Annotated in this window: 42 protein-coding genes (1 of these 42 cut by a window edge); 26 read left to right on the top strand and 16 right to left on the bottom strand. The window is 74.1% G+C overall.

All coding sequences use genetic code 11. The annotated features are described in order from the left end of the window. The 5 genes in view from CFT82_RS06580 to CFT82_RS11885 are tightly spaced (at most 3 nt apart) and all read left to right on the top strand, a layout consistent with a single transcriptional unit that may run on beyond the window. Positions 1 to 529: the 3' portion of a glycosyltransferase gene (locus CFT82_RS06580; RefSeq protein WP_159461877.1), read on the top strand. Its footprint begins 584 nt before the window's first position; only the last 529 of its 1113 coding nucleotides appear in the window; its start codon lies beyond the left edge, outside the window; it ends in the stop codon at positions 527 to 529. Further along, entirely contained in the window at positions 529 to 1740 is a 1212-nt protein-coding gene (locus tag CFT82_RS06575) for a glycosyltransferase (RefSeq protein WP_088818173.1), read from the top strand. The genes CFT82_RS06580 and CFT82_RS06575 overlap by 1 nt, the downstream gene beginning before the upstream one ends. Before the next feature lie 3 nt (positions 1741 to 1743). Then, positions 1744 to 3738, top strand: a complete 1995-nt coding sequence (locus tag CFT82_RS06570) for a WcbI family polysaccharide biosynthesis putative acetyltransferase (RefSeq protein ID WP_088818172.1) — start codon at positions 1744 to 1746, stop codon at positions 3736 to 3738. After that, positions 3735 to 5165: a galactosyltransferase-related protein gene (locus CFT82_RS06565; RefSeq protein ID WP_143469511.1), complete on the top strand. Its 1431-nt coding sequence runs from the start codon at positions 3735 to 3737 to the stop codon at positions 5163 to 5165. The genes CFT82_RS06570 and CFT82_RS06565 overlap by 4 nt, the downstream gene beginning before the upstream one ends. Continuing rightward, positions 5162 to 7078: a galactosyltransferase-related protein gene (locus tag CFT82_RS11885; RefSeq protein WP_200815052.1), complete on the top strand. Its 1917-nt coding sequence runs from the start codon at positions 5162 to 5164 to the stop codon at positions 7076 to 7078. The genes CFT82_RS06565 and CFT82_RS11885 overlap by 4 nt, the downstream gene beginning before the upstream one ends. Before the next feature lie 196 nt (positions 7079 to 7274). Here the strand turns inward: CFT82_RS11885 and CFT82_RS06555 are convergent, their stop codons facing one another. Then, positions 7275 to 7943: an alpha/beta fold hydrolase gene (locus CFT82_RS06555; protein WP_088818170.1), complete on the bottom strand. Its 669-nt coding sequence runs from the start codon at positions 7941 to 7943 to the stop codon at positions 7275 to 7277. A 188-nt stretch (positions 7944 to 8131) separates the two neighbouring features. On the opposite strand from CFT82_RS06555, the gene CFT82_RS06550 reads away from it, so the two are divergent. The 3 genes from CFT82_RS06550 to CFT82_RS06540 are packed head-to-tail and all read left to right on the top strand — an operon-like array spanning position 8132 to position 13319. Further along, entirely contained in the window at positions 8132 to 10450 is a 2319-nt protein-coding gene (locus CFT82_RS06550; RefSeq protein WP_234994299.1) for an acyltransferase family protein, read from the top strand. Then, positions 10447 to 12327, top strand: a complete 1881-nt coding sequence (locus CFT82_RS06545; RefSeq protein WP_088818169.1) for a glycosyltransferase — start codon at positions 10447 to 10449, stop codon at positions 12325 to 12327. The genes CFT82_RS06550 and CFT82_RS06545 overlap by 4 nt, the downstream gene beginning before the upstream one ends. Continuing rightward, entirely contained in the window at positions 12324 to 13319 is a 996-nt protein-coding gene (locus CFT82_RS06540) for an SGNH hydrolase domain-containing protein (RefSeq protein WP_088818168.1), read from the top strand. The genes CFT82_RS06545 and CFT82_RS06540 overlap by 4 nt, the downstream gene beginning before the upstream one ends. Before the next feature lie 13 nt (positions 13320 to 13332). Here CFT82_RS06540 and CFT82_RS06535 read toward each other — a convergent pair whose 3' ends face one another. Beyond that, entirely contained in the window at positions 13333 to 15342 is a 2010-nt protein-coding gene (locus CFT82_RS06535; protein ID WP_143469509.1) for a glycosyltransferase family 2 protein, read from the bottom strand. 196 nt (positions 15343 to 15538) lie between these two features. Between CFT82_RS06535 and CFT82_RS06530 the strand changes: the two genes are divergently transcribed. The 9 genes from CFT82_RS06530 to CFT82_RS06490 all read left to right on the top strand — a co-directional run bounded on the left by CFT82_RS06530 (position 15539) and on the right by CFT82_RS06490 (position 29308). Then, positions 15539 to 16045, top strand: a complete 507-nt coding sequence (locus CFT82_RS06530; protein ID WP_088818166.1) for a hypothetical protein — start codon at positions 15539 to 15541, stop codon at positions 16043 to 16045. Continuing rightward, on the top strand, positions 16035 to 19184 hold the full coding sequence (locus tag CFT82_RS06525; RefSeq protein ID WP_088818165.1) for a glycosyltransferase: 3150 nt from the start codon (positions 16035 to 16037) through the stop codon (positions 19182 to 19184). Before CFT82_RS06530 ends, CFT82_RS06525 begins: the two co-directional genes overlap by 11 nt. Further along, a complete protein-coding gene (locus CFT82_RS06520; RefSeq protein ID WP_234994298.1) occupies positions 19181 to 20284 on the top strand; it encodes a glycosyltransferase family protein in 1104 nt (367 codons plus the stop codon). Before CFT82_RS06525 ends, CFT82_RS06520 begins: the two co-directional genes overlap by 4 nt. Further along, entirely contained in the window at positions 20277 to 20855 is a 579-nt protein-coding gene (locus CFT82_RS06515) for a hypothetical protein (protein WP_143469507.1), read from the top strand. Before CFT82_RS06520 ends, CFT82_RS06515 begins: the two co-directional genes overlap by 8 nt. Positions 20856 to 20971: 116 nt before the next feature. Continuing rightward, positions 20972 to 22237 carry a nucleotide sugar dehydrogenase gene (locus tag CFT82_RS06510; protein ID WP_088818163.1) on the top strand — a complete coding sequence of 422 codons (1266 nt, stop codon included), beginning with the start codon at positions 20972 to 20974 and terminating at the stop codon, positions 22235 to 22237. Beyond that, positions 22234 to 23181 (top strand): ABC transporter permease, encoded by a 948-nt coding sequence (locus CFT82_RS06505; RefSeq protein WP_088818162.1) that lies wholly within the window; start codon positions 22234 to 22236, stop codon positions 23179 to 23181. Before CFT82_RS06510 ends, CFT82_RS06505 begins: the two co-directional genes overlap by 4 nt. Next, the gene (locus tag CFT82_RS06500; RefSeq protein WP_088818161.1) at positions 23168 to 24034 is read left to right on the top strand and encodes an ABC transporter ATP-binding protein; all 867 of its coding nucleotides are present in this window, start codon (positions 23168 to 23170) and stop codon (positions 24032 to 24034) included. Before CFT82_RS06505 ends, CFT82_RS06500 begins: the two co-directional genes overlap by 14 nt. 2 nt (positions 24035 to 24036) lie before the next feature. After that, positions 24037 to 27105 (top strand): glycosyltransferase family protein, encoded by a 3069-nt coding sequence (locus CFT82_RS06495; protein ID WP_088818160.1) that lies wholly within the window; start codon positions 24037 to 24039, stop codon positions 27103 to 27105. 31 nt (positions 27106 to 27136) lie between these two features. Then, a complete protein-coding gene (locus CFT82_RS06490) occupies positions 27137 to 29308 on the top strand; it encodes a glycosyltransferase (protein ID WP_088818159.1) in 2172 nt (723 codons plus the stop codon). Between the two features lie 112 nt (positions 29309 to 29420). Here the strand turns inward: CFT82_RS06490 and CFT82_RS06485 are convergent, their stop codons facing one another. The 3 genes from CFT82_RS06485 to wecB form a co-directional block, all read right to left on the bottom strand. Then, a complete protein-coding gene (locus CFT82_RS06485) occupies positions 29421 to 31577 on the bottom strand; it encodes an acyltransferase family protein (RefSeq protein WP_088818158.1) in 2157 nt (718 codons plus the stop codon). 128 nt (positions 31578 to 31705) lie between these two features. Beyond that, positions 31706 to 33595: a glycosyltransferase family protein gene (locus tag CFT82_RS06480; protein ID WP_088818157.1), complete on the bottom strand. Its 1890-nt coding sequence runs from the start codon at positions 33593 to 33595 to the stop codon at positions 31706 to 31708. Next, positions 33595 to 34704, bottom strand: a complete 1110-nt coding sequence (wecB, locus tag CFT82_RS06475) for a non-hydrolyzing UDP-N-acetylglucosamine 2-epimerase (RefSeq protein ID WP_088818156.1) — start codon at positions 34702 to 34704, stop codon at positions 33595 to 33597. Before wecB ends, CFT82_RS06480 begins: the two co-directional genes overlap by 1 nt. Before the next feature lie 238 nt (positions 34705 to 34942). Here wecB and CFT82_RS06470 point away from each other — a divergent pair, with 238 nt between their 5' ends. After that, the gene (locus tag CFT82_RS06470; protein WP_088818155.1) at positions 34943 to 36682 is read left to right on the top strand and encodes a glycosyltransferase family 4 protein; all 1740 of its coding nucleotides are present in this window, start codon (positions 34943 to 34945) and stop codon (positions 36680 to 36682) included. An 89-nt stretch (positions 36683 to 36771) separates the two neighbouring features. Here CFT82_RS06470 and CFT82_RS06465 read toward each other — a convergent pair whose 3' ends face one another. Beyond that, the gene (locus CFT82_RS06465; RefSeq protein ID WP_088818154.1) at positions 36772 to 38085 is read right to left on the bottom strand and encodes a UDP-glucose dehydrogenase family protein; all 1314 of its coding nucleotides are present in this window, start codon (positions 38083 to 38085) and stop codon (positions 36772 to 36774) included. An 83-nt stretch (positions 38086 to 38168) separates the two neighbouring features. On the opposite strand from CFT82_RS06465, the gene CFT82_RS06460 reads away from it, so the two are divergent. Next, positions 38169 to 38387 carry a biotin/lipoyl-binding carrier protein gene (locus CFT82_RS06460; protein WP_088818153.1) on the top strand — a complete coding sequence of 73 codons (219 nt, stop codon included), beginning with the start codon at positions 38169 to 38171 and terminating at the stop codon, positions 38385 to 38387. 243 nt (positions 38388 to 38630) lie between these two features. Here CFT82_RS06460 and CFT82_RS06455 read toward each other — a convergent pair whose 3' ends face one another. Then, positions 38631 to 40214, bottom strand: coding sequence for a CCA tRNA nucleotidyltransferase (locus CFT82_RS06455; protein WP_088818152.1), 1584 nt, complete (start codon positions 40212 to 40214; stop codon positions 38631 to 38633). A 30-nt stretch (positions 40215 to 40244) separates the two neighbouring features. Between CFT82_RS06455 and CFT82_RS06450 the strand changes: the two genes are divergently transcribed. The 6 genes from CFT82_RS06450 to trxA all read left to right on the top strand — a co-directional run bounded on the left by CFT82_RS06450 (position 40245) and on the right by trxA (position 48280). Further along, positions 40245 to 40733, top strand: a complete 489-nt coding sequence (locus CFT82_RS06450; RefSeq protein WP_234994297.1) for an NUDIX hydrolase — start codon at positions 40245 to 40247, stop codon at positions 40731 to 40733. Next, positions 40712 to 42706, top strand: a complete 1995-nt coding sequence (locus CFT82_RS06445) for a DUF6049 family protein (RefSeq protein WP_088818151.1) — start codon at positions 40712 to 40714, stop codon at positions 42704 to 42706. Before CFT82_RS06450 ends, CFT82_RS06445 begins: the two co-directional genes overlap by 22 nt. Then, a complete protein-coding gene (murJ, locus tag CFT82_RS06440; RefSeq protein WP_088818150.1) occupies positions 42703 to 44382 on the top strand; it encodes a murein biosynthesis integral membrane protein MurJ in 1680 nt (559 codons plus the stop codon). The genes CFT82_RS06445 and murJ overlap by 4 nt, the downstream gene beginning before the upstream one ends. Before the next feature lie 104 nt (positions 44383 to 44486). Next, on the top strand, positions 44487 to 46706 hold the full coding sequence (locus tag CFT82_RS06435) for a hypothetical protein (RefSeq protein ID WP_088818149.1): 2220 nt from the start codon (positions 44487 to 44489) through the stop codon (positions 46704 to 46706). A 137-nt stretch (positions 46707 to 46843) separates the two neighbouring features. Beyond that, positions 46844 to 47902, top strand: coding sequence for a thioredoxin-disulfide reductase (gene trxB, locus CFT82_RS06430; protein WP_088818371.1), 1059 nt, complete (start codon positions 46844 to 46846; stop codon positions 47900 to 47902). 51 nt (positions 47903 to 47953) lie between these two features. Next, a complete protein-coding gene (gene trxA, locus CFT82_RS06425) occupies positions 47954 to 48280 on the top strand; it encodes a thioredoxin (protein WP_088818148.1) in 327 nt (108 codons plus the stop codon). Between the two features lie 136 nt (positions 48281 to 48416). Here the strand turns inward: trxA and CFT82_RS06420 are convergent, their stop codons facing one another. From CFT82_RS06420 to rpmH, 9 genes are all read right to left on the bottom strand, one after another. Then, positions 48417 to 48899, bottom strand: a complete 483-nt coding sequence (locus CFT82_RS06420; protein WP_088818370.1) for a helix-turn-helix transcriptional regulator — start codon at positions 48897 to 48899, stop codon at positions 48417 to 48419. 1009 nt (positions 48900 to 49908) lie between these two features. After that, a complete protein-coding gene (locus tag CFT82_RS06410) occupies positions 49909 to 50985 on the bottom strand; it encodes a ParB/RepB/Spo0J family partition protein (RefSeq protein ID WP_088818146.1) in 1077 nt (358 codons plus the stop codon). Positions 50986 to 51359: 374 nt separating this feature from the next. After that, positions 51360 to 52406 carry a ParA family protein gene (locus CFT82_RS06405; protein ID WP_088818145.1) on the bottom strand — a complete coding sequence of 349 codons (1047 nt, stop codon included), beginning with the start codon at positions 52404 to 52406 and terminating at the stop codon, positions 51360 to 51362. After that, positions 52403 to 53161 (bottom strand): 16S rRNA (guanine(527)-N(7))-methyltransferase RsmG, encoded by a 759-nt coding sequence (gene rsmG / locus CFT82_RS06400; protein ID WP_088818144.1) that lies wholly within the window; start codon positions 53159 to 53161, stop codon positions 52403 to 52405. Before rsmG ends, CFT82_RS06405 begins: the two co-directional genes overlap by 4 nt. A gap of 5 nt (positions 53162 to 53166) precedes the next feature. Continuing rightward, the gene (locus CFT82_RS06395) at positions 53167 to 53673 is read right to left on the bottom strand and encodes a Jag family protein (protein ID WP_088818143.1); all 507 of its coding nucleotides are present in this window, start codon (positions 53671 to 53673) and stop codon (positions 53167 to 53169) included. A gap of 4 nt (positions 53674 to 53677) precedes the next feature. Beyond that, positions 53678 to 54769 (bottom strand): membrane protein insertase YidC, encoded by a 1092-nt coding sequence (yidC, locus tag CFT82_RS06390; protein WP_088818142.1) that lies wholly within the window; start codon positions 54767 to 54769, stop codon positions 53678 to 53680. Between the two features lie 48 nt (positions 54770 to 54817). Continuing rightward, a complete protein-coding gene (gene yidD / locus CFT82_RS06385; protein ID WP_088818141.1) occupies positions 54818 to 55111 on the bottom strand; it encodes a membrane protein insertion efficiency factor YidD in 294 nt (97 codons plus the stop codon). Next, a complete protein-coding gene (gene rnpA / locus CFT82_RS06380; RefSeq protein WP_088818140.1) occupies positions 55108 to 55479 on the bottom strand; it encodes a ribonuclease P protein component in 372 nt (123 codons plus the stop codon). Before rnpA ends, yidD begins: the two co-directional genes overlap by 4 nt. 9 nt (positions 55480 to 55488) lie before the next feature. Next, on the bottom strand, positions 55489 to 55626 hold the full coding sequence (gene rpmH / locus CFT82_RS06375; protein ID WP_088818139.1) for a 50S ribosomal protein L34: 138 nt from the start codon (positions 55624 to 55626) through the stop codon (positions 55489 to 55491). 467 nt (positions 55627 to 56093) lie between these two features. On the opposite strand from rpmH, the gene dnaA reads away from it, so the two are divergent. Next, positions 56094 to 57572 carry a chromosomal replication initiator protein DnaA gene (gene dnaA, locus CFT82_RS06370; protein ID WP_234994339.1) on the top strand — a complete coding sequence of 493 codons (1479 nt, stop codon included), beginning with the start codon at positions 56094 to 56096 and terminating at the stop codon, positions 57570 to 57572. Positions 57573 to 57671 lie beyond the last annotated feature (99 nt).

Here is a 57671-nt window from a genome sequence, read left to right as displayed (position 1 = left end):
GCGGATCGTCCCCGAGAAGGGGCCGCACGTGGCCGTGGAGATCGCCGCCGATCTGGGCCTGCCCCTGCACCTCGCTGGCCCGGTGAGCGACGAGGAGTACCTCGAGAAGGTGCTGCGCCCCGCCATCGCGGCGAGCAGCGGGCCCGGCGTGGAGTACCACGGGCACCTCGACGGCTCCGAGCTGCCGGCGCTCGTCGGCGGCGCCGGGGCGGCGCTCGTGACCCCGCAGTGGGACGAGCCCTTCGGCCTCGTGGCCGCCGAGGCGGCGAGCACGGGCACCCCGGTTCTCGCCCTGGCGCGCGGCGGGCTCACCGAGGTGGTCTCCCCCGGCATCGGGCGCCGGCTCGACCCTGCCGGCTGGCGCGGTGACATCCGCGCTGCGCACGCCGAGTGCCTCGAGCTGGATCGGTCGGACGTGCGCGCGGAGGCGGTGGAGCGCTTCGACCTCGAGCGGGTGGTGGACGACTACGAGGCGCGCTACCGCCAGCTGCTCGAGCGGGCCCGCAGCACCGACGAGCCCGGGGCCTGATGGCGACGCCCAGCCAGCACCCGCAGCTCCGCATCCTCAGCCTCCCGGCCGACCACGCCTACGTGCGGACCGCCATCGGCGCCGTGGGCGGGCCGGACGAGGGCGTGCTCGTGCTGCCGGACCCGCCCGTCCCCGGTGCGCCGGCCGGCCAGTGGTGGCCGAGCCCGGCCTGGGAGCCGGGCTGGCTCACCGCGCACCGCGGGGAGCTCGACCTGGTGCACGTGCACTTCGGCTTCGAGCACCGGACGCCCGCGCAGATCCGGGAGTGGCTCGATGAGGTGGAGCGCCTCGGGCTGCCGCTGGTGGTGACCGTCCACGACCTCGACCTGCCCCACGCGCAGACCGAGGCCGAGCACGCCGACCACCGCGAGCGCCTCGACGCCCTCGTCCGCGCGGCCGGCGCCGTCCTCACGCTCACCCCCGGCGCCGCCCGCGAGGTCGAACGCCTCACGGGCCACGCGGCCGAGGTGGTCCCGCACCCGCGCATGGCCTCGCCCCAGGACATCGGCGATGCGGTGCACCCGCCCGCCCCGGAGCGGGAGATCCGCATCGGGCTGCACCTGAAGTCGCTGCGCGCCAACGCCTCCCGCGGCGAGCTCGTGGAGGCGCTGGCACAGGCCGCCGCGCACCTGCCCGAGTCGGCGGGACCGGTGGGGGTCGAGGTGCTCGTCCACCGCGAGGTGCGTGACCCGGACTGGAGCCGGTACGACGCCGAGCTCGTGGCCCTGCTCGAGCGGGTCGATGCCGACCCCACCCTCCCGGTCAGCGTGCGCTGGATCGAGCCGCTGGGCGGCCCGGCGTTCACCGCGTACCTCCGGGGGCTCGACGTCTCCGTGCTGCCGCACCGCTGGGGCACGCACTCCGGCTGGCTCGAGGAGTGCCTCGACCTCGGCGCCGTGCCGCTGGTGCCCGACGTCGGCCACCTCGCCGAGCAGGGACCGCCCGGCCACGCCCCGACCGTGCACCCCGCACCGGCGACGGCGGAGAACCTCGTCGGGCCGCTCACCGAGGCGGTGGCGCGCGCCAGGGCCGGTCGATCGGTTTCTCGAGCGGCGAAGTTCGCCAGACTACGAGACGATCAGGTGGAGACGAGCCGCGCAGTGCACCGCGCCGTGTACCGCCGCCTGGCGGGGACCGGCGTGCAGGACCACGCCCCGCCCGCCCCCGGCCTGTCCCAGACCGAGGAGCAGGGCCCCACCCAGGGGGAATGACGCATGACCGACGACGAGGGTCGCCGCCGCCACTACGGCCACTTCTACGGGGTCGACCCGCTCCCCGACGGGCCGATCGGCATCGTGCACGGCAACTGCCAGGCCGAGTCCCTCCGCGTGCTCCTCTCCGCCCTGCCGGACTCGCCGTTCACCGTGCGCATCCCGCCGGTGCACGAGCTGGAGGCCGAGGACCTGCCCCACCTCGACGCGCTGCTGGCCCGCACCACGATGCTGGTGAGCCAGCCCATCCGCGACGGCTACCGCGGCCACCCCGTCGGCACCGACGAGGTCGCCCCCCGCCTCGCCCCGGGCGCACGCGTGGTGCGCTTCCCCGTCATCCGCCACCGCGGCCTGCACCCCTACCAGCGGCTGGTGCGCGGCGCGGGCATCGTCGACCCGCCCGTCGTGCCCTACCAGGACACGCGCGCCATCGCCCGGGCCGCGGGGATGCCCCAGCCCGTCCTCGACGCGGACGCCGTGCGCGCCATCGCGGAGGAGTCCTTCGCCGAGCAGCTGCGCCGTACCGAGGCCGCGGGGTCCGTGCGGGTGGACGACCTGCAGCGTGCCGCCGGGACCCGCGTGACGAACACCATCAACCACCCGGGCAACCCGGTCCTCATCGGGCTCGCGCAGCGGATCGCCGACGAGCTCGGCTTGCCGGGCACCGTCGAGGACCCGGGCCGCGAGCTGCTGCGCTCCATCTACGCGCCGGTGCTGCCGAGCACCCTGGCGGCGCTCGGGCTCGAGGGCGAGCCGAGGGTGGACTGGACCGTGGGCGGCGAGCCGCTCGCCGACGAGCAGGTGCTCACCGAGCAGGCGGCCTGGCTGCGCACGCGCCCGCGGATCCTCGCCGCGTGCCTCACCGCCTGCCGCGACGACCTCGCCACCGGTGGGTCGCTGCTCAGCATGCCGATGCGGGACGGGGCGGCGCTCGGGGACGGGTCGCTCGGCGCCCCGCTCGAGACCCTGCACCTCGTCGTGGGTCCGGAGCGCCACGGCGTGACCCGCCACGCCACCCGCCTGGCCGAGGCCGGCGGGCAGGAGATCGTGCGCGTGGAGGACGCCCCGCAGACCCTCGCGGCGTCCACGGGCCCCGCCTCGATGCCGGAGCTCGCCGAGCGGCTGCGCGGCCGCGTCGTCGTCGTCCACTTCACCGACCGCGCGTTCGGTCCCGACCCGGCCAGCTCCGCCGACGCCTTCGAGCGCCTCGTCGCCCCGGCGGCCGGCGTCCAGGTGGTGCTCCACGACCTCCCACAGCCGAGCGACGGCGCCGGGATGGAGCGCCGCGCCGCGGCCTACCGCCGGGTCTGCGACGCCGCCGACCGCATCGTGGTGAGCAGCGAGCACGAGCGTCGCCTCGCCATCGCCCTCGGGGTGGAGCCGAATGGAGTGGGTGTGGTGCCGCTCCCCATCGAGAAGCCGGCGGAGGAGCCCGAGGGCGGTGCGGCGCCCGCCGAAGCCCCCACGCAGGATCTCCTCCCGCCCGGCCGCTGGGTGTCCACCCTCGGCTTCGCCTACCCCGGGAAGGGGATGGAGGAGGTCGTCGACACGGTGGGTGCCCTCGGGCTGCCCGAAATCGGCGTCGTGAACCTCGGCGGCGCCGCCCCCGGCCACGAGGACCTGCTCGAGCAGCTCGCCGAGCGGGCCGCGGCAGTCGGCACGCGCTTCCACGCCACCGGCTGGCTCGAGGACGACGAGCTCCTCGCCGCCTCACGCGCGGTGGACGTGCCCGTGGCCTTCCACCGCCACGTCTCGGCCTCCGGCTCGGTGAACAGCTGGATCGCCGCCGGGCGCCGGCCGGTCGTGGCCACCTCGGACTACATGGTCGAGCAGCACCTGCGGATGCCCGGCGCGCTCACGCTCGTGGAGGACGAGGCGGGGCTCGGCGAGGCGATCCGCGCGGGGCTCGACGACCCCGCCCTCACGCGCCTCGCCGACCCGGACGTCCTGTGGCCCACCTGGGCCGAGGCGGCCACGCTGCTCGGGACCCTGCGATGAGGGTCTCCGTCCTCGTCCCGCACTTCGCCCGCCGGCCCGAGGACTCGCGGCTCGACCGCATCGTCGCGGCGCTGGACGTCGCCGTGACACACCCGGGGCGGGCCGCGATGCTGGAGGAGGCCGGTCTCGTCGCGCTGGGTCTGGCCCCGCTCGGCCCCGACGACGTGGAGCTCGTCGTCGGCGACGACGGCTCACCCGAGGCGCCCGCGCTGCCCGACCGCACGCCGGCCGGCATCGCGACCCGCGTGCTCACCCAGGAGGACCAGGGCTTCCGCGCTGCCGCCGCGCGGCACCTCGCCGCGAGCGCGGCCACCGGGGAGGTGCTCGTGATGCTCGATGCGGACATGCTGCCCGTGCCGGGCACGCTGGAGCAGCTCGAGGCCGCGGCACGGGGACTGGATGCCGTGGACCGCCGCGACGCTGGGCAAGCCGAGGGGAGCGCCGCCCCGACCCTCGCCGTGGGTCGGCGCCTCCACCACGACCCGACCGGCTGGTCGGCTGGGGACCTCGCTGCCTGGCTGCGCGGCGAGCGCCCCGGTCCCGAGGAGCTCCCCGCCCCGCAGTGGCTCGCCGACGGCTACCGCCACACCGACGACCTGCGCGCAGCCGACGACGCCTCGTTCCGCTACGTCATCTCCGCCGTCTGCGCGCTGCCGGCCGAGCTCTACCGCCGCGTGGGTGGCTTCGACACCGGCTTCGTCGGCTACGGCGGCGAGGACTGGGAGCTCGCGCAGCGCTGCTGGCTCGCCGGCGCCGAGCTGCGCCACGTGCCCGATGCGGTGGCCTGGCACGACGGCCCGGAGATCGCCGGCCGCGCCGAGGACCTCGCCGCGGTGAAGAACGCCGAGACCGCCCACCTCTCGACCCGCCTCACCCACCCGCTCGTGCGTGGGCGCGGGCCGGTGCGCGCGATCCCCGACGTCGTCGTCGAGGCCGACCTCGCCGGCTGGACGCTCGGGCAGGCGCTCGTCGTGCTCGGCGAGTGGCTGCGCGGTGCGGACGTCGGCCTCTGGTGCCGCAACACCGACGATGCGGTGCTCGCCGCGTTCGCCGAGGACCCCCGCGTGCGCTCCGGCGAGCCCTCCGCGGAGGTGACCGCCCGCTGCCGCTGGCGGGTTCGGCTCACGGCTCCGGCGCACCTCACCGACGACGCGCACCGGACCGACGACGCGCACTTGACCAACCCCCTGCTCGACGCGCTGCTGCCCCGCCTCACCGGCCCCCGTGGCGTGCCCACGGCGGAGCCGCTGGCGGCGGACCCGGAGGCCCGGATTGCCACCGAACCCGACGCGGCGCTCCCCCTCATCGCCCACGCGCGCTGGCTGGCCCTCGCCGGCGACGCCGCCTGGGCCCCCCTGCCCACCGAACTCACCACCCACGTGCCCGCCGACGTCGTCGCCGAGCACACCCGCGGGAGGCTCGCATGATCGGCTACTACGTCCACCACCACGGCGGGGGGCACGCGGCGCGGGCCACCGCCATCGCCCGCGCCCTCGCCGACCGCGGTGAGCAGATCGTCGGCCTGTCCTCGCTGCCGGCGCCCGCCGACTGGCCTGGCGACTGGCTGCTGCTCGACGACGACACCGAGGGCGTGGTCGACGCCGCGGCCCAGCAGGCCACGGCCGGCGGCGCCCTGCACTGGGCCCCGCTGGACGCCACGGGGTACTCGGCGCGGATGGACCGCATCGCCGCCTGGGTCTCGACCGCGAGCCCGACCGTCGTCATCGTCGACGTGTCCGTCGAGGTGACCGCGCTGGTGCGGCTGCTCGGGATGCCGGTGGCCGTCGTCGCGATGCCGGGAGAGCGGGAGGACGCCGCGCACGCCCTCGCCCACAGCATGGCCGGCGCGATGCTGGCCTGCTGGCCCGAGGACGCGCACCCCGCCCACCCGACGAGCCACGACCCGCTCGCCGCACGCACCCACCACCTGGGCGGCATCTCGCGCTTCGCGGGCTGGCCCCGCCCCGAGGTCGAGCGCGACGAGGCCCGTGGGCTCGTGCTCTGGGGCTCCGGCGGCAATGCGGCGACCGAGACGCAGCTGGACGGGCTGCGGCGCGCGACGCCCGGCATCGAGTGGACAGTGGCGACCGACCTGCCGCTCGTGGACCTGTGGCGCGAGCTGCACCGGGCCGGGGTCGTCGTAACCCACGCCGGGCAGGGCGCCGTGGCCGACGTGGCGACCGCCGGGACGCCCGCGGTGGTGCTCGGTCAGGAGCGGCCGCACGCCGAGCAGGTGGCGACCGCCGAGGCCGTGGGGCGGCTGGAGGTCGCGGCCGCGGCGCCCGGCTGGCCCGACGAGGCCGCCTGGGGTCCGCTGCTGGAGACCGCCCGTGCTCGCGCCGGCCGCTGGAGCCGCTGGCTCGCCGGCGGCGCGCCCGAGGCCGCCGGGGCCGTGCTCGCGATGCTGCGCGGCGCCGTGGCACCGACCCGTCAGGGCATCGAGGAGGCCCGCGAGGCCGAGGCCTCCGACCCGCGCACGGCCGCGCTCACCATCGTGGCCGGGCGGCACGAGCACCTGCTCAACCAGCGCCGGGGCCTGGCCGCCCAGACCACGCCGCCGGAGCTGCACGTCGTCGTCTCGATGGGGGACGACGCCATCGGCCCGCTGCTGGAGGCGAACCCGCTGCCGGCCACGCGCACGATCGTCGTGGACTGCCCCCGCATCGAGGGCCACCTGCCGCTCGCGCGGGCGCGGAACCTCGCCGCATCGACCGCCGAGGAGGCGGGCGCGGAGGTGCTCGTCTTCCTCGACGTCGACTGCATCCCCGAGCCCGGGCTCGTCGAGGGCTACGCGAACGCCGTGGTCGATCCGGACACCGTCGCGGTGAAGGGGCCCGGCCCCCACCTGTGGTGCGGGACGACCGGGCGCCTGCGCGAGGTGGCCGAGGCCGCCTACCCGGTGGAGGACCTGGCCGCCCTGCGCGGCCTCTCCGAGCGCAGCCCGGGCCGCCCCGCCCCGCGGCCGCGAGTGGCCGTGGCCGAGCCGGACGTGAACCGCTTCTGGTCGCTGAGCTTCGCCCTCACCCCGGCGGACTTCCGCGCCCTCGGCGGCTTCGACGAGGCCTACGTGGGCTATGGCGGCGAGGACACCGACCTGGCCCAGCGCCTCCGCGCCGCCGGGGGGAGGCTCTGGTGGCTGGGTGGTGCCGACGCGCACCACCAGTGGCACGAGAGCCACTCCCCGCCGCTGCAGCACGTGGCCGACGTGGTCCGCAACGGGCGCGTCTTCGCCGAGCGCTGGGGCTGGTGGCCGATGGAGGGCTGGCTGGAGCAGTTCGCGGAGCGCGGTCTGGTGCGGCGGGACGACGCCGGCGGCTGGGAGCTGGTGGAGCCCGCCTGAGGTCACCGTCGCCCCGCCGCACCGTGCACGCCGCGTGGCCACGCCGAAACCACCCACGCCTCCTCCGCCACCCACGCCGAGGCCACGCCGGACGAAGATCACCTGATGCGCAGGAAGCTCACCAGAACCGGTGATGTTCGTGGGCACGAGGTGACCTTTGCCCACGGGAGGGCGGGGCCCTTCACCAGATCGCGCTTCAGTCGCGGCAGGCCAGCTCGGCGAGCGCCCTCGGCTGCTGTCGGTTCAGCTCGTGGCCGCCGGGGACACGGAGGAACGAGGCCTCCGGTACGAGGCGACGAGTGGCCCGTGCGGCAGGCGTGTTCACCACGTCGCGCGAGCCACAGACCACCACGGTGGGGATCCGCACGGCCTTGGCCGCCTCCCGCAGATCAGCCCCTTGGACGGCTTCCAGAGCGGCGAAGAACTGGTCCCTCGTGATGGGAGCATCCACGAACCGCTCCTCCGGCATCCGCGCCAGCACCCGCTGCTGGATCCCCATCAGGACCCGTGACGGACGCACCTGCGGCGCACACAGCACGAGCCGTTCAGCAGCGAGCGCGCCGCTTCCCGCAGCGTGCAGCGCCACCATCGCCCCGAGGGACAGGCCCAGGACCCGCACCGGCCCGGCCAGCGATCCCACCAGCTCCGTCAGCTGCGCCGATGCTGCAGCCCAGGTGAAGTACGCCTCAGGTGTCGTGGGGTCCGTCCCCACCAGACGTGGAGCATGCAGGATCCACCCGGGAGGGGCGACCGCCCGCAGGTCATCCCACGCGTCAGGACCCTGCCCCAAGCCGTGAAGCAGGACCAGGTGCCCCTCGGACCGCCCGGACCGTCGGCGGGCAGCGCTCTGAGAGTGAGGATCCATGCAGGCATGGTCCCACGGCCGACGCACCTCCCACCCCGACTCACCCGCGCCGGGCGCCTCCCACCCGGATGGGGGACTCCCCCCGCACGGCGCCGACTATCGTGGGGCCCCACCGCCCGACGCGGTCCCTGTCCCACCACCTGTCCCCTGCCCCAGCCCAGCCCCCGCCGACGAGGATCCCGCCCACCGTGAGTGCTGTCGCCCCGCCTCCCTCCGCGAGCGGCTCGACCCGACTCCAGCTCGGGCCGACCGCCGGGCAGGACCAGCCCGCCCCGGCCGACAGCCGGCCACCCTCGGCGCGGGGCGGCTTCCGCCCCGACATCGAGGGGCTGCGCGCCCTCGCCGTCCTCTCGGTGATGGCCTACCACGCGGGCCTGCCCGGCATCACCGGGGGATTCACCGGCGTGGACGTCTTCTTCGTCCTGTCGGGCTTCCTCATCACCAGCCACCTGCTCAAGGAGATCGCCACCACCGGCACGGTCTCCCTGCCCACCTTCTACGCCCGCCGTGCCCGCCGCCTCCTCCCCGCGGCCACCCTCGTGCTCCTGGTGACGGCCCTCGGCTCGTGGCTGCTGCTCCCGGTCACCCGCTTCAAGGAGATCGCCGGCGACATCGCCGCCTCCGCGGTCTACCTCGTGAACTGGCGCCTGGCCGGCCGCACCACGGACTACCTCGCGGAGGACTCGGTGGCCTCCCCGGTGCAGCACTACTGGTCGCTGGCCGTCGAGGAGCAGTTCTACGTCGTCTGGCCGCTGCTGCTGCTCGTCGTGGCGCTGGTGGTCCGCCGCACCCGGCTGCCGCTGCTGCCGGTGGCCACGGTGGGCCTGCTGCTCATCGCGGTGCCCTCGCTGGTCTGGTCGGTGGTCCACACGGCCGACGCCCCGGAACCGGCCTACTTCGTGACCACCACCCGGCTCTGGGAGCTCGCCATCGGCGGCCTGGTGGCCTGCGCCGGGCGTCTCTGGGAGCGCCTCTCGCCCCGGTCCGCCACCGCCCTGGTCGTCCTGGGCCTGGCCGGGCTGGCGGCCAGCTTCGTGCTGGTCGGCCCCTCCACCCCGTGGCCGGGCATCGCCGCGGCCGCCCCCACCCTGGCCACCGCGGCGGCCCTGGTCGGCGGGGTCCGGGCACGCGGCCCCGTCAGCACCCTCCTGGGCAGCGCCCCGATGGTGTGGGTCGGCGGGCTGTCCTACTCGCTCTATCTGTGGCACTGGCCGCTCGTCGTCTTCACCGACCAGGGGATCTTCGACGAGCGCGCCCCCCTGTGGGCCACCTGTGCCGCCGTCCTCGCCGCCTTCCCCCTGGCCTGGGCCGGTCACCACCTGGTGGAGAACCCGCTGCGCTTCAGCCCCCGCCTCCGACCCACCGGGCGCTCCCTGGGCATGGCGGCGGCGCTCGCCGTGATCGGGCTGGGGAGCGCGGGGATGCTGTGGCGCGCGGTGCCCCACGTGCCGACCGCCCAGGTGACCGGCCCCGGCGCGGAGAGCCCGGGCAGCCCGTCCCCGGGTGGCGAGAGCGCAGGGACTGCCGGGGGCCCGAGCGACAGCCCGGCCGAGGAGGACGAGGCGAGCCCGGCCGGTGGCACGGACTCCGCCGCGGGCCCGGGCGAGGAGTCCTCGAGCGCGCCCCCCGAGCCCCGCTACGGCGCCGCCGCCCTCCTGCCCGCCGACCTGCCGCTGGACGAGATCACCGCGGACGTGCAGCCGGTGCTCACCGAGGAGGCCCTGCCCCGGGCCCCGCAGACCCTCACCCCGTCCCCGACCGAGGCCACCACGGACCTGCCGCTCACCAAGGAGCCCGGGTGCATCATGCCGGTGAACGGCGAGAAGCTCCGGGAGTGCGAGTTCGGCGACCCCGACGGGAAGCGCACGATGGTGGTGACCGGGGACTCGAAGATCGACCAGTGGATGCCCCTCATCGACCGCTGGGCGGCCGCGAACGACCACCGGGTGGTCACTTACCTGAAGTCGGCCTGCCCGTGGAACGACGTGCTCCAGGCCGAGGACGACGAGCGCTGGGCCGAGTGCCACAGCTGGGGGCAGAAGGTGAGCCGCCGCATCGAGCGCCTGCAGCCCGACGTGCTCGTCACCAGCTCGCTCATGCCCGGCACCGGCTCCGACGGGACCGAGAAGATGATCCGTGGCTACCGGAACAACTGGGAGCCACTCGTGGAGGCCGGCACGAAGGTCGTGGTGGTGGACGACACCCCCGGCCCGACGGGCGACCCGGTCTACGAGTGCGTGGCCGAGCAGCTCGACTCCGTGGACGAGTGCGACTGGGAGGCCGACCGGGCCCGCGGCACCGACGTGCTCAAGGCCTCGGTGGAGGCCGTCCCCGGCACCCGCTTCCTCACCCTCAACGACTTCATCTGCCCGGAGGACCGCTGCCGCGCGGTGATCGGTGACGTCCTCACCTACCGGCAGGGCAGCCACCTCACGAACACCTTCGTGGAGACCGTCGAGCCGATCTTCACCGCCCGCCTCGAGGCGGCGCTGGAGGAGGCGCCGTGAGCCCGGCCTCCGTGGCACCCCGCCCGTCGGCGCCCGACCCGTCGGCGACCACCACCCCCCGCCCGGTGCTGTGGATCGCCGACGACAGGGCGACGCTGCGGGCCTCCCGGCGCCGGCTGCAGGCCCTGGTGGCCGTCGGACACCCGGTGACCCTCGCCGCCCCGGACGAGCCCTGGGTGACGGCCCCGAAGGGCGTGCAGGTGCACCACCCCGTCGCCCGGTTCGGGGACGCCCGCTGGCTGCTGCGCGGGCTCCACCGGCCCGCGGAACCCCTCACCGGGTGGGAGGAGGCCCTGCACGGCGACCCCGTGCTGGCCCGGCTCGTCCCGACGGCGCTGACCGTCCGCCCCACCCGCGGGCAGGGGCTGGAGGAGGTGCACGCGCTGCTGGCCGCCGCGCTCGCCGCACCCCGGTCCGGCCTCCTGCAGCGCCAGGTGATCGCCCTCGCCGAGGAGGCCCCCGAGGCGGTCCCCGCGGTGGCCCGGGTCCGGGCCGCCGCGGGCCTGGCCGGGGCCGGGCGGTGGCCGCGCGACGACGCGACCCTGCAGGAGCTCCTCCGCGACACCGCCACCAGCTGGCACCACACCGGGCACGACGGGCCGGCCGACCCGGCCTGGTGCCACCTGGTGGCGGCCACCTTCTCCCGCGGGCTCCACGCCGACCGGACCTCCTCCCCGCTCGTGGAGGACCCCGCGGCCTGGCTGGCCCCGCTGCGCTCCACCCCCACCTGGCAGCGCCTCACCGCCCCGGGCACCCGCGAGCCGGCCGCCCGGCCGACCGTCGAGCACCCCCACGTCGTTCTCCTGCCGGGCACCTACGGGCGCTTCGAGCAGCCGGTCGTCCGCGCCCTGGAGGCCGCCGGCTGCACGGTCGACCTGCTGGACCTCGCCGAGACCCACCCCACCCTCGCCCGCCGCCTGCCTCGGCCGGAGAACCTCGCCGCCGTGGAGGCGCTCGTGGAGCGCGGGGAGCACGGCCTGCCCGCCGAGGTGGTGGAGCGCCTGGCCGCGGCGGACGTGGTCTGGGCCGAGTGGGCCGACCTGCCCGCCGTCTGGGCCAGCCACCTGGTGCGCCCCGACCAGCGCCTCGTGCTGCGCCTCCACAGCCTCGACACGCTCGACCCCTGGCTGCACCTGGTGCGCTGGGCGGCGGTCGACGCCGTCGTGGCCGTCGGGGCCCCGGTGGCCCGCACCGCGTGGGCGGCCCTCGGGGAGCGCGAGGACCTGCCACCGGTCCACGTCGTCGGGCACTGGCTCGCCGACCGCTGGAGCGCACTCCCGCTGGAGCGCGAGCCCGCGGCCGACCGACGACTGGTCATGGTCAAGTGGGGGCGCCGGGTCAAGGACCCGCTGTGGGCGCTGGAGCTGCTCCGGGAGCTGCGCCGCGAGGACCCCCGGTGGACCCTGCGCCTCATCGGCGAGGACATCGAGGGGGCCGGCGAGCAGCAGGACTACGAGCGGGCCGTGCTCGAGCTGCTGGAGGACCCGGCGCTCGCGGGGGCGGTGGAGCGGGTCGGGCACACCGACGACGTGGCCGCCCACCTGGGGGACTGCGGCTTCGTCCTGAGCACCAGTCGCCGCGAGTCCTTCCACCTCGGGGTCGTGGAGGGCGCCGCCTCCGGGTGCGTACCGGTGGTGCGCGACTGGCCCGTCTTCGCCCGCTACGGCGGCGCCCGGGAGGTGCTCCCCGCCGACTGGGTGGTCACGACGCAGGAGGAGGCGGTGGCCCGGATCCGCTCCCTCGCCGATCCCGCCGCTCGGCTGGAGGCGGCGAGCCGGGCCCGCCAGCAGGTGCGGGAGGCCTTCCCGCCGGTCGCCAGCGCCACCCGCATCGCCGCGGTGGCCCTCGGTCGGGAGAGCGCCGGGGAGGAGGGATGAGGCGGCTGCTCCCCGTGCTCCCCGCGCTCCCCGTGCTCCTTCTGGCCGCGCTCGCCGGCTGCGGGACCCCGGCCCCGCAGGAGGGAACCGCCACGAGCACCGGCTCCGCCGCCCCATCGTCCTCCGCGGCCACGCCGTCGCGCACGAGCGCCACCGCCCGGTCGTCCTCCGCGGCCACGCGACCCTCGGCCGCGGCCTCCCTCACCCCCGCCCCGGAGGACGCGGCCGGCGACGTGCCCCGCACCTACGACGAGGGCTGCCAGGTGGACCAGGACTCCGCAACCCCGGTCGAGTGCACCCTGGGCGACCCCGCGGGCTCCACCACCGTGGCCCTCGTCGGCGACTCCAAGGCCCTGCAGTGGAGCCCCGCCGTGGACCGCTGGGCCCGGGAGCGCGGGTACCGCGTCGTCTCGCACACGAAGTCCGCCTGCAGCTTCTCCGCCGCCCTCCAGCAGGCGGACGGGAGGGAGTACACCTCCTGCCGGGAGTGGAACCGGGAGGTCGCTCGCAGGCTGCGGTCCGACCCGCCGGACGTGCTCGTGCTGTCCGGCCTGCGCAGCACCGCCCTGCCGAGCACCTCCCGCCCCGGCGGGGAGTCCTCCGGGGCCACGCAGGCGGCCCTCGTGGACGGCTACCTGGAGAACCTCCGCCCGCTCGTCGACGCCGGCACCCGGGTCGTCGCCCTCGCCGACACCCCGCAGCCCGGGGAGCAGGTCCCCGAGTGCGTCGCCGCGCACCGGGACGACCCCTCGGCCTGCGACTTCCCCGCCGCACCCGGGCTGGGCACCCCGGCCCTGCAGGAGGTGGTGGACCGGTTGGCGGGCGCCACCCTCGTCGACCTCGGGGACGAGCTGTGCCCCGACGGGACCTGCCGGGTCGTCGACGACGGGATCCTCACCTATCGCAAGGGCTCGCACGTGACGGCCACCTGGGTGGAGCACGTCGCCCCGGTCCTCGGCGAGCGCCTCGACGCCGCCCTCGCCCCGGGCTGAGCCCGGCCCCGGGTCAGGACGGTGCGCCCCAGGGCACCGGCACCGCTCCCTCGACCGCGCACTCCCCCGGACGGTGCCGGGTCACCCACCGTGGCTCGACCCCCAGCGCAGCGCCCAGCTGCGCCGGCACCGCCGTGAGATCCGTGGGGAAGGTCGGGTCCGGGTCCTCCAGCAGCCGGTCGGCGTCGACCCACACCGCGTCGGCCCGCACCACCCCGACCTCCCGGGAGGCCACCCCCGCGTCCAGGACCACGAGGTTCTCGGCCCGGGTCGGCTCGTGGGAGGAGATGTAGGGGAGCTGCTCGGCCACGACGAGGTCGGCCACCACCTCGCTGACCTCCTGCCGCTTCTCGGTGAGGGGCAGGGCCGCCTCCTGGTGCCAGAGCACCGGGCGGATCCCGGCGGCCAGCAGCTCCCGGACCTGGTCGGCCCGGCGGGGCTGGCTGAAGTCCCCCCGCAGCACCCACGGGTGGGTGACCACCTCGTCGGCGCCCGGGTGCCGGCCCCGGGCGCTGGGCAGGTCCCGGTTCCACGCGCGCGGCACCGGGAAGGGCGGGGTCCTCGGGTCCTCGATGCCGGAGACGGCCGCCCGCCGCAGGGCCGGCTCCCCCTCGCCCCCGGCCTCCCGCACGAGCGCGCGGTGCCAGGCGGCGTAGACGGCGCGGTAGAGCAGCCGGTCGGGGTTGTTGCGGTGCCACCGGAAGTCGCCCCGGGAGAGGCTCCCCGCCGAGAGCCGGATGACGGCCACGTGGGCCCGCACCTCCCGGACCGGGGTGCCCAGCGCGTTGAGCCGGAAGTGGTACTCCGAGTCGGCCCCCTTGCGGACAGCCTGGAAGAGGCCGGCGGTGTCGAACACCTCCCGGCGGACCATCAGGCTGGAGGCGTTGAGACGGTGCGGCGGGTAGCCCAGCCACTGGTGGGTGAGGTCCTCCCGCACGCGCATCGCCCGGGAACGGTTCGCGGGGGCCTCGGGGTGCTCCAGCAGGTCGCGGACGTGGCGCTCGATCCGCTCCGGATGGGACCAGTCGTCGGCGTCCTGGACGGTGACGAACTCGCCCCGGCAGAGGGCGATGCCGTGGTTGCGCGCCAGGTAGGACCCCCCGTTCTCCGCCAGGTGCACCACGCGGATCCGCTCGTCCAGCGCCGCCACCCGCTCGAAGAGGCCGGCGTACCCGGGGCCGGAGGCGTCGTCGAGCACGATGACCTCCAGCGGCTGCCAGGTCTGGGCCAGGATGCTGCGCACCGAGGTGAACAGCCCCTCGTCGGGCCGGTAGCAGGGCATGATCACGCTGACCAGCGGGCCCTCCTCCACCCGCCGGGGCGTCGCGGCCTCCATCCGGTCGAAGGGCGTGGGCCCCACCCCGGTGAGCGTGATGGGGGTGCACCCGCTGCTCGTGAAGGGCTCGTTGAAGCGCTCCAGCCAGGCGTCCCCGGGCTCCAGGTGCTCCAGGTCCACCCGCGCCCCGTGGACGATCGACGGGCGGGCCCCGGGGAGGTCCACCCACTCCCGGGCGAGGTCGACCCGGCCGGAGAGGAGCGCCTGCTGCACCGGGATGGAACGCATCTTGCGCGGGACGAGGCGGGGGTGGTGGGCCTCGAGGACCGCCTCCAGGAGACGCAGACCGCGCTCGGGGGATCCCGGCCGGTCGCTGCGCGCGCACCAGTAGCCGGCCACGCAGGCCACGAGGCCGACCTCGCGACGGCGCTGCCGCTCCCGGACGCGGGACGAGGCGGGCCCGGCGGCGGTCGGGGCGAGGACCTCCGCGAGGGTGGCCGCGCGCACCACGTGCTGGGCCAGCTCGTCCATCGACATCGCCCCGTGCGTGGCCGCCCGGGCCATCGCCTCCTCGAGCACCACGTCCTCGGTGCGCAGGGCGGTGGTCAGCAGGGCGATCGGCTCCGTCTCTACCGTGGCCAGCCAGGCGTGGAGGGCCGGGCCACCCACGGTGCGTGCGCTCCCGACGGCGTGGTCCGTCCACGAGGCAGGCGCCCAGCGGCGGCCGGAGGCGGCGGGGCTGGGCACAGAACAGGACCTTCCACTCGGACCGGGCGGGGCTCGGGCACGACCCGCGGCGTCCTCACCAGGCTCCACGGCCGGGGCGAACCCGCAGGAAACGCCACCGATAGTACGGTGCCACTGCCATACTCACCGGAACACCGGGGCCCGCCACCGGTGACCACGCACGCGACGCTCGCACCACGGTGCCGGAACGGGAGTCATGAAGTCCACGAAGATGCAGCTGGCCCTCGGGGGCGCCCTCGCCCTGGTGGCGGCCGCCGTGCTCGGGGTCGTGGTCGAGCTGCCCGGGCTCACCGTGGGTGCTCTCGGGCTGCTCCTCACCGCCCAGCTCATGGTCTCGCTGGACACCAACCGCCGGGCCCGCTACCTGCCCACCAAGGTGAAGGGGCTCCTGCGCACCGTGCCGGTGCGGACCGTCGACCCCACCCCGGTCTGGGCGAGCCGTCGAGCGACCACGGACCGGCCGACGGACCGGGGCGGACCGGACGCAGGAGCAGCCGCGGGGAGCGCCCGGACGCAGGAGTCCGCACCCGCGCCGGAGGAGGCAGCGGGGCACCCGGAGCGCACCGGCGGAGCGACTCCCGCGCCGGAGCTGACCGGCGCGGTCCGCCTCATCCAGGCCCAGTACGTCGGCCGCCTCGACCGCGCCCAGAGCGCCCTGGAGTCGGCGGCCGAGGACCTGCGCCGCGCCCGCGATGACCACTGAGCCGGCTCCCGGACCGGCCGGATCCGCGCCCCCGCCCCGCACCACCGACGCGCAGGTCGACGCCGACCACGCCGCCCACGCCAGCCGGCACCCCGAGCGCCTGGTGGCCACGCTCCTGCGCACCCGGTCCGTGGTCGGGCGTCGGGTGCTGGCCCTCCTCGCCGGTGGTCCGGGCACCACCCCGGCCCGGCTCGAGGAGCTCGGGCGCCGCCTCGACCGTGCGGAGGAAGCGCTCCCGGAGGACGCCGCCTCCCTGACCGCTCCCGACCCGGCCCTGCTCTGCCAGTACGCCCGGGTCGTGGCCCTCCAGACCGGCACCCCGGCGGACGTCTCGGCAGCCCTCGGGCTGCTGGACCTGGCCGACGCCCTGAGCGGCGGCGAGCACCCCACCGAGGAGACCGCCGACCTCTGGGCACAGCTCCTGGTGACCCGTGCCAGCGCCGGGGACGCCCGGCGGGCCCGGCAGGTGCTGCGCCGCGATCGCGGCACCTGGGAGGCGACGCTCTGCACCCGGACCGACCTGCGCAACCCGCACCGCGCGGCCGAGCTGCCCGCGGCGGACGCGGCCCTCTGGGAGAAGGCCTTCACCCGCCGGCTCGGGGCCGGACGGGGGAGCACGGTGCGGCTCGCCGCCGCCGAGGAGCTCTTCGACCCGGCGTTCCTGGCGCGCCACGGGCTCGACCCCGAGCAGGTGGTGCGCACCCCCTTCGACCGGCTGCTCGGCGAGGGAGTCGGGCCGGTCGACCACCCCTACCGCGTCACCGTGGTGATGAGCACCCTCGACCCCGGGCCCGAGCTGCTCGTGGCGGCCCGCTCCCTGGTCTCCCAGACCTGGCAGAACTGGGAGCTCCTCGTGGTGGACGACGCCTCGACCGCCCCGACGCCCGGCGTGCTCGAGGCGGTGGCCGAGCTCGACGCGCGCATCCGGGTGATCCGCAAGGCGGTGCACGGCGGCACCTACCGCTGCCGCAACACCGCCCTGCGCCAGGCCACCGGGGACGCCGTGACCTTCCTCGACAGCGACGACTGGGCCCACCCGGACCTGCTGGAGACCGGGGTGCGCCCGCTCCTGGAGGGACGGGACCGGGGCCCGGCGATCGCCACCCGGCAGCGAGCGCTGCGGGTCACCGAGGAGCTCCACGTCACCCGCCCCGGGTATCCCGGCGCCGTTCCCTGCGCCCCCTCGCTCATGATGCCGATGGTCCCGGGCGTCTCCCGGATCGGCTTCTTCGACCCGGTCCGCAAGGGCGCCGACACCGAGTACGCCCGCCGCCTCGAGGCCGCCACCGGGCGGGAGGTGGAGCAGTCCCCCCGCATCCTGGTGCTCATGCGCCGCCGGGCGGACTCCCTCTCGGCCGGGGACTTCTCCCGCGGCTGGCGGCACGGCGCGCGGCACGAGTACCAGCACGGCCACGCCGCCCGGCACGCCCGCATCGCGGCCGGGGAGGACCCCTGGCTCGACCCCGACGGACCGCGCCGCACCCCCGCCCCGCTGGCCTGGCGCACCGCGGTGCCCGTCCCGGGGGCGCCGCGGCCGCAGCTCGACCTCGTCCTGGCCGGGGACTGGCGGCGCTGGGGCGGTCCGCAGCGCTCGATGCTGGAGGAGATCCGCGCCGCGCTCGGCGCCGGGCTGCGGGTGGGGGTGCTCCACCTGGAGGCCCTGCGCTTCATGCGCGGGGTCGACGACCCGCTGTGCGCCCCCCTCCAGGAGCTCCTCGACGCCGGACGGGTGACGCGGGTCCACCTCGACGACGCGGTGGAGGTCGACCTGCTCCTCCTGCGCTACCCGCCGATCCTCCAGCACCCCCCGCTGGCCCCCGTCGCCCCCGACGGCAGCCCGGCCACGCTGCGCCCCCGGCAGGTGGTGGTCGTGGCCAACCAGGCCCCCTGCGAGGCCGACGGCTCCGACCAGCGCTACACGGTGCCCACGGTCGAGACCCACGCCCGGGAGCTCTTCGGCACGGACCCGCTCTGGGCGCCGCAGGGGCCGGTGATCCGCCGGCTGCTGGCCGCCGAGACCAGCGCCCTCACCCCGTGGGACGACCCGGCGCTCGTCGAGCTCCCCGCCGGCCCGGCCCGCTCCCCCGGTCGACCGCTCGGCGACCCCCCGGTCGTGGGCCGCGTCTCCCGCGACGACCGCATCAAGTTCCCGGCCGACCTCGAGACGCTCCGCACCGCCTACGACCACGGGCCGGAGGTGGAGGTGGTCATGCTGGGCGCCGAGAAGCAGGTGCGCCGGCTGGCCGACCGGGCCCGGGCGGACGGACGCCCCGTCCCCGCCCCCTCCTCCCGGTGGACGGTGCTCCCGCAGGACGCCCTCCCGGTCGAGGAGCTGCTCGCGACGCTCGACGTCTTCGTGTACGCCGACCACCCCGGGGCCCACGAGGCCTTCGGGCGCACCCTGCTGGAGGCGGCCGCCCACGGGGTCCCAGTGGTGGCCACCCCCAAGCACCGCCCGACCTTCGGGGACCTGTTCCTCTACGCCGAGCCGCACGAGATGCCGGCCGTCGTCCGCCGGCTCCTGGCGGACCCGGGGCTCCACCGGTCCCGGGTGGAGCACCAGCTGGCCGTCGTCCGGGAGCGCTACTCCCACGCCTCCTTCGTCGAGCGGGTGCGCTCCCTGCTCCCGCGGACGCCGGCCGGCACGGATGACCCCGGTGCCGTGGACGACGCGGTCGATCCCTCCCCGGTCGAGCTGCGGGTGGCACCCACCGGCGCGGCGGGCCGCCCCCTCGAGCCCACCGTGCTGACCGGGGACCTGACCTGTGCGACCGTGCCGCTGCGCCGGCCGGCCGACGCCGAGCGGGCCGACGCCCTGGTCGCCGTGGGCGGGCCCCGTGCCGTGCAGGCCGCCCTGGGTGCCCACGCCGACCACCTCGCGGCGGGTCGGGACGAGCAGGAGGCCCTCGCCGCGGCCCACCGGACCCCGGGGGTCCGCGCCCTGCTCCTGGCCCGCGACGGGGAGCTGGTCGCCCTCGTACCCCCCGCCACCACCTGGCGGGCCCTCCCCGGGCGGGCGGTGCACCTCACCCTGCCCCCGGCGGCCCCCACCGAGGCGCTCGTGTGGCGGCTGGCCGATCCCGCCCCGGCCCCGGTGACCGTGCCCGCCGCCCCCGCACCCCCCGGGAGCACCCGGTGACCCCCCGCGCCCCCGGGCCCCGGGTGCTCATGATGTCCAGCAACGGCACCGGGATGGGGCACCTCGCCCGGCTGCTCGCCTACGCCCGCCACCTCCCGGGCGCCCTGCCGGGGGTCCGGACCTCCTTCCTCTCCCTCTCCACCGCCGCCCCGCTGGTCCGCCGCCTGGGGTACGACGTGGAGTACCTGCCGAGCACGGGGTCCACGGGCCTCCGCCCGGCGGCCTGGCGCCCCTTCCTCGTGCAGCGCCTCAGCGACGTCCTGGACCGCGTCCGGCCCGATGTCGTGGTCTTCGACGGGACCCACCCCTACCGGGGGATCGACGAGGTCATCGACGCCCACCCGCAGACGCGCTGGGTGTGGTCCCGACGCGGGATGTGGCGCCCCGGCCTGGCCACCGACCAGGTGCGCAGGTCCGCCTGGTTCGACCGCGTCGTCGAGCCGGGCGACCTGGCCGCCGCGGCCGACGTGGGCGCCACCTCCCGGGACTCCGGGCGGCACCTGGTGCGGGTGGGCCCGGTGACGATGGTGGACCGCACCGACCTGCTGGACCGGGCCACCGCCCGCGCCCGGCTCGGCCTGCCGACGGAGGGTCGCCTCGCCCTGGTCTCGCTGGGCGCCGGCAACATCAACGACACCACCGGCCTGGTGGGCGCGACCGCCTCCGCGCTGCGGGAGCGGGGCATCGTGCCCTGCGTCACCCACGCCGCCATCTCCCGGCGCCCCGTCTCCACCCCCGGGGTGCACGTGGTGCAGGACTTCCCGGTGGCCCACTGCCTGGCCGCCTTCGACCTGGGCGTGGTGGCCGGTGGGTACAACAGCTTCCACGAGTCGCTCCGCCTCGGGCTGCCCAGCGCGTTCGCCCCCAACCCGGCCACGGCCCTGGACGACCAAGCCCGCCGCACCGGGTTCGCCGCCGCCCGCGGGTGGGCGGTGGACCTGCCGGAGGTCTCCCCGCCCCGGGTGCTCGCGGCCGTGGACCGCCTGCTGGCCGAGGGCGGGGGGATGGCCCGGGCCGCGATCGCTGCCGACCCCGGCAACGGGGCCCCCGCAGCGGCCGCGGCCATCGCCGACCTGATCCGGGAGGTGCGGGGTGGCTGAGCGACGGACGACTCCCCGACCTCCCCGACGGTGGCGGGCCCGGCGGCACCCGGCGGTCCGCTGGGCGCTCCGCTCCGCCGTGCGCGCGATCCGGGCGCGGCCCGCGCTCGTGGACGTCCTGGGTCGGCTGGCGGCCACCGACCCCCCGGAGCGGGTGCACCCGCTGACCACCCAGGAGGCCGCGGTCGCGGCCCGCGCCGCCCGGTACCCGCAGGACCCCGGCCCCGAGCTGTGGCCCGTCGTCGGGGTGGAGGTGCACCACCTCGGAGCGCACGAGGAGCAGGCCCTGGTGGCGGTGGCGCGGCAGCAGGTCGAGCAGCCGTGGTTCCGGCCGGTGCTCCTGGCCAGCGAGGCGGCGGTCGCCGCGGCCCGGGAGACCGGCTGCCCCTTCGACCTCGTCCCGGAGCACGCGGCCACGCCCGAGGTGGTCGGCCAGCGGCTCGCCGACCTGGTGACCGGCTTCGGGGCCCAGCAGGTCTGGCGGGCGGGCCCGGACGGGCTGGCCCCCGAGCAGCTGGAGGCGCTCCGCGTGCTGGCGGACCGGCACCGGCGGGCCCGCGGTGGTCGGTGAGGGGTCTCACGCCCTCCCACCGGCCGTTCGGGGACGGAGGGAGCCGCCACGCGGGTAGCATGGGAGGGTTGATCGTGGACTGACGGTGACGCAGGCAGACCTTTGAAGGAGTTCGTGTGACTACTGACGTTGTGATCGTCGGCCAGGGATATGTGGGCCTTCCGCTCGCGCAGGAGGCGGCCAAGGCCGGCCTGTCGGTGGTGGGCTTCGACATCACCCAGTCCCTGGTGGACGCCCTGAACTCGGGGGTCTCGCACGTGGACGACCTGTCCGACGCCGACATCGCCGAGATGCTCGCCACCGGCTACCGGGCCTCCACGGACGAGACCGTCATCGCCGGGGCCAAGACCGTCGTGATCTGCGTGCCGACCCCCCTGTCCGACGAGGGCGGCCCCGACCTGCGCGCCGTCGAGGGGGCCACCGCCACCATCGGCCGCAACCTCCAGCCCGGCATGACCGTCATCCTGGAGTCCACCACCTACCCGGGCACCACCGACGAGGTCGTGCGCCCCATCCTCGAGGAGCTCTCCGGCCTGACCGCCGGGAAGGACTTCCACCTGGCCTTCTCCCCCGAGCGCATCGACCCGGGCAACGAGAAGTTCGGCGCGAAGAACACCCCCAAGGTCGTCGGCGGCTACACCCCCGAGTGCGGCAACGCCGCGGCCGCCTTCTACGAGTCCTTCGTCGACACCGTCGTGCGCGCCAAGGGCACCCGCGAGGCCGAGACCGCCAAGCTGCTGGAGAACACCTACCGGCACATCAACATCGCCCTGGTCAACGAGATGGCCGGCTTCTGCCACGAGCTGGGCATCGACCTGTGGGACGTCATCGAGGCCGCCAAGACCAAGCCCTTCGGCTTCCAGGCCTTCTACCCCGGCCCCGGCGTCGGCGGCCACTGCATCCCGATCGACCCGAACTACCTGAGCCACAACGTGCGCTCCCGCCTGGGCTACCCCTTCCGCTTCGTGGAGCTGGCCCAGGAGATCAACACCCGGATGCCCGCCTACGTGGTCTCCCGCGCCCAGGACGCCCTCAACGAGGACGGCAAGGCCCTCAAGGGCGCCACCGTCCTGCTCCTGGGCGTCACCTACAAGCCGAACATCGCCGACCAGCGCGAGTCCCCGGCCGTCCCCCTGGCCCAGGCCCTGGCCGCCAAGGGCGCCACCGTCCAGTTCCACGACCCCAAGGTCGAGCAGTGGAAGGCCCTGGGCGACGACGCCACCAAGGTCACCGACGCGCTGGAGGGCGTGAAGAAGGCCGACCTGACCATCCTGGTCCAGAACCACCGCGAGTACGACGCCCAGGCCCTCTCCGAGGCCGCCGTGCGCTTCCTCGACACCCGCGGCGTCACCACCGACTCCGAGACCTCCCAGCGCCTGTGAGCCCATCCCCCACGGGGGACCTCCCCGCCGCCCTGCCGACTGACGGAACGTCAGCCGCCGGGGCGGCTGCGCGTGTTCCCAGCTCGGCCGAGCTGGAGGAGATCGCCCGCCGCCACGGACTGACCCGGGTCGGCCACCGCCCCCCGTTCGGGCAGTACCTGCGGGACCTGTGGGGGCGGCGCCAGTTCCTCTGGACCCTGGCCACCGCCCAGGCCTTCGCGAAGACCCAGGAGTCCCGCCTCGGCCAGGTGTGGACGGTGCTCAACCCGATCCTCCTGGCCGGCGCCTACTACCTGATCTTCGGTCTGCTCCTGGGCACCCGGGGCGGCACGGAGAACTACGTCGGCTTCCTGACCTCCGGGATCTTCACCTTCACCTTCCTCTCCACGGTCATGAGCTCCGGCTCCAAGGCCGTCACGGGGTCGGTGAACCTGGTGCGCTCCCTGTCCTTCCCCCGGGCGCTGCTGCCCGTCGCGAAGGTGCTCACGGAGATGGTGGCCGCCGCCCCCACCTTCGCGGTGCTCATGGTGATCATGGTGCTCACCGGGGAGCGGCCGAGCCTGAAGTGGCTGCTCTTCCCGGTGGCCCTGCTCATGACGAGCATGATCTCGATGGGCATCGGGCTCGTGCTGTCGCGCGTCGTCCACGACTCGCGGGACGCGGCGAACTTCATCCCCCTGGTGATCCGCCTGCTCCGCTACGTCTCCGGCGTCTTCTACAGCGTGGACCACTACCTGTCCTCCTCCGGTGCACCGGACTGGCTGGTGACGGTCATGACCTACCAGCCGATCGCGGTGGTCCTGAACCTGGTGCGGCAGAGCCTCATGGGGGAGTCCCCGGTGGACCCGGCGACCTGGGGCGCGGCGGCCGCGTGGGCCGTGGTGCTGCCGGCCGTCGGCATGATCTGGTTCTGGCGGGGGGAGGGCACCTATGGCCGCGGCTGAGGCACCCCCCACGGTCGTCGTCGACCACGTCGACGTCCACTACCGCGTCTTCGGCACCGGCGAGCACCGCGCCGCCCAGACGACCGACTCCGGCCGTCGCAGCGCGATCGCCCGCGCCGGTCACCGGGCCATCGGTGGCGGGCAGGGCATGGTCCACGCCGTCCGCGACGTCACCTTCGTGGCCCACGAGGGGGAGTCGATCGGGCTCATCGGCCGCAACGGCTCGGGCAAGTCGACCCTCCTGCGCGCCATCGCGGGTCTGCTGCCCCCGACCTCCGGGCGCATCTGGGTGCAGGGCCGCAGCACCCTGCTCGGGGTGAACGCCGTGCTCATGCCGGCCCTCTCCGGGGTGCGCAACATCCAGATCGGGTGCCAGGCGCTGGGCCTGAGCCGGCGGGAGGTCACCGAGCGGCTCGACTCGATCATCGAGTTCTCCGGCCTCGGTGACGCCGTGAACCTGCCGATGAAGTCCTACTCCTCGGGCATGGCGGCCCGCCTGCGCTTCGCGATCTCCACCGCCGTGGTGCCGGACGTCCTCGTCGTCGACGAGGCGCTGGCCACGGGTGACGCGGACTTCAAGGAGCGGGCCCAGGAGCGGATCGCGCAGATCCGGCAGGAGGCCGGCACCGTGTTCATGGTGAGCCACTCCAACGCCACGATCCGTCGTCAGTGCGACCGCGCCCTGTGGATGGACGCCGGGCGGATCCGGATGGACGGACCGGCCGAGGAGGTCCTGGCCGCGTACGAGGAGGACAGCCTCGAGGCCCGTCGTGCCCGGTGGCGCCGCGCCAAGGCGCGGGCGGAGGCCAAGGCGCAGACGGCCGCGACGCCGAAGCCCTCGTCGGAGGGTTGAGCGTGCGGGTCCTGGTCGTCAGCACCGTCCACCACCCGGGGGACGCGCGGATCCGCGAGCGCCAGATCGAGGCGATGCTGGCTGCCGGGTGGCAGGTGACGCAGGCCGGGGCCTTCTCCGCCCACGGGATGCGACCGCCCGCCCCCACCGCCGAGCGGGCCCTGCGCGGCATCGACCTCCCGCACGCCCGGGGGCTGCGGCGGGGAGCGGCCCTGCGCGCCGCCCGCCGGCTGCTGCGCACCGAGGGGCGCGCGCACGACGTCGTGCTCCTGCACGACCCCGAGCTGCTGCTGGCCGTCCCCGGCTCCGGGGTGGCCGACCGGGTGGTGTGGGACGTGCACGAGGACCCGGCGGCGGCCCTGCCCACCCGGCGCTACCTGCCCGGCCCGACCGGGGGCTGGGCGGCACGCCTCGTGCGCCTCCTGGAGCGGGTCGCCGAGCGTCACCTGACCCTGCTGCTGGCCGAGCACGCCTACGCGGAGCGCTTCTCCCGCCCGCACACGGTCGTCCCGAACAGCGTGCCCGTGCCGGAGGGGCCCGTCCCGGGGCCGGGCGAGGAGCGCGTCGTCTACCTGGGGAATGTCACCCGGCTGCGGGGCGCCGCCGAGCTCGTGGCGCTGGGCGGCGGGCTCCGGGAGGCCACCGGGGGCGCCTGCACCCTGCACGTCATCGGGCCGGCCACCGGGGAGTGCGCCGACCAGCTGGCCGCCGCCCACGAGCGCGGCGACCTCGTCCACCACGGGTTCGTGCCCAACGCCCGGGCCGCCGAGCTGCTCCCGGGCGCCCTGGCCGGGGTCTCCCTGCTGCACGACGCCCCGAACTTCCGCCACTCGATGCCGACCAAGGTCCTCGAGTACATGGCCCACGGTCTGCCGGTCCTCACCACCCCCCTGCCGCTGGCGGTGGCGGAGGTGGAGCAGGGGCGCTGCGGCGCCGTGGTGCCCTTCGGCCCGGCCGGTGTCGGTCCCGCCCTCGAGCAGCTGCTCGCCTGGCGCCGGGACGACACCACCCGGGCCCGGCTGGGCGCCGCGGGCCGGGAGCGGGCCGTCGCCGAGCACTCCTGGTGGTCCACCGCCCCGGTCTTCCTCGACGCCCTGCGCGCCGTGGCCGGCGGCGCCCCCTGCCCCCCGGCTCCCCCGCAACCCCCCGGCGCACCGATTCCCCCACGGGAGCACCGCTTCCCTCGCGATATCGTCACGCTGACCGCGCTCTACCCCTTGGAGATCACGATGGCCAACAGCACCGTTCCCGCCGCCCTGCGCGACCCGGCCCGACTGGCCCGACGCGCTGCGCGCCGCGTCCTGGGATCCCGGGGGGCCGCGCCCGCTCCGGCGCAGGAGCCGCGCACCCCGGCCCCGCAGGAGGACGCCGCGGACGCTCCGGCGGAGGAGCTCCCGACGGCCCGACCGGCCTCCCGGGGCCTGCCCGCCGCCGACGCCGTCGTGGCGGTCGCCCTCTCCCCGGACCTCGCCGAGCTCATGGCCTTCGAGTGGGACCAGCGCACCCTCGACCGCTCCGACCGGGAGCACGCCGCCCTGGAGGGTGCGCAGCTGGCCCTGCTGCAGCTCCAGAACGGGCTGGTGCCCGGCATGGGCCGCGACCAGGAGCCGGTCTCCGCGGTGGTCTCCGCCGCGCGGGAGCGCTCGGTGCCGGTGGCGCTGTGGGTCACCTCCGGTCCGCTCCCGGAGCTGCCTTGGCTGCAGGGGGTCGACCACCTGTACGCCAGCTCCCCCGAGCTCCGTGACGAGGCCGCCGCGGCGTGGGGCCGGGAGGTCGGGCTGCTCGAGCCGGCCGCCCAGCCGCGCCTGGCCAACCCGGTCGCCGAGGGCGGCATCGGGGCCCGCACCGGGCAGGCCCTGACCGTGGTCGACGGCTTCTCCTCCCTGGCGGATGGCAGCGCCCTGCAGGAGATCCTGGCCGACGGCCTCAAGCCCCTGCCCGAGGCCGAGACCCCGGTGGTCCGCCTGCCGGGCAAGTCGAGCCTGGTGACCCTGCCCACCAGCCTGGAGAAGCGCGTCCAGCGCGCCGGCTCCCGCGCCGAGGGCCTGGGCCACCTCCCCCGCGCCGGTGTCCTCACCGACCTGAGCGCCACTTCCCCGCAGGCTGCCTGGACGGCCGTGGCCGCCGCCGCGAGCGCCACCCCGATGGTGACCCCGGCCGGCCTCGGTGGGCGCCTGCCCGGCGAGCTCGGCCGCGAGATCCCGGTGGCCGCCGACCAGAAGCACTTCCGCAGCGAGGTCGTGGCCCGCATGCAGCAGCCGGAGCTGCGCAGCCGCGAGGGGCACCTGCTGCACCGCGAGGTGCTCGCCCACCACACCGCCGGCCACCGCGCCGCCACCCTGCTGGGTGCCGCCGGGGTGGAGCTGCCCCGCCGCGACGTCACCGTCTCCGCCGTCGTCCCCACCAACCGGGAGCACGAGCTGGACAACGTCTTCGCGAACATCGGCCGCCAGCGCCACCAGGAGACCGAGCTCGTGCTCGTCCTGCACGGCCTGCAGGTCGACGAGGACGCCCTGCGGGGCCGGGCCACCGAGGCCGGGGTGCGGGAGCTCGTCATCGTGCGGGCCGACCAGGAGCTCACCCTGGGGGCCTGCATGAACCTCGGCGTCGACGCCGCCTCCGGCCGGTACGTCGCCAAGATGGACGACGACAACTTCTACGGCCCGGGCTATCTCTCGGACCTCGTCGAGGCCTTCACGTACACCGACGCCTCGATCGTCGGCAAGTGGTGCCACCTGGTGTGGCTGCGCTCCACCGGTGCGGTCGTCCTGCGCTACCCGGACTCCGAGCACTCCTACGAGCGCCGCATCCAGGGCGGGGCGATGCTCTTCGACGGCGACCTGGTCCGCTCGGTCCGCTTCAGCGACATCCCCCGCGCCGTGGACTCCGACATCCTCGACCGCTCGATGGCCGAGGGCGCCACCGTCTACTCGGCGGACCGCTACAACTTCGTGTCGATCCGCGGCACCGACCGCACCGCCCACACCTGGACGGTCACCGACTCGACCTTCATGACGGCCACCGGGGACCTGCAGTTCTACGGCGACCCCCGCCCGCACGCCTCCCTCTGACCCACCGGCCCCGAGGCCCTCGAAAGGAACCATGCCCTCCCTGAACCCCGCCGCCCTGCGTGGCCACGCGAAGGCGGCCGCCCGCAGCGCCGTCCAGCACCTGCCCGTCCGACCGGTGGCCTCGCTCCCGCAGGCCGGTGGCTCGGTGGGCCAGCGGGTGCTCCTCTACCGTGCCCACCACGAGCTCAAGGACAACGCCGCCCCGGACCGCGCCCTGGCCGTGCTGGACGCGGTGGACCCGGCCTCGCTGAACCCCAAGGGCCACTCGATGCGGGCCAGCGCCCTGGCGGCCCTGGGTCGGCACGACGAGGCGGTCGCCGCCGCCGAGCACTCCACCCGCGGTGACCAGCCGGACGCCGGGGCCCTGGGCCGTCACCTGCAGCTGCTGGACCGGCTGGGCGTGGACACCGGGCGCCGGGAGCTGCTGGAGAAGGCCACCCGCGTCAAGGCCACCAACAAGACCGACGCGGCCCGGCTCATGAAGACCTTCCGCACCCCCGACCAGGAGCTCACCCAGCGCTTCCTGGACAACGTGCGGACCTGGCCGATCTCCACCGACTCCACGAGCATGGTGCAGGTCCGCCGGGACTCCATCCTCATGGTCCACCAGGACGAGGACGAGATCCGCGACATCGCGCGGGACCTGGCGACCACCGGCCCGGACGGGCTGGCCGTGGCGGTCTCCCTGCTCACGCACCTCGGGGACTTCGAGGAGCTGCGGCGGATGATGGAGTTCCACCGCTGCGAGCAGCAGGACTTCCCGACCCGCCCGGTGATGTGGGCGGCCAAGGCGGCCCTGCGCGCCGGCCACCTGCGGGCCGCCGAGGTGCTCGCCGGCCGGGCCATCAGCCACCGTCGCGGGCAGAAGGACGCCCGGGCCATCCACCGCACCGCCAGCGACCAGCTGGCCGTCGTGGACCACGGCTGGCCGGTCTACGAGGCCCGCCCGGAGCCGGCCTACGAGCCGCGCCCCCGCGCCGTCCTCAGCGTGCTGGCGCAGAGCCTGCCCCACCAGTCCGGGGGGTACGCCACCCGCTCCCACGGCGTCATCACCGGTCTGCGCGATCTCGGCTGGGACATGGAGGCCGTGACCCGGCTGGGCTTCCCGTACGACCGCTGGTCGCCCAAGAGCAAGACCTACGTGGCCCCGGTGGACGTGGTGGACGGGATCGCCTACCACCGCCTGCTGGAGCCGGGCGAGCGCGTCTACGACAACACGCCGCTGGCCTCGTACATCAACCGCTTCGCCGACCGGATCGCCGAGCACGCCGTGCGCCACCGCGCCTCGCTGATCCACGCCAGCAGCTTCCAGAACAACGGTCTGGCGGGCCTGCAGGCGGCCCGCCGCCTGGGCATCCCCTTCGTCTACGAGATGCGCGGGCTGGAGGACCTCATGAAGGTCTCCCGCCGCCCGAACTTCGAGCAGACCGAGTCCTACGCGTACATGACCGAGCTCGAGAACCACATCGTGCGCAACGCCGATCTCACGTTCGTCATCACCGAGGCGCTGCGGGAGGAGATGATCCGCCGCGGGGGCCCTGCCGACCGGATCGTGGTTCTGCCCAACGGTGTGCACACCGCGAACTTCGAGCCGCGCGGGCGCGACGTCGAGCTCGCCGCCGAGCTGGGCGTGGAGGGCAAGGTCGTCATCGGGTACGCCGGTGGCCTCGTGGACTACGAGGGCATCGAGCTCATCCTCCGGGCCGCCGACGAGCTGCGCCGGGAGCGGGACGACTTCCACGTGATCATCGTCGGCGACGGCCACCACCAGGCCCGGCTGCACGGCCTGGCCGCCGAGCTCGAGCTGGGGGACGTGGTGACCTTCACCGGTCGCGTCCCGCACTCGGAGGTGCCGCGCTACCTGTCGCTCTTCGACATCACCCCGTTCACGCGCCTGCCGCTGCCGGTGTGCGAGCTCATCAGCCCGATCAAGCCCTTCGAGTCGATGGCCATGGGCAAGGCGGTCATCTCCTCCTCGGTGGCGGCCCTCACCGAGATCGTCGCCCCCGACGAGCGCGGCCTGGTCTTCGAGAAGGGCAGCGCCGAGGACCTCGCGTCCTGCCTGCGCCGCTACCTGGACTCCCCCGAGCTGCGCCAGCAGATGGGCCGTCAGGCCCGGGAGTGGGTCCTGGAGCACCGGGACTGGTCCGATGTCGTGACCATCGCCGACGACGCCTACCACCGGGTGCTCGGCCGCGACTGAGGGATCCCGCGTGCGCCGGCGCACGCTGCACGGCTGAGGCCCGGCACCCCACGGGGTGCCGGGCCTCAGCCGTGCAGCCGGTGGGGCGGACGTGGCCCGCCCCACCGGGTCCTCACTCGGCGGGCTCCTCGGAGACCTCCAGCGGGACCTCGTCCGCGTGCGCCACGCCGTGCTGGATGAGGGCCCGGTGCAGCATCGGGGTCAGCGAGCGGACGTACGAGGCGGTGACGTGCGATCCCTGGCGGTAGATGGTCATGCCGCCGATGGCCGCCGGGCAGTCGTCCCCGGGCGGGCACAGGTAGTCGTTCACGTCGACGTACTCCACCCCGGACATCGCCTCGTCGACCTTCTCCAGGGTCATGTTGCCGTTCTCGTCGTTCGCCGGGAACGAGCAGGCGGAGAAGTCGTCCGGGTTCTCCTCCATGCACTGGTACACGGACTGGTCGCCCTCGAGATCACCCTTCCGGGTGGAGGGGTTGTCGGCCACCAGGACGATCTGTGCCCCGGCGTCCTGCAGGGTGGTGAGGTGCTCCACCATGCTCTGGGCGATCGACTCGGTGTTCACCGTGTCCCCCGCCGAGGTGATGACCATGTCGGGGGCGTCCGCGGCGAGCTGCTCCACGAGGGCCTCGTTGTACTGCTCGCACTCGTCGTACTTGCCCTCGGTGCTCAGCGAGCAGGCGGACTTGTTGTACACCTCGAGGCGCCAGTCCTCGGCCCGGGCGATGGCCTCCAGGGCCGGGAGCCACTGGACCATCTTCGAGTCACCGACCACCGCGACCCGGGTCTTCCCGTCGGCCGCGCCGTAGACGCAGTCGTCCCGGCCGGGGGGCGTGGTGTCCTCCTGCATGGCCTGGCACTCGTCCTCGTAGGCGCTCGGCACGTCCTCCGGGGCCAGGGCGGGCTCGGGGTAGACCGAGCCGGAGGTCGTGACCTGCGAGGAGGGGTCGGCGATGAGCAGGCTCTCGCCGGCCCCCTCCCCGGAGTCCTTCGCCGCCGACCACTGGTCCTCCGGCACCAGGGCGACGGCGCCCTTCGCGCTGTCCGGGGAGTGGGTGAGCTTGGGGGCACCCATCCAGACGGCACCACCCACGAGAGCGGTGATGGCCATGGCGGTACCACCCATGAGCAGCGCCTTGGGCACGGAGGCCGAGAGCGCCTTGTGGTACCGGATCGGGTCCTCCAGCAGCAGCTTGGTGCCCCAGGAGAGGGCGATCGCCAGACCCACGACCGCCAGGCGGGTGAGCAGGCCGGACCCGGGGCGCAGCTCCTCCAGGAAGATCAGCAGCGGCCAGTGCCACAGGTAGAGGGCGTAGGAGATGCCACCGATGAAGCGCATCGGGGACACACCCAGCAGCCGTCCGACGAGGGTGTCCGGGGTGCTGCACCCGGCGAGGATCACCGCCGCGGTGCCCAGCACCGGCAGCAGGGCGGCGCTGCCCGGCCACGGGGTGGAGGTGGTGTAGGCCAGGGCCGCCACGGCCAGGGCCACGACGCCGACGGCGGTCATCACCTCGGCCACGGCGCGCGGGATGCTCCGGGCCCGGTCGGCCAGGTAGGCCACCAGCGCACCCACGGCGAGCTCCCAGACACGGGTCGTGGTGAAGAAGTAGGCGGTCGCCGGGTCGGAGGCGGTGTGCAGGACGGAGTGCACGAGGCTCGCACCGAGCATGAGCACCAGCAGCAGGCCGATGACGGTCATCCGGCGACGCCCCAGGCGCCGGGCGATGAAGGCACCGATGATGATGAGCACCGGCCAGACGACGTAGAACTGCTCCTCGACCGAGAGCGACCAGTAGTGCTGCAGCGGGGAGGGCGCGGCGTCCTCGGCGAGGTAGTCGACCTCCCGCATCGCCAACGACCAGTTGACGACGTAGAAGGTGGCCGCCAGGACGTCGTTGGCGAGGTCGGCCAGGGCGCTGCGCGCCATGACGAACCAGCCCACCACCGCGGTGAACACGAGCACCAGCGAGGCGGCGGGCAGCAGGCGGCGGGCCCGGCGGGCGTAGAACTTCGGCAACGAGACCGTGCCGGTGGAGCGGACCTCCTTGAGGAGCCCCGCGGTGATGAGGTACCCGGAGATCACGAAGAAGATGTCCACGCCGGCGAAGCCCCCGGTGACCCCGGGAAAGTGCACGTGGTGCAGCAGGACCAGGCCCACGGCGATGGCGCGCAGGCCCTCGATGTCACCGCGGAAGACCTTGGGGTTCGGGGTGTTGGCCGGGCGGTCCGTGGTCGACGGGGCCGCGGGAAGGCCGTGGGCAGTCATCAGTTCTCCTCCTGACGCGGACGCGTCCGTGCTCCGTGGGAGCCGCTCGCTGCGCGATGAACTGGCCGATCATGTCAGGCCGGACCGGGAAGTTCCATCGCCTCCGGCGGTGGCGGGCGGGGTCCGGCTCAGACCATCACGTGGCCGGTGGGGTCCCCGAAGAAGACGAGGCGGCCACGCTTCGCGAGCAGCTCGCGGTCGGTGATGGTCCAGGTGTGGGCGTCCGGGGAGGCTCCCCGGACGGAGACGAAGTTGAAGCGGTCGGCGGAGTAGACCCGGCCACCGGCGCGCTGCACCTTCTGGCAGAAGGTCGTGTCGACGCGGCGGGGCAGGTCCTCGAAGCGCAGCTCCGTGGCCACCTCCCGGGGGATGAGCATGGTCCCGCCCTGCACCAGGTCGGTGTACCGGTGCTCGGCGTGCCCGAAGCGCAGGAGGGTCGCGTCGCTGGCCTGCAGGTGCGCGTAGTGCGCCCACTTGCCAACCACCTGGGCGTCCGTCCAGCTGAACGAGCGCACGAGGTCCGAGAGGTAGTGGGGGCCGTAGAGGTTGTCGTCGTCCATCTTCGCGACGTACTGGCCGCCGGCGGCCTCGATGCCGAGGTTCATCACCGCCCCGAGGGTGAGCTCCGCGGCGGCGTGCACCACCTGCACCTGCTCCACCCCCAGCTCGCGGGCCGTGGAGCGCACCCGCTCGGTGTCGATCTCCACCCCGTGGGCCACGAGGACGAGCTCGACCGCGGGGTGCACCTGGGTGCTGATCGTCCGGAGCACGTGCTCGACGGTGTGCGGGCGCATCGTCGGGACGACCGCGCTGATCGTCGGGACGCTCGGCGGGGAGTCGATCCCGACGCCCTGCAGGACCTGCGCGACCCGGTGCGTGGCCAGGTGGGCGTCGAAGACCCGCCGGTGGGCCAGGAGCGCGCGCCGGTCGCGCAGCTCCGGGTGCTGGAGCAGCGCACGGAGCAGCTCGTCGGCCTCCTCCTCGTCCCGGGCGACGGCCACGGTGTCGCCGAAGACGGGCTCGATCGCCGCCGAGGGCCCGCTGAGCACCGGGGTCTGCGCGGCGGAGAGCTCGAAGAGCCGCCGGGCGCACATCGTCGGGGAGGCGGTCACCGAGTTGACGTTGAGGAAGACCTTGTAGGCCGTCGAGGCGGCGAGCATCTTCTCGTAGGGCAGGGAGCCGACCACGGCGGGTCGGAAGCGGCGGGGGAAGGCGTAGCGACGGTCCCCACCGGCCTGGCGCGAGTAGATCTCCAGCCCCTGGTCCAGGGCGGCGCCCAGCAGGTGGTGCATCTGCTCACGACGCTCGGGGTGCTTGTCCGCGAAGTAGCTGCCGGCGAAGGCCACCTCCCGGTCCCGGCCGGAGCCGCGCTGCACGGGGTTGTGGATGCGCGGCTGGGCGCTGAAGGGCAGGAGACCGACCCGGTCGTGGCCGAGGTCCTCGCGGTAGCGCGGGATCCGGTCGGCGTCGACCGTCCACACGTGGTCGAAGAGCCGGGCCGTCTCGAGGAAGCGGTCGTAGTTGGGCGGGTCCTCCTTGTTCCAGAAGACCGTGGGGATGCCGGCCTCGCGGCAGTGGGCCACCAGCTCGCGGAGCTCCTGCGCCGGTGCCCCCTCGCCGGTCATGGCCAGCCGCCACTGACCGTCGTTGCCGTTCCAGGCGGACTCGACGAAGAGCAGGTGGGGGCGGATCTCCGCCAGCTCGGCCCGCCAGCCCTCGCGGCTCAACGGGTGCTGGTCCCACTCGTAGCGCAGGCAGAGCTCGCTGAAGGTGTCGAGGACGACCGCGGCGCGGGTGCCTGGGCGGGCGACCGGCCCGTCCGGGATCTCCACCGCGGGCAGCGGCACGCGCGCCCCGGCCCGGCGGGCAGCCTGCGTCCGCACCCGGACGAGCTCCCGGCGGGCGGCGCGCTGCGCCTTCCCGGGCAGCTCCCGCCGCTGCTGCGGGTCACGCAGGGCCGCTCCCAGCACGCGGCGTCCCCGCCGTGCCAGCCGGGCCAGGGGACGTGCCGGACCCATCAGCCGTCGATCCCCAGGTGGCCGGTGATCACGGTGGCGATGCGCTCGCCGGCGTGGCCGTCCCACAGCGGGGGGACGGGGTGGTCGGTCACCGGGCCGCGCTCGAGGACGGCGGCGGCGGCCTCGGCCACGCCCTCGCGGGTGACGAGCTGGTTGGTGCCGTGGGTGATGGTGACCGGACGCTCGGTGTTCGGGCGGACCGTCAGGCAGGGGACGCCCAGGACGGTGGTCTCCTCCTGCACGCCGCCGGAGTCGGTGACGACCAGGGCGGCGCCGCGGACCAGGCCCATGAACTCCAGGTAGCCCAGGGGGTCGACCACGTGGACGTTCTCGTGGTCCATGAAGCCGGCCTCCTGCAGGCGGGTGCGGCCGCGGGGGTGCAGCGGCACGATGACCGGGACCCGGTCGGCCACCGAGTGCAGGGAGCGCACCAGGGCCTGGACGTCCTCGGGCAGGTCGACATTGCCGGGACGGTGCACGGTCACCACGGCGTACTGGCCGCCGGACACCCCGGCGGGCACCTGGTCCCCCAGCGAGGCCAGGGCGGCCTCGGTGTCGTAGCGCTCCAGGTTGGACAGCAGCGTGTCGATCATCGGGTTGCCCACGAAGTGCACGGCCTGCGGGTCGGCGCCCTCGTTGCCCAGGTGGACGTTGGCGTCCGAGCTGGTCGTCAGCAGCAGGGTCGCCAGCCGGTCGGTGACCAGACGGTTGATCTCCTCGGGCATGGTCAGGTCGAAGGAGCGCAGGCCGGCCTCGACGTGGGCGGTGTCGATGCCCATCTTCGCCGCGACCAGCGAGGCCGCCACGGTGGAGTTCACGTCGCCGTAGACCACGACGAGGGCCGGCTGGCGCTCGGTGAAGAGCTCCTCCAGGCCCATCATGACCTTCGCGGTCTGCACGCCGTGGGTGCCCGAGCCGACGCCCAGGTTCACGTCGGGCTCGGGGATGCCGAGCTGGCGGAAGAAGACGTCGCTCATCTTCTCGTCGTAGTGCTGCCCGGTGTGGACGAGGAGCTGCTCCACGCCAGCGGCCTCCAGGGCGCGCATCACCGGCGCGACCTTCGGGAAGTTCGGGCGGGCACCGGTCACGTGGACCACCAGGGGGTTCATGAGCGTTGACATCCAATCGTCGGTCGGCTGCTGCTGCCTCGATTCTCCCCCAGCCGTGGTCCCGGCGGAAGGCACCCACCGGGAGGCCGGCGGAGCGGCCCCACGAGTCGTGGACAGCGAGGGCCCACGGACGTAGAGTGCCTGAGCCTAACGGAGGCGGGAGCTCCCCGCGGGGGCGCCGAATCGACGCCCGTCCTGACCCGGCACGGAGGTCGTCATCACACCCCCTTGGCTCGCAGTGGCCCGGCTGGCCCTCTCCGTCGCCCGACGCCATCTCGCGACGGACCCCCGCAAGCTGCTCTCGGTGGCGCTGCGCGCCGCCCCGACACCGGTGGCCGGGTCCGTCGGTCGGATCCTGCCCGCGCAGAGCCCGCTGCGCGCCCTCGCGCTCGACGCGGCGGGGCAGAACGCCCGGGCCCGGGAGACCGTCGAGCGGCTCGCCACCGAGTCCCCTGCCGACGGGCTGCCCGCCGTGCTGCGGGTGGCCGCGATCCTCCACCTCCCCACCGCCCGGCGGATCGCCGTGGAGCGCCTCGACGACCACCCGGCGGCACGCACCGCCCGGGCCCTCTCGCTGGTGGACGCCGGGGAGCGTGGTGCCGCCGTCGAGCTCCTGGCGGGGCTGACCGAGCGCGGCGCGGCGAGCCTGCGCGAGCGGGTGCTCGGGGAGCTGGCCGCCCTCCGTGCCCGCCCCTGGGAGGAGGAGCGCCCGGCCCCCACCGTCCTCGCCGCCACCCCGCGCTCCGTCCTCCACGTGGTGACGAACTCCCTGCCGTGGACCCAGGCCGGGTACACGCTGCGCACCCGCGGCCTCACCGTGGCGCAGTCCCGGCTCGGCTGGTCCCCGCAGGTGGTCACCCGCCCGGGCTTCCCGGTGGACTCCGGTGCCCTGCCCCGGTGGGCCGAGCACCCGGTCGACGGGGTGCCCCACCACCTCCTCCTGCCGCCCTCGCTGCCGCTGCGGGACGACGAGCTGCTCGCCCTCCACGTCGAGGAGCTCACCCGGCTGGTGCAGCGGCTCCGCCCCGCGGTGCTCCACGCCCACTCGCGCTTCACGAACGCCCAGGCCGCCCTCACCGTGGGGCGCCGGCTCGGCATCCCGGTGGTCTACGAGGTGCGCGGCTTCCTCGAAGAGACCTGGGTCTCCCGCGGAGGCGACCCGGGGGCCGAGCACCGCCACCTCGCCCGGGCCGCGGAGACGGCGTGCATGGCGGCGGCCGACGCCGTGACCACCCTCTCGGAGACGATGCGGCAGGAGATCATCGGCCGTGGCGTCGACCCGGCCCGGGTCCACCTGCTGGGCAACGCCGCCCCCCGCGAGGAGATCACCGCCGGCCGGGCCCCCGCCACCCTGGAGCGGGCCCGGGCCCACCGGGAGGCGCTCGGCATCGGGCCGGACGAGGTGGTGGCCGGCACCGTCACCACGCTCAACGACTACGAGGGCACCGCGCTGCTCGTGGACGCCTTCGCCGCGCACTGCCGGAACCGGCCGGAGGCCCCGGGCCACCTGGTCGTGGTGGGAGGCGGGCCGGCCCTGTCCCCCCTGCAGGCCCAGCGGGCCGGGCTCCCGGCCGGGGTCGCCGAGCGGATCCACCTGGTGGGACGGGTCCCGCACGCGGAGGTGCCCGGCTGGAACGCCGTCCTCGACCTCTTCTGCGTCCCCCGGCTGGACACCCCGGTGACCCGGCTGGTCACCCCGCTCAAGCCGCTCAGCGCGATGTTCGCCCGGTCGGTGGTGCTCGTGGCCGACCTCCCCCCGCTGGCCGAGCTCGTCGCCGGCGGGCGCGGCGCCACGGTGGCGCCGGATCCCGCGGCGTGGACCCGCGCGCTGGACGAGTGGATGCTCCCCGACGCCACCACCCGTGCTCGCCGGGAGGCCACTGCGGCCGCCGGGGCCCGGTGGGCCGAGGAGGAGGCCACCTGGGAGGTCGTCGCCGCCCGCAGCGTGGAGCTCTACGACTCCCTCACCGGGGGCTGACCGGGGCCGCGGGAGCCCGCACACGGAGACGCCGGGGGCGGACGGGAAGGTTCCCGTCCGCCCCCGGCGTCGTCACCGGTGCCGGGTGCTCAGGGGCGCCCGAGGCCGATGTAGGTCCACCCGGCCCCGCGCCAGAGCTCGGGGTCCAGGGCGTTGCGGCCGTCGATGACGATCGGCTGCTTCACGGTCCCGACGAGCGCGGCCGGGTCCAGATCGCGGAACTGCTGCCACTCGGTGAGGTGGATGACCAGCTCCGCGCCGGCGAGGGCCTCCTCGGCCGAGGGCGCGTAGGTCAGGGTCGGGTACACCTTGGCGGCGTTCTCCATGCCCTTCGGGTCGTAGACGTGGACCTCGGCGCCGGAGAGGTGGAGGGCACCGGCCACGGCGAGCGCCGGCGAGTCGCGGACGTCGTCGGAGTTCGGCTTGAACGAGGCGCCCAGGACGGCCACGCGGCGGCCGCGCAGGTCGCCCCCGAGCTCGACTCGGGCCAGGTCGACGACGTGCTCGCGCCGCCGGGTGTTGATCTTGTCCACCTCGGCGAGGAACTCCAGCGCGTGGCCGGCCCCGAGCTCCCCGGCACGGGCGGAGAAGGCCCGGATGTCCTTGGGCAGGCAGCCGCCGCCGAATCCGACGCCGGCGTTGAGGAACTTGCGGCCGATGCGGGCGTCGTGGCCGATCGCGTCGGCCAGCTTGGTGACGTCCGCCCCGGCAGCCTCGCAGATCTCGGCCATCGCGTTGATGAAGGAGATCTTCGTGGCGAGGAAGCTGTTGGCGGCCACCTTGACCAGCTCGGCGGTCGGCAGGTCGCAGACCACGACCGGGGTGCCGTCCTCCTCGATGGTGTTGGCATAGATCTCGCGGAGGACCTTCTCGGCCCGCTCGCTCGTCACACCGAAGACGAGGCGGTCGGGGTGGAGGGTGTCCTGGACCGCGAAGCCCTCACGCAGGAACTCGGGGTTCCAGGCCAGCTCGGCGGTGACGCCCTCGGGGGTGTTCTCCGCGACGTACTCGGCCAGGCGCTGGGCGGTGCCCACCGGCACGGTGGACTTGCCCGCCACCAGCGCGCCGTCCTTCAGGTGCGGGGTGATCGAGGCGACCGCGGCGTCCACGTAGGTCATGTCGGCGGCGTGCGAGTCGGCCTTCTGCGGGGTGCCCACGCCGATGAAGACCACGTCGGCGTCCGCGATCTGGGAGAAGTCCGTGGTGAAGCGGAGCCGGCCCGACTCCACCTGCTCGGCGAGGATCGGGTCGAAACCCGGCTCGTAGAAGGGACTCCGGCCGGATTGCAGGCGCTCGACCTTGGCCTCGTCGACGTCCACCCCCACCGTCTCGAAGCCGAGCTGGGCCATCCCCGCGGCGTGCACCGCTCCGAGGTAGCCGGTGCCGATCACTGCAACGCGCATGCGTCTGCCTCCTCCGCCCCGTGGGGCACTGACGATTCCGGGCAAGGGTATGCGATGGGCTGGGGCGGTGGGAGAATGCCGGCATGAGCCAGCAGATCGTCTCCGAACTCGTCGCCAACGTCATCGCCGTCCACGTGGAGGCGGGGCAGCGCGTCGAGGCCGGCTCGGAGGTGGCCCTCCTGGAGTCCATGAAGATGGAGATCCCGCTGCTGGCCGAGCACGCCGGCACCGTGGAGGCCGTGCACGTGGCCCCCGGCGACGTCGTCCAGGAGGGCGACGCGCTGGTGGTCCTCTCGGACTGAGCCCCGGCCCCGGCGGGGTTCCCCAGCCATCCCTCCGGCGCGCGAGGTGCGCACCGGTCCGCATCTCACGCGCCAGGATCCCGTCCCCGGCCCGAGGTGCGCACCGGTACGCACCTGGACGGTCGAGTCGGTCACCGGTGCGCCTCTCGCCCAGTGATGACGCTGCAGGTGCGCACCGGTGCGCCTCTCGCCCAGGGTCAGCACCCGAAAGGGGCACCGGTGCACCTCTCGGGCGTCACCTGGTCACTCGCGCTCCGCCCACCAGCGGCGCAGCTCCGCCTCCGCGGCCCCGGGTCCCACCGGGCCGGCATCGAGGCGGTACTGCAGCAGGTGCTCGTAGGCCTCCCCCAGCACCGGCCCCGGCGCGATCCCCAGAATCTCCATGATCTGGTGCCCGTTGAGCTCGGGACGCACCGCGGCCAGCTCCTCCTCGGCGAGGATCCGGTCGATGCGCTGCTCCAGGTCGTCGTAGGCCCGCGCGAGGCGGCGGGCCTTGCGCTGGTTGCGCGTGGTGCAGTCGGCGCGGGTCAGCAGGTGCAGCCGGGAGAGCAGCGGCCCGGCGTCGGTCACGTAGCGCCGCACGGCCGAGTCGGTCCACTCCCCGTCGCCGTACCCGTGGAAACGCAGGTGCAGCTCCACGAGACGGGAGACGTCACGGATCGTCTCCTTGTCGTAGCGGAGGGCCTTCAGCCGCTTCCGCGCCATCTTCGCGCCGACGAGCTCGTGGTGGTGGAAGCTCACCCCGCCACCGGGCAGGAAGCGGCGGGTCGGGGGCTTGCCGATGTCGTGGAGGATCGCCGCCAGCCGGAGCACGAGATCCGGGGAGGGCACCTCCTCGGCCGCCCCCTCGCGCGGCCCCTCGAGGTCCATCGCCTGCTCCAGGACGGTCAGCGAGTGCTCGTAGACGTCCTTGTGCCGGTGGTGCTCGTCGAGCTCCAGCTGCATGGCGGGGATCTCCGGGACCACCTGGTCGGCCAGCCCGGTGTGGCACATGACCTCCAGGCCGGCCCGGGGGTTCACCGAGAGCATGAGCTTGGTGAACTCGTCCCGGACCCGCTCGGCGGAGACGATCTCGAGGGTCCCGGCCAGCTCCTGCATCGCGCTCATGACGCGCTGCGCGGGGACCAGCCCGAGCTGGGCGGCGAAGCGGCAGGCCCGCATCATGCGCAGCGGGTCGTCGGCGAAGGACTCCTCGGGCGTCTGCGGGGTGTCCAGCTCCCCGTCCGCGAGGGCGTCCAGGCCGCCGTGGGGGTCCACGAAGGTCAGGTCCGGCAGGCGCAGCGCCATCGCGTTGACGGTGAAGTCGCGGCGCACCAGGTCGTCCTCGAGGCTGTTGCCGAAGCGCACCTCGGGCTTGCGGGTGGCCCGGTCGTAGACGTCCGAGCGGTAGGTCGTGATCTCCAGGGTGTCCTGCCCCTTGCGCGCACCGATGGTGCCGAAGGCCCGCCCCAGGTCCCAGGTGGAGTCCGCCCAGCCGGCCAGCACCCGCTCGATGTCGTCGGGACGGGCGTCGGTGGTGAGGTCCAGGTCCGGGGAGGTGCGCCCGAGGAAGGCGTCGCGCACCGGCCCCCCGACGAGGGCGAGCTCGTACCCGGCCGCGGCGAAGAGCGCACCAACCTCCTGGAGGAGCGGCATCACCGGCGCCAGGTGCTTCACGGCGTTCTGCAACAGGCTCTGCGGGGTGGGATCGGTCACGGGGTCACCACGGATCTGTCTCGGGGGCTCTGTCGGGCGCTGGGGAGGGCGCTCCACGCGGTGGTCGACGGGCACCCAGCCCGCCGAGTGTAGGCGCTGCGCGAGCCCGGCTCCCAGCCCACGGCCGGGCATCGCTGCAGGTCAGGTCGCTATCATGGGTGAATGGGACTCTCGATGCAGGAGACGGACCAGCGGCGGGTGCCGCTGCGTCGGCTGCCCTCCGTGCGCGAGACCTCTGCTGGCGGGGTGGTCGTCCTCGTCGAGCCGGGCCGCGCCCGCTTGGCACTGATCGCCCGCTACAACCGGGCCCGCCGGCTGGAGTGGTGCCTGCCCAAGGGGCACGTGGAGGCCGGGGAGACCCTCGCCGAGACGGCGGTGCGGGAGGTGGCCGAGGAGACCGGCATCCGCAGCCGCCCGATCCTCACGCTGGGGACGATCGACTACTGGTTCTCCACCCCTCAGCGGCGGATCCACAAGCACGTCCACCACTATCTCCTCGAGGCCGTCGGGGGACACCTGACGGTCGAGGAGGATCCCGACCAGGAGGCCGTGGACGTCCAGTGGTTCGACCTGCCGACCGCGCACCGCACGCTGACCTTCCCCAACGAACGACGCATCGCCCAGATGGCGTGGCGCCGGCTGTGCGGCTGATCGCCCGCGGCACTGCCCTCGCCCTCGCGGTGTGCGCGGGCCTCGTGGTGCCCACCCACCCCGCCGCCGCGGAGGGGGACGACGCGGATCCCGGGGTGGACCTGGCCATCTCCCGGGTGGACCCGGGGTGGCTGACGGCCGGGGAGTCGGGGGAGCTCACCACCACCGTCGAGGTGCCCGCGGGGGCAGCCGTGGAGGACCTGCGGGTCACCTTCTCCTCGGCCCCCCTGATCCACGGCCGGGAGGAGACCGGTCGCTGGCTGGACCACGACGGCGCGAGCCCGGCCGACCGGGAGCGGCTGGCGGTGGAGGAGCTGCCAGCCGGGGGCGGCGAGCGGGAGCTCCGGCTCCCGGTGGAGGCGCCGGAGGTGGACGAACCGGCGATCCTCCCCCTCGTGGTGGCCGTCTCCGGCCGGGTGGACGGTCGGCGCACGGTCCTCGACGCGCAGCGCACCGCGATCCCGGTCCTGCCCGAGGGGGCGGAGGAGACCGCCTCGCCCCATCGGGTCGGGTGGTTCCTGCCGGTCACCGTGCCGCTCACCTCCGACCTCTTCGCCGGGGACCGGACCGACCGCCAGGACGCCTGGTCCGACGCGGTGACCCACAGCCCCTCGGTGCAGGTCGCCGACGAGCTGGGCGAGCAGGTGACCCTGGCCGTGGACCCCGCCCTGGTGTCCGCCCTGCCCCCCGAGCGACTCCAGGAGCTGGGTCTGGACCGCCGGGCCTGGCGCCTCCCGCGGACGGACGTGCGCCCCGTGGACCTGCACCCCGGAGCAGATGACTCCTTGTGGCAGAACGCATCCCGCGTCCTGGTGAAGCATCCTCGGCCGCTGGTGGTCGACGAGAGCCCGGTCTCCGGGCGTCTCGGCAGCGGCCGGGAGCTGGCCTCCTGGCTGGACCGCTCCCACGGGCCCCGCATCGTCCTCGCACCGTCCGGCTTCCGGGGCCGTTCCACGACCGACTCCGTCGACGACCGTGGGAACTGGTGGGAGCGCTCCCGCGTCGGCTGGGTGGACCAGGAGCTCTCCCACCACCTGGGCGCGTCCCCCGACCCGGCCGACGGGTCCGCAGAGGACCCCGACGACCCGGAGGACGACCGCGGTGCGGCCGTTCCCACGCAGGCCCTCCTCGCGCTGACGGCGGCCACCTGGGCCGAGGAGGAGCGGGACGGGGAGGTCGTCGTGCGGCTCGACCCGACCGGCCCCGGTGGCCGCGCGCTGGTGGCGGCGGTCGAGGCCGCCGGGGACGCGCCCTGGCTGGAGGCGGTGCCGGCCTCCGAGCTGCTCGACTGCACCGCCGGGGACTGCGGGCGGGCCCCCGCCGACGGGAGTGCGCGCTGGAGCAGCGTGGAGCCGCGGACGCCCCCGCACCGGGAGGAGCTGCCCGCGGCCCTGGAGCAGCAGGTCACCGCCCTGGCCGGCAGCGTGGAGGAGGACGAGGCCACCCGGCTCCGGGACGCGGTGACCGCCCAGGCCTCGCGCCGCTGGACCTCCCCGGCCGAGCGGGAGGAGGGTCGCGCCGGCATCGACCAGTCCGTGCGCACGCTGACCGAGGCGCTCGACGTCGAGGACAGCACGGTCAACCTCCTGGCGGACTCCGCCACCCTGCGCGTCACCGTGGCCAACACCGGGGGCACCGACTTCGAGAACCTGCGGGTGCACATCAGCCCGGGCAACAACCGCGCCACCGTGGAGCAGCCCGAGGAGCGCCTGTCGATCCGTTCCCGGGGGACCTCCAACGTCTCGGTCACCACCCACGCCCACGCCATCGGGCAGGTTCCCCTGCGGGTCACGGTCACCACGGCCGACGGCTCGACGGTGCTCTCCCGCGGGGAGGTCCTCGTGAACGCCCGACCGGCCGACAGCTGGGTGTACGCCGGTCTGGGTATCGTGACCGCTCTGTTGATCATCGTCGGCGTGTGGCGGACCGTTCGGCGCCGCCCCGACCACCCCGAGCCGGGAGACACCGAGTGAGCACCACGTCCGTGGGGCGCAACGCCGCCCTCATGGCAGCAGGCACCCTGACCTCCCGCATCCTGGGACTCGTCCGGGTGGCGCTGCTCACCGCGGCCCTCGGCGCGGCGACGAATGTCGGCAACGCCTTCGACACCGCCAACCAGCTGCCGAACGTCCTGTTCATCATCATCGCCGGTGGCGTGCTCAACGCGGTGCTCGTCCCGCAGCTCACCAAGGCGATGAAGAACGCCGACGGCGGGCAGGACTACACCGACCGGCTGCTCACCCTGGCCCTCACCGTCATCGGCGGCCTGACGGTGGTGGCGATCATCGCCGCACCGCTGCTGGTGGCGCTCTACGGCTCGGGCTACACCCCCGAGACCGCGCGCCTGTCGGTCTTCTTCACGATGCTCTGCCTCCCGCAGATCTTCTTCTACGGGCTCTACACGCTGCTGGGGCAGGTGCTCACCAGCCGGGAGTCCTTCGCGGCCTACATGTGGACCCCGGTCCTGGCGAACGTGGTGCAGATCGCCGGCATCCTGGTCTACCTGCTCGTCTACCCCCGGGAGCCGCAGGTCTCGGACGTCACCTGGCCGATGATCCTGCTGCTGGGCGGCTCGGCCACCCTCGGGATCGTCGTCCAGGCCCTGGCGCTCGTCCCGCCGCTGCGGCGCATCGGCTTCCGCTACCGGCCCCGCTGGGGCTTCCGCGGGGTGGGTCTGCGCAGCGCCTCCACCGTGGCCCTCTGGTCGCTGGCCACGATCGTCATCGCCCAGCTCGGGATCATGGCGAACAAGACGGTGCTCTCCCACGCCCCCCACGGGGTGGCGGGCCAGGCGGCCTACTCCAGCGCCTTCCTGATCTTCATGCTGCCGCACAGCCTGGTGACGGTGAGCCTCCTGACGGCCATGTACCCGTCCATGTCGCGGCGGATCCACGACCGCAACTGGCAGGCCATCGGGGTGGACCTCCGGCAGGGTCTGCGCCGCACCACCGCCGCGGTGATGCCGCTGGCCGCCCTGCTCATGGTCATGGGGCCGTCCGTGGCAGCGCTCATGTTCCCCTCGCAGACCGAGGGCACCGTCCGGGCCATCGGCTACGCGGTGGGCATCCTGGCGGTCGGCCTGGTGCCCTACGCCGCCATCGCGCTCTTCCAGCGCGCCTACTACGCCTTCGAGGAGGGCTACAAGCCCTTCGTCATCCAGATCGTCTCCACGATGCTCATCGGCATCATGGCGTGGATCGTGCTGGGGCTGGACCCGCAGTGGGTGCTGCTCGGCATCGCGCTGGCGCAAACCCTCTCGCAGTACGGCGGGGCGGCCTTCTCCAGCGTGCTCATCCGCCGTCGGGTGCCGGGGCTTCGACTGGGGAGCCTGCGGAGCTTCTACGCCCGGCTCGCCCTGGCCAGCGTCGGTGCCGCCCTCGCCTCCTGGCTCACCCTGCAGTGGCTCGCCGGCGTGAACGGTGCCCCGGTGCTGCGCTTCAGCACCGACCTCGGGACCGCCTGCGGCGGGGACGGGCAGGCGGCCTGCGGCCAGGTGGTGCGGGTGGCCGACCAGTGGGTCCCGGTGCTCCTGACCTCGGTCGAGGCGGGGCTGGTCTTCCTCGCCGTGCTCGCGCTCCTCGTCGTGCTGCTGCGGGTCGACGAGGTGCTCGGTGTGGTGCGCCAGCTCCTGGGGCGCGTCGTCCGCTGAGCGATTCCGGGGGCCCTCCGCGATGCGCCCCCGGTGCCCGGTGAGGAGTGCCTACACTCGGGGATCGTGGCGCGGGACCCCGACACCCGCCCAGGAGGAGTGCCGTGGACGAGCTGCGCGAGGGCCGGCGCATCAGGGACCGGTACCTGCTGCTCCGACGCTCCGGTCTGGCCGGTGACGCCCAGCGATGGATCGCCGTCGACGAGACGCTCCGGCGCGAGGTGGTGCTCTGGGTCGTCCCGGCGGACCACCCCCACGCCCAGGCGGTGCAGGACTCCGCTCGGCGCGCCGCGCTCGTGGAGGACGGACGGCTCCCCCGGGTGCTCGACATCGGTCACGAGTCGGACCGTCAGTTCGTCGTCACCCAGCACGACCCCCGCGCCCACACCCTGGCCGAGCTGGTGGCCGAGGGTCCCCTGCCTCCCGCGGAGGGTCGCCGCCTGGTCGGGGAGGCCGCGGCCACGCTGGAGATCGCCCGGCGCCACGGCGTCCACCACGGTGCGCTGACCCCGGAGCACCTGCTGCGTGACGTCGACGACGGGATCGTCGTGACCGGGCTGTCCGTGGCGGCCGCCGTGAGCGGACGGAAGGTCCCGCCGGGGGACGAGGCCGCGCTCGTGGACACCCGGGACCTGGTGGCCCTGCTGCACACCGCGGTGACCGGCGGGTGGCCCGGTTCCTGGCCCTCGGCGGCACCACCGGCCGCTCGGGAGGGGCAGCGGCTCCTGCCGCCCCGTGAGATCGCCGCCCACGTCCCCCACGACCTCGACGAGCTCTGCGACCGCCTGGTCTCCGACCAGCCGCTGGAGCTCAACGGGGAGCCGGTCCGCACCCCCGGCGACCTGGCCCGCGTCCTCGCCCCGTGGAACGGCCAGCGCGTGCAGGGCCGGGGGGTGCTGCTGCGCGACGAGCCGGCCACCACCCGGATCCGACCGGTGGCGGGTGCTGCCGCGGGGGCGGTCCCCCTGGCCGCCGGGTCTGCCGCGACCGGTGCGGAGGAGGCCGCTGCCGAGCCGGCACCGGCTGTCGAGCCGCCGGCGGGAGCGGCCGGGGCGCAGGGTGCCGGGGCGGGCGCGGCAGCCGGCACCGGAGGGCGTCCGGTGCGGGTGATCCGCCCCGAGCCGGGCACGGAGGGCTCGTCACGCCGACGCGGCCTCGTCGGGGCTGGCGTCGCAGCCCTGCTCCTCCTCGGGGGGACGGCACTCGCCCTCCAGCTCTCTGACGGTGACGACCCCGACCCGGAGCAGGCGCCCGTGGCCACCTCGGGCACGTCGGACGCCTCCAGCACGACGGGCACGGAGGGTGCCTCGGGAACGGGTCGGGACGGGGAGACCCGCTCGACCGGGGACGACGACACCACCACCCCGGGGGACGAGGGGGAGCACTCCTCCTCGACCGCTGCGGAGCGGGCTGCAGAATCCACCGACGGCCCCGCCCCGGAGGACCCGGCACAGGGCCGGGACGACCACCGGAGCAGCTCGGAGCCGCAGGCGGGCACCGACGCGTGGGGCGAGGGCGACGCAGCCGCGCCGGGTCCCGCGGGCGAGCAGGTGCCCGGGCAGACTCCCGCCGGTCCGCGCGACCCCGGGGAGGGCCCCACCACCGGGTCCGACGACTCCGGGGGTGACACCGCAGAGGACGGCGGCCGTGACGGTGCGGGTGACCGCGGGGGCGGCGGGGGCGGCGGGGGCGGCAGCACCACCGCCCCGAGGACCGACCCGACCACCACGTGGAACCCGTCCCCCGGACGCCACGACGGCTCCGGGGCGCAGCGCCCCGAGCGCAGCCGGGGAAAGCCCTCGCGCCCCAGCCAGGACAACCGCCCGAGCACCCGTCCGTCGGGCGGTTGGAGCAACCCCGGCCGACCGGGGCCGGACGGTTCCCCGCACCCCGTCCACGGCTGGCCGATCGCGATGATCGAGCCGTGGGACCCGGGCCACGACGGCGACGAGCACTCGGACTGGATCCACCGGATCAACAACCCGAGCACCGACCAGCCGTGGAAGACGCACCAGTACGCGCAGCGCCCCTTCGGCGGGTTCACCGAGGCCCTCGGTCTCCGGGTCGACCTGGGTCAGGTGCGCACCATCTCCGCCGTCGACATCGGCATGCCGCAGGGGGCCTGGACCTACGAGGTGCGGGCCGACTCCCACGGCGACGTCCACGGCGCCACGGTCATCGGTGGGCGCCGGGGCGGCGGGGACGTGACCTGGGAGGTCGACGAGCCGCTGCGAGCCCGCTACGTGTACGTGTGGTTCACCGACACCGCGCCGACCACGGACGGTCGCTGGTACGCGGCCCTCAAGGAGATCACCGTCCGCTGAGCCTCCCCGGGGGCTCGGAACACGGGCCGACCGCTGGTTGTTGACCCCGGTGCAGGCGCCACCACCCTGCCCGCCCTGCGCGAGACCCCTTCCTAGGAGAGCCCGTGACCAGCATCCTCACCACCTCGGCCGTCACGATGCCGACGATCGACGCGAGCCCCACGGCCGCCCCCGAGGCCCGACCGGCCGCCGACGACGGGTCCGTGCGCGAGCTGATCATCGTGGGCTCCGGCCCGGCCGGGTACACCGCGGCCGTCTACGCGGCCCGCGCCAATCTCGAGCCCCTGGTCTTCGAGGGCTCGGTGACCGCCGGTGGCGCCCTCATGAACACCACGGACGTGGAGAACTTCCCCGGCTTCCCCGAGGGCATCATGGGCCCGGAGCTCATGGACAACCTGCGCGCCCAGGCCGAGCGCTTCGGGGCCGAGCTCGTCACCGACGACATCGTGGAGATGGACCTCATCGGGCCGGTGAAGGTGCTCCGCGACGGCGAGGGGAACACCCACCGCGCGCACTCCGTGATCCTGGCCCTGGGCTCGGCCTACCGCGAGCTGGGCATCCCGCGCGAGAAGGAGCTCTCCGGGCACGGTGTCTCGTGGTGCGCCACGTGCGACGGCGCGTTCTTCCGGGAGCAGCACATCGCCGTCGTCGGTGGTGGCGACTCCGCCATCGAGGAGGCCACCTTCCTCAGCCGTTTCGCGAGCACGGTGACGCTGATCCACCGGCGCGACGAGCTGCGGGCCTCGAAGGTCATGCAGCAGCGGGCCGAGAACGACCCGAAGATCGAGTTCGCCTGGAACTCCGAGGTCGTCGCCCTGCACGGCGAGGACAAGCTGAGCGGTGTCACCCTGCGCGACACCGTCACCGGCGAGGAGCGGCCCCTGGACGTCACCGGTCTGTTCGTCGCCATCGGCCACGACCCGCGCAACGAGCTGATCCGTGGCCAGGTCGAGCTGGACGACAACGGCTACGTCCTCGTGGACGGCCGCTCCACCCGCACGAACCTCGAGGGCGTCTTCGCCTGCGGGGATCTCGTGGACCACACCTACCAGCAGGCCATCACCGCAGCCGGCAGCGGGTGCCAGGCGGCGCTCGACGCCGAGCGTCACCTCGCCGCACGCGCCGACTCCGACGTGGCCGGCGCCCAGATCGAGACCACCTCGGACGAGGACACCCCCGGGCACCCGACCGCCTGAGAGAATCTCCCCCCAGACCGTCCCCATCCCCGCACAACCCAAGGAGTGACCATGGCCGGTACCACTGCCACCACCGACGCCACCTTCGACCAGGACGTCCTGAAGAGCGAGACCCCGGTGCTCGTCGACTTCTGGGCGGACTGGTGCGGCCCGTGCAAGCGGGTAGCCCCGATCCTCGAGGAGATCGCCGCCGAGCACGGCGACAAGCTGCGCATCGTGAAGCTGAACACCGACGAGAACCCGCAGACCGCCGCCAAGTACGGCATCACCTCGATCCCCACGATGCACGTCTTCTTCCAGGGTGACGTCGCCAAGACGATCGTGGGGGCCCACCCCAAGCCGAAGCTGCTCAAGGAGCTCGAGCCCTTCATCGGGTGAGACCCCGCCCGCAGGACAGGGAACGGCCCGCGAGCAGGAGCTCGCGGGCCGTTTCCTGTCCTCGGCTCGCCAGGTTCCACGTGAAACACGAACGTTTGCCCGTCGCCCACGCCGGACGAGACCGCCCCGGCCCCCGTCACCCGTGGAGAGTGGCGCTCCGCGCCGAATCCGCTGGTCGCCCGATCTCCGTCACGTCGTGACCGGAACAGGCTGCACGGGTCACGTGCGCCGCCCGGATCTGGGAGCGGGGGAACCAGCGCACCGCCTCCCGGAGACGGCACCAGCCGACGAGGTACCACTCACCCCGGGTGGAGGCGAAGAGCATCGGTTCGACATCACGGGGCGTCTCCTCACCCCGGCGGGAGGTGAATCGGAGACGTACCACCCGCTGCTCGGTCATCGCCTCCTCCAGCGCAGAATGCACCCGCCACGGTGGTCCGTCGGGCAGGTCGACCCAGATGCGATCGGCCAGCACCTCAGCTCGTTCTCGTGAGCACGGGTCCAGCACACCGAGGAGCTCCCGCACCGCCGACGCCGCCAGCGACTCCGCCCGGCGTCCCCGCGTCCCACCGCGACGGCGCGCGGCCGTGAGCGCGTGCAGCCGCTCGGCCCTCCTCACGAGGTGCTCCCTCCCCGATTCATGACAGAGCTCCATTCACGACTGAGATGGTGACATCCCGCTGTCCACACCCCCTGCGAGGGTCACGCCATCACACGGATTCCTGCACAGACCGCACAGCCCACCGTTCTCCGACTCGCCGGCCACTGGCTCGGTGCCTGGTCGTGGGACGCCATCACCCCAACTCTGCAGGAGCTATCCGTCGAGCCACTCACACTCACCCTGCCCGGCCTTGAACCGGATGATCCGGACCGTTTGACACGGACCCTCGAGGACCAGGCCCGGGCCATCACCCTCGAGTCGCCGGACCGTCCTGCCACGTTCGTCGCCCACAGCGGTGCCAACTCCCCGGTCAGCCTCGTCCTGGACCGCAGCCCTCACCTCGGCTCCCACGTGGTCTGGCTGGACTCGGGCCCGATGCCTTCAGGGATGGCCTTCGCCGCCGACCTGCCCACCGGGATCCTGGAGCTCCCTCTTCCCTCGTGGGAGGAGCTCGGCGCCCAGGCGAGCCTGCGGGGGCTTCACCCGGAACAGCTGTCCACCTTCCGGGGCCAGGCGGTCCCGCAGCCCGCCGGAATGCTCCGCGAACGAGTCCTGCTCAGCAACCCCGCTCGGTGGGACGTTCGCACAACCTTCGTCTCCCGTAGCTCTCCTGACCGTGGGCCGGGACGAGGGCACTGCTGCTTCCTCGGACGGCCCGGATGCTCATCGTCCTGCCCCCTCCGATGCTCATCGCCCCGTCACATCGTCCTCAGGAGAGGGGCGGGCAGTGCTGGCTACCCGGATCAGCGGGGCGCGCTCGTGGAGGTGGGCCTCCCTCTTCTGCCGAGCGTTTCCTCCGACGAAGACCCGACCCCAGCGCTCAGCACGTGCTGCGGGTTCCGAGCTGATCCGACAGAGACGACGCTCCACCACTGTCCGCTCATCCTCACGACCCCTCTGTGAACGCATGAGGGGTGGTGTTCCACGTGGAACACCACCCCTCACGACCTGTCGTGACGACAGTCTGTCACTCAGTCGGTGCGAGCAGGCCGAGGATCCGCTGCAGGTCCTCCTCGCCGGCGAACTCCACGGTGAGGGTTCCCTTCTTGCGGCCGACCTTGAGCGAGACCCGGGTGTCCAGCCGGTCGGCCAGATCATCGGCGATCTCCTGGTGCTCGGGACGCAGCGCGCGCACACTGGGACGGCGGGGCTTCTTGTCGTCCTCCCGGCCCCCCCCGAGAGCGATGAGCTCCTCCACGCTGCGCACCGACAGACCCTCGGCCACGATCCGCTGGGCCATCCGCTCCATCGCCGCACCGTCCTCGAGGCTCAGGAGAGCCCGGGCGTGTCCGGCAGAGAGCACCCCCGCCGCCACCCGGCGTGCCACACTGGGCGGGAGCTTCAGAAGTCGCAAGGAGTTGGTGATGCGTGGGCGGCTGCGCCCCAGGCGCTGCGCCAGCTCCTCGTGGGTGCACCCGAAGTCATCGAGGAGCTGCCCGTACGCGGCGGCTTCCTCCAGCGGATTGAGCTGGACGCGGTGGAGGTTCTCCAGCAGCGCCTCCCGGAGAAGATCCTCGTCCTCCGTCTCGCGGAGGATCGCCGGGATGGTGTCCAGTCCCGCCAGCTTCGTCGCACGCAGACGACGCTCGCCCATGATGAGCTCGTGGCCCGTCTCGGTGCGGCGCACCACGATCGGCTGCATGACCCCGAGCTCGCGGATGCTGTGGGCCAGCTCCTGCAGGTCGTCCTCGTCGAACACCTGCCGAGGCTGTCGTGGGTTGGGGCGAATGTCCGCCACGGGCAGCTCCACCAGCCGTGCCACCCCGGAGGCCTGGTCGTCGGCAGGCTCGAGAGTGGCGTCGGAAGGCGTCCCCCCCTCACGAACCTTCTTCGCCCCCTTGCCCTTCGTGCCGGGCTTGGTGCCGCCAGCGTCGTCCAGTCCCGATCTCACGTCGGCCCCCTGCACCGTGAGGACGTCCGGGACGTCGCCGCCATCGCTGTCCGTGGCATTCGGCCAGAAGACGTCGCGGGGTCGCTGGCCTCCGTCATCCTGCGGAATGAGGGCTCCGAGGCCCTTGCCCAGACCACGTCGCTGACCTGCCATGCATCCTCCTGCGTCGGTTCACCTGCCTAGTGCGCCGTCCGGCGGCTCAGGCGATCCCACATTCTCGCATGCAGTGATTCCCCCCACCGTTGTCCACACCCTGTGTTCCACGTGAAACACGAGAGCGGCCGATCTCCCCAGGGGAGATCGGCCGCTCTCGAGTCGGACAGGACGTCCGTGGTCAGCTGTTGGGTCGGTTGCCGTGGTTGGCACCCTTGCGACGAGCCTTCAGCTTGCGGCGGCGCTTGCTGGACATCGCATCCTCCTCTGCATCAGTCGATGGGGTCTGTGGCCCGGCGGGACACAGGATGGACCATCCTCTCACACCGGTTCCGTCCACCCCGGGGGCCGAAGATCGCGGCAGCCGTGGGGCTTCAGGCCCGGGCCCAGCGCTCCGTCATCTCCAGGGCGGCAGACCGGTAGGCCCGTGCACCGGGACCCTCGGGGTCATACGAGATCGAGGTCTGACCGTACGACGGTGCCTCCGAGATGCGGACGCTGCGGGGGATGAGGGTCTCCAGCACCACCTCGCCGAAGTGGTCCCGCACCTCCTGCGCCACCTGGGTGGCCAAGCGGGTCCGAGCATCGAACATCGTCATGAGGATCCCACCCACCCGAAGGTCCGGGTGGAGATGCCGCTGGATGAGGGAGATGTTGCGGATGAGCTGGGAGACGCCCTCCAGCGCGTAGTACTCGCACTGGATCGGGATGAACACCTCGTCCGCCGCCACGAAACCGTTCACCGTGAGCAATCCCAGGCTCGGCGGGCAGTCGATGAGCACCAGGTCGTAGGCCTTCTCGTCCCGCAGGTCCTGCAGGGCACGGCGGAGGCGCGTCTCCCGAGCCACCAGCGAGACCAGCTCGATCTCGGCACCAGCCAGGTCGATGGTCGCCGGGACCACGTCGATCGATCCCTTCGCGTCAGGCAGCTCGGGCGAGGACTGCATGACCTCGAGGATCGTGGCCTCGTCGATGAGCACGTCGTACACACCGGCCACGCCGGAGCGGTGCTCGATCGACAGGGCGGTCGAGGCGTTGCCCTGCGGGTCGAGGTCGATGACCAGCACCCGCAGCCCCCCCTCTGCGAGGGCAGCGGCCATGTTGACCGTGGTGGTCGTCTTGCCGACGCCACCCTTCTGGTTCGCCACCGTGATGACTCGAGTTTCGGCAGGAGCCTTCAGTGGGCGCGGCTTGCCGCGCTCCTTGCGCTCCTTCGGGGTGAACGGGGCCATCCGATGATCCTCCTCGTCGTCCTCGGAGGAGTCCTCCGGGGACGAGCTCTCCTCGCCCCCGGGCTCGGCGGAGACCACCGTGACCTCACCTGTCGTGGGCGGCTGCCAGCCGACGGGCGCCGAAGGCGGAGTCGGGTCGGTCGGGATGCCGGGGTGCGTACCCGCCGGCCAGCCCACGGGATGGCTCATCGTGTCTCCTTGCCTCGACGACGCGGACTCTTCGAGCGTCGGTTCCGCCCCGGACGGCCAGCCTTCGGGCTCTGCGGCTCCGCACCGCGCTCCAGCACCACTACCCGGGTCGGCGTCTCCAGGACCTCCTGACCACAGTCCACCACGCGGGTGGCGGTCACCCCCAGTCGGGGCAGCACCGGTGCCGTCTCGTCGACCTCCTGCTGGGCACTCTCACCCTTGAGCGCCACCATCCGCCCCCCGAGCTCGACCAGGGGCAGGCACCAGGGGGCCAGCACCTCCAGCCGGGCCACGGCCCGGGCGGTCACGACGGGCGCCTCGAACTCCCCGGTCACCTGCTCGGCCCGGGCCCGGACGATCTCCACCCGGTCAGCCAGCTCCAGGGCGTCGACCACCTCGGTGAGCCACACCGTGCGGCGCAGCATGGGCTCCACGAGCGTGACCTGCGTCTCCGGCAGGGCCAGCGCCAGCGCGATGCCGGGGAGCCCGGCACCGCTGCCCACGTCCACCAGCCGCGGGACGGAGCCGATCTCCTCGGCCGCCACCGCACAGTTCAGGACGTGCCGCTCCCACAGCCGGGGCACCTCCCGCGGGCCGATGAGGCCGCGCTCGGACCCGCTCGTGGCCAGGAGCCGGGCGAACTCCTCCGCCTGCGGCAGCAGCTCCCCGAAGACCCGGGCGGCCGCGGGCGGCGTCGGGCCGAGACCCTCGCCCGCGGGGGAGCCCTCCGGCTCGCGGGCCGGCTGCGGGTTCATCGGGTTCACGCCTCCACGGCCGGCAGGACCATCACGTGGCGGTGGGGCTCCTCGCCCTCGGAGTCCGAGGCCAGCCCGGCAGCCAGCACCCGGTCGTGCACCACCTTGCGCTCGAAGGCGGTCATCGGCTCCATCGCCTGCGCAGCACCCGTCTCCCGCACCCGGGCCACCACCTCGTCGGCCCGTGCCTCCAGGGCCGCTCGACGCTCCTCCCGGTACCCGGCGACGTCCAGCATGAGCCGCGAGCGCTCCCCGGTCCGGGTGAGCACCGCCAGCCGCGTGAGCTCCTGGAGGGCGTCGAGGACCTCTCCGTCGGGACCGGCCAGGGTGCGGGGCGCCGGGCCGTCCTCGGAGTCCACGATGGAGACGATAGCCCGGCCGCCCTCCACCTGGACGTCGAGATCGCCGTCGAGGTCGGTGATGTCGAGCAGGGCCTCGAGGTAGTCGGCCGCGATCTCCCCTTGCTGCTCGAGCTCCGCAGGGGTGGGCTCGGAGACGTCGTGCGTGGTCATCGCGTCATCCCTTCTTGCGCTTCTTCGACTTCTTCTTGCTCTTCTTCCGACGCACCGGCTGGGCCCGCTGACCACCCGTCCCGCCCTGGGCCAGGCGGGTCCGGTCGACGGTGCTGGCGTTGGCCGAGGTGCCGTCGACGCCCTCGTTCACCAGGGCTCCGCCCCCACCGGCCCCCTTGCGGCCACGTGCGGGCTCGCCGTCGCCCAGCGCGGTGGCTCCGGCCCCGGAGTCCGCGGTGGCCAGGGTGAGCCGCTTGGGCTCCTTGCCGGCCGCGATCTGGCGCGCGTGCATGCGGCGCTCGGCCTCGGTGTTCGGGGTGGGCATGTGGCGGATCACGAAGAGCTGCTGGAAGAAGGACCACAGGTTGGTGAAGGTCCAGTAGACGAGCACACCGATCGGGAAGTTCACACCGGTGATGGCCAGGATGATCGGCAGGACGTAGAGCATGATCGTCTGCGACTGCCCCATCGGCCCTTCCTTGGCCGAGTCGGGCATGTTCAGGTCCATCATCATCTTCATGCTGAAGAAGGTGAAGGCCGTCATGAGCACGATGAGCACGAGCGAGACGATCTTGCCGGTCAGGTCCGAGTCGTGGAGGAAGGAGTCCGAGAGGGGGGCGGCGAAGATCTTCGCCGCGTTGAAGGACCCCGCCAGCTCCCGCGTCATGTAGCCGATCGGCTCCCGGGCGCCGGCTGCGATCTCGTCCACGGTGTTGAGCACGCGGAAGAGGCCGAAGAGGATCGGCAGCTGCACGAGCATCGGCAGGCAGGAGGCGAAGGGGTTGGTGCCGTTCTTCCGGTAGAGCTCCATGGTCTCGGCCTGCTGGGCCTGCATGGACGCCTGGTCCTTCTTGCCCTTGTACTTGGCCTGGATCTTCTTGAGCTCAGGGGCCAGCAGCTGCATCTTGCGGCTGCTGCGGATCTGCTTGAGCATCAGCGGGATCATGAGCAGGCGGACGAGGATCACCAGCACCAGGATCGACAGCACCCAGGTCCAGCCGGAGTCCTCCGGCAGGCCCAGCGCGGTGAGGGCCCAGTGGGCACCGGCGAGGATGGCTGCCACGGCCCATTCGATGGGGTAGAGCAGGTTCGGCACGAAGAGTCCTTCTCGAGTCGGTGTTCAGGAGATGTCCGCGCTGCCCGGTCAGGGAGCGGGGGGTCCGCCCACATTGTCGCGCGTGTGGAGGCCGCCCGGGTCGGTACCCGGGACGGGGTCGTACCCGCCGGGGCTCCATGGGTGGCAGCGGAGCAGGCGTCGCGTGGCCAGCCAGCTGCCCCGGAGGGCACCGTGCTCGGTGAGCGCGGTGACGGCGTAGGCCGAGCAGCTGGGGAAGTAGCGGCAGGTCGGGGGCAGGAGCGGGGAGATGGCGCGCTGGTAGATCCAGATGACCACCAGCAGCGGCCAGGCGAGGAGGGGACGCCCCCCCACCCGCATCATCGGCGCTCCCGACGGAGGGCCCGGTCCAGGCAGCGGTCGAGATCCCGACCGAGCTGGTCCGACTCCGCCCCGGCGGCTGCCGGGTGGGCACGGACCACGAGATCGTGACCGGCCGGGATCTGGGGCAGTCGCGCCGCGGCCAGGTGGCGGAGCCGCCGCTGGACGCGGGACCGGACCACACTGTTGCCGACGGCCTTGGAGACGACGAAGCCGACACGCACCGGGTGCGTGTCGGCGGAGGTCTCGTCCTGCCCGCGGGGCGTGACGACGACCGTCATCGTCGAGGTGCTGGCTCGGCGTCGGCCGGGACCGCGCAGCACGGCCGTGAAGTCACGGCCGGAGCGCAGTCGATGCCGGACCGGCAGCACCGGGCCGGCTCAGGCCGAGAGCTTCGAGCGGCCCTTGCCACGGCGGGCGGCCAGGATGGCGCGGCCGGCGCGGGTGGACATGCGGGCGCGGAAGCCGTGCTTGCGGGCGCGACGACGGTTGTTGGGCTGGAAGGTGCGCTTGCTCATGGTGTCTCCTGGTTGCGTTCGGGCACGTCCGGCGGGTGGGACATGCGGCCTCCCCGTGGTCACTGGTCGTCCAGGGCACCGGGAGGGCGGTGAGTGCCCGAGCATGGTGGGCACCTCGTCACGTGCTCGGCCCGTTCCCGGGTCCTCCCGCAGCGGATGCGGAGGACCATGGGCACAGACCGGACCATCCATTCTAGGTCGGATGACGGGGAACGGTCAAAGAACCCCCCGCGGTTCCTCACAGGCAGGACGAGTGACCCTGTGGGCAGAGCGGTGGACGACAGATATCGTGGGCCTTCCCCGCGCCGATTCCACGAGTTGTCCACAGGCTGTGGAAGGGCTGGGGACGACCATGACACGGTGTGTCCCAACCACCTGGTCGGCCCACCGTCCGACCACCCGCCGACCTGCGAGGATCCGTGAACCAGACCCCCGACGACAGCGCAGCTGCCCTCTGGACAGAGGCGATGTCCCGGCTCCACGAGGCCGGCCTGCCGCCCCGGGACGCCGGTGTCCTCCGCCTGGCCACCCTGGTCGGCCTGCTCGACACCACCGCCCTGCTGGCGGTCAAGCACGAGCACGTGAAGGACGCCGTGGAGGGCCACCTCCGGGAGGACATCGTCACCGCCCTCTCCGAGGTCGTCGGACGCCCGGTCCGGCTGGCGGTCTCGGTGGACCCCGAGGCGGTGAGCGCCGGCCAGGGGGGCGAGCAGCCCATCGAGGACACGCCGCAGAGCGCCGCACCGGCCGGGCCCTCCGTGCCAACCGAGCCGACAGCACCGACCGCGCCGGACGGGGAGCCCGCCCTCGCCGGCTCCCCGTCCGAGCCCCCCTCGGGGACCGGGGCCGCGCAGCACACCACCCCGGACGGCCGCCTGCCGGCGGACCCGGCGTACGAGCGCGACTACTCGGCGCTGAACCCGAAGTACACCTTCGAGACCTTCGTCCTGGGCTCCTCGAACCGCTTCGCCCACGCCGCGGCGACCGCGGTGGCCGAGGCCCCGGCCCGGGCGTACAACCCGCTCTTCGTGTACGGCGGCTCCGGGCTGGGCAAGACCCACCTGCTCCACGCCATCGGGCACTACGCCCGCACTCTGGACTCCTCGGTGCGCGTCAAGTACGTGAACTCCGAGGAGTTCACCAACCAGTTCATCAACGCGGTCTCGGCCGGCCAGGCGAACGCTTTCCAGCGCCAGTACCGCGACGTGGACATCCTCCTCATCGACGACATCCAGTTCCTGCAGGGCAAGGAGCAGACGATGGAGGAGTTCTTCCACACCTTCAACACGCTCCACAACAGTGAGAAGCAGATCGTCATCACCTCCGACCAGCCGCCGAAGAAGCTCAGCGGCTTCGCCGAGCGGATGCGTTCGCGCTTCGAGTGGGGTCTGCTCACCGACGTCCAGCCGCCGGACCTGGAGACCCGCATCGCGATCCTGCGCCGCAAGGCGGCCACGGAGAAGCTGGACATCCCCGACGAGGTGCTCTCCCTCATCGCGTCGAAGATCTCGTCGAACATCCGTGAGCTGGAGGGTGCCCTCACCCGGGTGACGGCCTACGCGAGCCTCTCGGGCACCCCCTTGGACGAGTACCTGGCCCGGACCGTGCTCAAGGACGTCATGCCGGGCGGCGACGCCGGGCAGATCACGCCGACGATGATCCTCGAGGAGACGGCGGGCTACTTCTCGGTGAGCACCGACGACATCCGCGGCGCCTCCCGGTCGCGCAGCCTGACCCGCGCCCGGCAGATCGCGATGTACCTGTGCCGCGAGCTCACCGACCTCTCGCTGCCGAAGATCGGCAAGGAGTTCGGGGGCCGCGACCACACGACCGTCATGCACGCCGAGCGCAAGATCAAGGGTCTGCTCAGCGAGGACCGCCGGGTGTACGACGAGGTCTCCGAGCTCACGACGATCATCCGCCGCAAGGCCACGCGGGGTCGCTGAGCTCGTCCCGAGGCGGTGGAGGGCACTGTCCACAGGCGTCCGCCGCAGCATCCCGCCCCGGGAGCCCCTTCCTTCCCCACACCGTCGTCCACAGCCTGT

It is taken from the genome of Kytococcus aerolatus (genome assembly GCF_900187395.1).
GTDB lineage: Bacteria > Actinomycetota > Actinomycetes > Actinomycetales > Dermatophilaceae > Kytococcus > Kytococcus aerolatus.
Note: the sequence above shows the minus strand (reverse complement) of the source record. Positions and strands in the feature narration are given on the sequence as shown.

Excerpts from the sequence above, each read along its gene's own strand:
- dnaA (WP_234994339.1), top strand. The coding sequence starts at position 56,094 with ATGTCCCGGCTCCACGAGGCCGGCCTGCCGCCCCGGGACGCCGGTGTC.
- CFT82_RS06565 (WP_143469511.1), top strand. The coding sequence starts at position 3,735 with ATGAGGGTCTCCGTCCTCGTCCCGCACTTCGCCCGCCGGCCCGAGGAC.
- CFT82_RS06500 (WP_088818161.1), top strand. The coding sequence starts at position 23,168 with ATGGCCGCGGCTGAGGCACCCCCCACGGTCGTCGTCGACCACGTCGAC.
- CFT82_RS06530 (WP_088818166.1), top strand. The coding sequence starts at position 15,539 with ATGAAGTCCACGAAGATGCAGCTGGCCCTCGGGGGCGCCCTCGCCCTG.
- CFT82_RS06570 (WP_088818172.1), top strand. The coding sequence starts at position 1,744 with ATGACCGACGACGAGGGTCGCCGCCGCCACTACGGCCACTTCTACGGG.
- CFT82_RS06465 (WP_088818154.1), bottom strand. The coding sequence starts at position 38,085 with ATGCGCGTTGCAGTGATCGGCACCGGCTACCTCGGAGCGGTGCACGCC.
- rsmG (WP_088818144.1), bottom strand. The coding sequence starts at position 53,161 with ATGAACCCGCAGCCGGCCCGCGAGCCGGAGGGCTCCCCCGCGGGCGAG.
- trxA (WP_088818148.1), top strand. The coding sequence starts at position 47,954 with ATGGCCGGTACCACTGCCACCACCGACGCCACCTTCGACCAGGACGTC.
- trxB (WP_088818371.1), top strand. The coding sequence starts at position 46,844 with ATGCCGACGATCGACGCGAGCCCCACGGCCGCCCCCGAGGCCCGACCG.
- CFT82_RS06395 (WP_088818143.1), bottom strand. The coding sequence starts at position 53,673 with ATGACCACGCACGACGTCTCCGAGCCCACCCCTGCGGAGCTCGAGCAG.
- CFT82_RS06405 (WP_088818145.1), bottom strand. The coding sequence starts at position 52,406 with ATGAGCCATCCCGTGGGCTGGCCGGCGGGTACGCACCCCGGCATCCCG.
- CFT82_RS06490 (WP_088818159.1), top strand. The coding sequence starts at position 27,137 with ATGCCCTCCCTGAACCCCGCCGCCCTGCGTGGCCACGCGAAGGCGGCC.
- CFT82_RS06480 (WP_088818157.1), bottom strand. The coding sequence starts at position 33,595 with ATGGGTCCGGCACGTCCCCTGGCCCGGCTGGCACGGCGGGGACGCCGC.
- CFT82_RS06450 (WP_234994297.1), top strand. The coding sequence starts at position 40,245 with ATGGGACTCTCGATGCAGGAGACGGACCAGCGGCGGGTGCCGCTGCGT.
- CFT82_RS06525 (WP_088818165.1), top strand. The coding sequence starts at position 16,035 with ATGACCACTGAGCCGGCTCCCGGACCGGCCGGATCCGCGCCCCCGCCC.
- CFT82_RS06455 (WP_088818152.1), bottom strand. The coding sequence starts at position 40,214 with ATGCCCGGCCGTGGGCTGGGAGCCGGGCTCGCGCAGCGCCTACACTCG.
- CFT82_RS06410 (WP_088818146.1), bottom strand. The coding sequence starts at position 50,985 with ATGGCAGGTCAGCGACGTGGTCTGGGCAAGGGCCTCGGAGCCCTCATT.
- CFT82_RS06485 (WP_088818158.1), bottom strand. The coding sequence starts at position 31,577 with ATGACTGCCCACGGCCTTCCCGCGGCCCCGTCGACCACGGACCGCCCG.
- yidD (WP_088818141.1), bottom strand. The coding sequence starts at position 55,111 with ATGATGCGGGTGGGGGGGCGTCCCCTCCTCGCCTGGCCGCTGCTGGTG.
- CFT82_RS06575 (WP_088818173.1), top strand. The coding sequence starts at position 529 with ATGGCGACGCCCAGCCAGCACCCGCAGCTCCGCATCCTCAGCCTCCCG.
- CFT82_RS11885 (WP_200815052.1), top strand. The coding sequence starts at position 5,162 with ATGATCGGCTACTACGTCCACCACCACGGCGGGGGGCACGCGGCGCGG.
- wecB (WP_088818156.1), bottom strand. The coding sequence starts at position 34,704 with ATGAACCCCCTGGTGGTCCACGTGACCGGTGCCCGCCCGAACTTCCCG.
- rpmH (WP_088818139.1), bottom strand. The coding sequence starts at position 55,626 with ATGAGCAAGCGCACCTTCCAGCCCAACAACCGTCGTCGCGCCCGCAAG.
- CFT82_RS06540 (WP_088818168.1), top strand. The coding sequence starts at position 12,324 with ATGAGGCGGCTGCTCCCCGTGCTCCCCGCGCTCCCCGTGCTCCTTCTG.
- CFT82_RS06555 (WP_088818170.1), bottom strand. The coding sequence starts at position 7,943 with ATGGATCCTCACTCTCAGAGCGCTGCCCGCCGACGGTCCGGGCGGTCC.
- CFT82_RS06460 (WP_088818153.1), top strand. The coding sequence starts at position 38,169 with ATGAGCCAGCAGATCGTCTCCGAACTCGTCGCCAACGTCATCGCCGTC.